The 56812-nt window shown below is 71.9% G+C and carries 48 protein-coding genes and 1 pseudogene (1 of these 49 cut by a window edge); 23 read left to right on the forward strand and 26 right to left on the reverse strand.

The features are described 5' to 3' along the window. Positions 1-105 precede the first annotated feature (105 nt). Positions 106-1707 carry an ABC transporter substrate-binding protein gene (locus tag ACIBMZ_RS02880; RefSeq protein ID WP_396690428.1) on the reverse strand — a complete coding sequence of 534 codons (1602 nt, stop codon included), beginning with the start codon at positions 1705-1707 and terminating at the stop codon, positions 106-108. Positions 1708-2139: 432 nt separating this feature from the next. Here ACIBMZ_RS02880 and ACIBMZ_RS02885 point away from each other — a divergent pair, with 432 nt between their 5' ends. After that, on the forward strand, positions 2140-3000 hold the full coding sequence (locus tag ACIBMZ_RS02885; protein ID WP_396690430.1) for a bifunctional methylenetetrahydrofolate dehydrogenase/methenyltetrahydrofolate cyclohydrolase: 861 nt from the start codon (positions 2140-2142) through the stop codon (positions 2998-3000). A 99-nt stretch (positions 3001-3099) separates the two neighbouring features. Continuing rightward, entirely contained in the window at positions 3100-4050 is a 951-nt protein-coding gene (locus ACIBMZ_RS02890; protein WP_396690431.1) for a malate dehydrogenase, read from the forward strand. A gap of 72 nt (positions 4051-4122) precedes the next feature. Here ACIBMZ_RS02890 and ACIBMZ_RS02895 read toward each other — a convergent pair whose 3' ends face one another. Next, entirely contained in the window at positions 4123-4890 is a 768-nt protein-coding gene (locus tag ACIBMZ_RS02895) for a TetR/AcrR family transcriptional regulator (protein ID WP_396690433.1), read from the reverse strand. 82 nt (positions 4891-4972) lie between these two features. On the opposite strand from ACIBMZ_RS02895, the gene ACIBMZ_RS02900 reads away from it, so the two are divergent. Both ACIBMZ_RS02900 and ACIBMZ_RS02905 read left to right on the forward strand, forming a co-directional pair. Beyond that, on the forward strand, positions 4973-5371 hold the full coding sequence (locus tag ACIBMZ_RS02900; RefSeq protein WP_396690435.1) for a VOC family protein: 399 nt from the start codon (positions 4973-4975) through the stop codon (positions 5369-5371). A gap of 150 nt (positions 5372-5521) precedes the next feature. Continuing rightward, the gene (locus ACIBMZ_RS02905) at positions 5522-6739 is read left to right on the forward strand and encodes an NADP-dependent isocitrate dehydrogenase (protein WP_396690436.1); all 1218 of its coding nucleotides are present in this window, start codon (positions 5522-5524) and stop codon (positions 6737-6739) included. 316 nt (positions 6740-7055) lie between these two features. Here the strand turns inward: ACIBMZ_RS02905 and galT are convergent, their stop codons facing one another. The 4 genes from galT to ACIBMZ_RS02925 all read right to left on the reverse strand — a co-directional run bounded on the left by galT (position 7056) and on the right by ACIBMZ_RS02925 (position 12209). Continuing rightward, a complete protein-coding gene (gene galT / locus ACIBMZ_RS02910; RefSeq protein WP_396690438.1) occupies positions 7056-8132 on the reverse strand; it encodes a galactose-1-phosphate uridylyltransferase in 1077 nt (358 codons plus the stop codon). Continuing rightward, complete coding sequence (locus ACIBMZ_RS02915; RefSeq protein WP_396690440.1) at positions 8129-8917, reverse strand: DeoR/GlpR family DNA-binding transcription regulator; 789 nt, start codon at positions 8915-8917, stop codon at positions 8129-8131. Before ACIBMZ_RS02915 ends, galT begins: the two co-directional genes overlap by 4 nt. Positions 8918-9010: 93 nt before the next feature. After that, positions 9011-10540: an adenylyl-sulfate kinase gene (gene cysC / locus ACIBMZ_RS02920; RefSeq protein ID WP_396690442.1), complete on the reverse strand. Its 1530-nt coding sequence runs from the start codon at positions 10538-10540 to the stop codon at positions 9011-9013. Between the two features lie 109 nt (positions 10541-10649). Continuing rightward, complete coding sequence (locus ACIBMZ_RS02925) at positions 10650-12209, reverse strand: glycosyltransferase family 2 protein (RefSeq protein WP_396690443.1); 1560 nt, start codon at positions 12207-12209, stop codon at positions 10650-10652. A 264-nt stretch (positions 12210-12473) separates the two neighbouring features. On the opposite strand from ACIBMZ_RS02925, the gene ACIBMZ_RS02930 reads away from it, so the two are divergent. From ACIBMZ_RS02930 to ACIBMZ_RS02945, 4 genes are read left to right on the forward strand one after another with little or no spacing between them, the layout of a single operon-like run. Next, positions 12474-13388, forward strand: coding sequence for an ABC transporter ATP-binding protein (locus tag ACIBMZ_RS02930; RefSeq protein WP_396690445.1), 915 nt, complete (start codon positions 12474-12476; stop codon positions 13386-13388). Further along, positions 13381-14262, forward strand: coding sequence for an ABC transporter permease (locus tag ACIBMZ_RS02935; protein WP_396690447.1), 882 nt, complete (start codon positions 13381-13383; stop codon positions 14260-14262). Before ACIBMZ_RS02930 ends, ACIBMZ_RS02935 begins: the two co-directional genes overlap by 8 nt. Then, positions 14259-15212 (forward strand): ABC transporter ATP-binding protein, encoded by a 954-nt coding sequence (locus ACIBMZ_RS02940; RefSeq protein WP_396690448.1) that lies wholly within the window; start codon positions 14259-14261, stop codon positions 15210-15212. The genes ACIBMZ_RS02935 and ACIBMZ_RS02940 overlap by 4 nt, the downstream gene beginning before the upstream one ends. Beyond that, positions 15212-15922 (forward strand): ABC transporter permease, encoded by a 711-nt coding sequence (locus tag ACIBMZ_RS02945; protein ID WP_396690449.1) that lies wholly within the window; start codon positions 15212-15214, stop codon positions 15920-15922. The genes ACIBMZ_RS02940 and ACIBMZ_RS02945 overlap by 1 nt, the downstream gene beginning before the upstream one ends. Positions 15923-16069: 147 nt before the next feature. Here ACIBMZ_RS02945 and valS read toward each other — a convergent pair whose 3' ends face one another. The 5 genes and pseudogenes from valS to ACIBMZ_RS02970 all read right to left on the reverse strand — a co-directional run. Next, positions 16070-18634, reverse strand: a complete 2565-nt coding sequence (gene valS / locus ACIBMZ_RS02950; protein WP_396690450.1) for a valine--tRNA ligase — start codon at positions 18632-18634, stop codon at positions 16070-16072. Between the two features lie 45 nt (positions 18635-18679). After that, positions 18680-20536 (reverse strand): ABC transporter ATP-binding protein, encoded by a 1857-nt coding sequence (locus tag ACIBMZ_RS02955; protein ID WP_396690979.1) that lies wholly within the window; start codon positions 20534-20536, stop codon positions 18680-18682. 86 nt (positions 20537-20622) lie between these two features. After that, on the reverse strand, positions 20623-22512 hold the full coding sequence (locus ACIBMZ_RS02960; RefSeq protein ID WP_396690452.1) for an ABC transporter ATP-binding protein: 1890 nt from the start codon (positions 22510-22512) through the stop codon (positions 20623-20625). A 164-nt stretch (positions 22513-22676) separates the two neighbouring features. Then, complete coding sequence (locus ACIBMZ_RS02965) at positions 22677-23156, reverse strand: methylated-DNA--[protein]-cysteine S-methyltransferase (RefSeq protein WP_396690981.1); 480 nt, start codon at positions 23154-23156, stop codon at positions 22677-22679. Between the two features lie 158 nt (positions 23157-23314). Then, positions 23315-24823, reverse strand: a pseudogene (locus tag ACIBMZ_RS02970) (AlkA N-terminal domain-containing protein); the annotation flags it as partial. A gap of 222 nt (positions 24824-25045) precedes the next feature. On the opposite strand from ACIBMZ_RS02970, the gene ACIBMZ_RS02975 reads away from it, so the two are divergent. The 3 genes from ACIBMZ_RS02975 (at position 25046) to ACIBMZ_RS02985 (ending at position 26932) form a co-directional block, all read left to right on the forward strand. Further along, complete coding sequence (locus tag ACIBMZ_RS02975; protein ID WP_396690453.1) at positions 25046-25531, forward strand: hypothetical protein; 486 nt, start codon at positions 25046-25048, stop codon at positions 25529-25531. Between the two features lie 47 nt (positions 25532-25578). Beyond that, positions 25579-26664: a redox-regulated ATPase YchF gene (gene ychF / locus ACIBMZ_RS02980; protein WP_396690455.1), complete on the forward strand. Its 1086-nt coding sequence runs from the start codon at positions 25579-25581 to the stop codon at positions 26662-26664. A gap of 124 nt (positions 26665-26788) precedes the next feature. Next, a complete protein-coding gene (locus tag ACIBMZ_RS02985) occupies positions 26789-26932 on the forward strand; it encodes a hypothetical protein (protein WP_396690457.1) in 144 nt (47 codons plus the stop codon). 20 nt (positions 26933-26952) lie between these two features. On the opposite strand, the gene ACIBMZ_RS02990 is transcribed toward ACIBMZ_RS02985, so the two are convergent. From ACIBMZ_RS02990 to ACIBMZ_RS03005, 4 genes are all read right to left on the reverse strand, one after another. Continuing rightward, positions 26953-27675, reverse strand: coding sequence for a vancomycin high temperature exclusion protein (locus tag ACIBMZ_RS02990; protein WP_396690459.1), 723 nt, complete (start codon positions 27673-27675; stop codon positions 26953-26955). A 233-nt stretch (positions 27676-27908) separates the two neighbouring features. After that, positions 27909-28646: a class I SAM-dependent DNA methyltransferase gene (locus ACIBMZ_RS02995; RefSeq protein WP_396690460.1), complete on the reverse strand. Its 738-nt coding sequence runs from the start codon at positions 28644-28646 to the stop codon at positions 27909-27911. 237 nt (positions 28647-28883) lie between these two features. Then, entirely contained in the window at positions 28884-29246 is a 363-nt protein-coding gene (locus ACIBMZ_RS03000) for a PH domain-containing protein (RefSeq protein WP_117226445.1), read from the reverse strand. Between the two features lie 45 nt (positions 29247-29291). Beyond that, the gene (locus tag ACIBMZ_RS03005) at positions 29292-29783 is read right to left on the reverse strand and encodes a LysR family transcriptional regulator (RefSeq protein WP_396690462.1); all 492 of its coding nucleotides are present in this window, start codon (positions 29781-29783) and stop codon (positions 29292-29294) included. Positions 29784-29870: 87 nt separating this feature from the next. Between ACIBMZ_RS03005 and ACIBMZ_RS03010 the strand changes: the two genes are divergently transcribed. Further along, positions 29871-30290: a VOC family protein gene (locus ACIBMZ_RS03010; protein WP_396690464.1), complete on the forward strand. Its 420-nt coding sequence runs from the start codon at positions 29871-29873 to the stop codon at positions 30288-30290. Positions 30291-30312: 22 nt separating this feature from the next. Here ACIBMZ_RS03010 and ACIBMZ_RS03015 read toward each other — a convergent pair whose 3' ends face one another. After that, on the reverse strand, positions 30313-30636 hold the full coding sequence (locus tag ACIBMZ_RS03015) for a 4a-hydroxytetrahydrobiopterin dehydratase (protein WP_396690466.1): 324 nt from the start codon (positions 30634-30636) through the stop codon (positions 30313-30315). A gap of 182 nt (positions 30637-30818) precedes the next feature. Here ACIBMZ_RS03015 and ACIBMZ_RS03020 point away from each other — a divergent pair, with 182 nt between their 5' ends. Further along, a complete protein-coding gene (locus tag ACIBMZ_RS03020; protein ID WP_396690468.1) occupies positions 30819-31292 on the forward strand; it encodes a (deoxy)nucleoside triphosphate pyrophosphohydrolase in 474 nt (157 codons plus the stop codon). 226 nt (positions 31293-31518) lie between these two features. Here ACIBMZ_RS03020 and ACIBMZ_RS03025 read toward each other — a convergent pair whose 3' ends face one another. The 6 genes from ACIBMZ_RS03025 to ACIBMZ_RS03050 all read right to left on the reverse strand — a co-directional run bounded on the left by ACIBMZ_RS03025 (position 31519) and on the right by ACIBMZ_RS03050 (position 40819). Continuing rightward, complete coding sequence (locus ACIBMZ_RS03025) at positions 31519-32589, reverse strand: succinate dehydrogenase/fumarate reductase iron-sulfur subunit (RefSeq protein ID WP_396690470.1); 1071 nt, start codon at positions 32587-32589, stop codon at positions 31519-31521. Positions 32590-32592: 3 nt separating this feature from the next. Continuing rightward, positions 32593-34542 (reverse strand): fumarate reductase/succinate dehydrogenase flavoprotein subunit, encoded by a 1950-nt coding sequence (locus ACIBMZ_RS03030; protein ID WP_396690472.1) that lies wholly within the window; start codon positions 34540-34542, stop codon positions 32593-32595. Between the two features lie 11 nt (positions 34543-34553). Then, the gene (locus ACIBMZ_RS03035; protein WP_350692664.1) at positions 34554-35366 is read right to left on the reverse strand and encodes a hypothetical protein; all 813 of its coding nucleotides are present in this window, start codon (positions 35364-35366) and stop codon (positions 34554-34556) included. Positions 35367-35636: 270 nt separating this feature from the next. Then, entirely contained in the window at positions 35637-37031 is a 1395-nt protein-coding gene (locus ACIBMZ_RS03040) for a TldD/PmbA family protein (protein ID WP_396690474.1), read from the reverse strand. Between the two features lie 58 nt (positions 37032-37089). Then, positions 37090-38526, reverse strand: coding sequence for a TldD/PmbA family protein (locus ACIBMZ_RS03045; RefSeq protein WP_396690476.1), 1437 nt, complete (start codon positions 38524-38526; stop codon positions 37090-37092). Positions 38527-38671: 145 nt separating this feature from the next. Continuing rightward, positions 38672-40819, reverse strand: coding sequence for a prolyl oligopeptidase family serine peptidase (locus tag ACIBMZ_RS03050; RefSeq protein ID WP_396690478.1), 2148 nt, complete (start codon positions 40817-40819; stop codon positions 38672-38674). Positions 40820-40905: 86 nt separating this feature from the next. Between ACIBMZ_RS03050 and mshB the strand changes: the two genes are divergently transcribed. The 3 genes from mshB to ACIBMZ_RS03065 all read left to right on the forward strand — a co-directional run bounded on the left by mshB (position 40906) and on the right by ACIBMZ_RS03065 (position 42828). Further along, a complete protein-coding gene (gene mshB, locus ACIBMZ_RS03055; RefSeq protein ID WP_396690480.1) occupies positions 40906-41832 on the forward strand; it encodes an N-acetyl-1-D-myo-inositol-2-amino-2-deoxy-alpha-D-glucopyranoside deacetylase in 927 nt (308 codons plus the stop codon). Between the two features lie 14 nt (positions 41833-41846). Next, complete coding sequence (locus ACIBMZ_RS03060; RefSeq protein ID WP_396690983.1) at positions 41847-42284, forward strand: hypothetical protein; 438 nt, start codon at positions 41847-41849, stop codon at positions 42282-42284. 79 nt (positions 42285-42363) lie between these two features. Next, complete coding sequence (locus tag ACIBMZ_RS03065; protein ID WP_396690984.1) at positions 42364-42828, forward strand: hypothetical protein; 465 nt, start codon at positions 42364-42366, stop codon at positions 42826-42828. Positions 42829-42855: 27 nt separating this feature from the next. On the opposite strand, the gene ACIBMZ_RS03070 is transcribed toward ACIBMZ_RS03065, so the two are convergent. Next, positions 42856-43830, reverse strand: coding sequence for a GNAT family N-acetyltransferase (locus tag ACIBMZ_RS03070; RefSeq protein WP_396690481.1), 975 nt, complete (start codon positions 43828-43830; stop codon positions 42856-42858). Positions 43831-43909: 79 nt separating this feature from the next. On the opposite strand from ACIBMZ_RS03070, the gene fdxA reads away from it, so the two are divergent. The 5 genes from fdxA to ACIBMZ_RS03095 all read left to right on the forward strand — a co-directional run bounded on the left by fdxA (position 43910) and on the right by ACIBMZ_RS03095 (position 47739). Next, a complete protein-coding gene (gene fdxA / locus ACIBMZ_RS03075; protein WP_091422126.1) occupies positions 43910-44236 on the forward strand; it encodes a ferredoxin in 327 nt (108 codons plus the stop codon). Then, a complete protein-coding gene (gene dapC / locus ACIBMZ_RS03080; RefSeq protein ID WP_396690986.1) occupies positions 44233-45342 on the forward strand; it encodes a succinyldiaminopimelate transaminase in 1110 nt (369 codons plus the stop codon). Before fdxA ends, dapC begins: the two co-directional genes overlap by 4 nt. Next, a complete protein-coding gene (locus tag ACIBMZ_RS03085; protein WP_396690483.1) occupies positions 45342-46334 on the forward strand; it encodes a prephenate dehydrogenase in 993 nt (330 codons plus the stop codon). Before dapC ends, ACIBMZ_RS03085 begins: the two co-directional genes overlap by 1 nt. 113 nt (positions 46335-46447) lie before the next feature. Beyond that, the gene (locus ACIBMZ_RS03090; protein ID WP_396690485.1) at positions 46448-47092 is read left to right on the forward strand and encodes an SIMPL domain-containing protein; all 645 of its coding nucleotides are present in this window, start codon (positions 46448-46450) and stop codon (positions 47090-47092) included. Further along, positions 47092-47739 carry a nucleoside/nucleotide kinase family protein gene (locus ACIBMZ_RS03095; RefSeq protein ID WP_396690487.1) on the forward strand — a complete coding sequence of 216 codons (648 nt, stop codon included), beginning with the start codon at positions 47092-47094 and terminating at the stop codon, positions 47737-47739. The genes ACIBMZ_RS03090 and ACIBMZ_RS03095 overlap by 1 nt, the downstream gene beginning before the upstream one ends. Here ACIBMZ_RS03095 and ACIBMZ_RS03100 read toward each other — a convergent pair. Together ACIBMZ_RS03100 and ACIBMZ_RS03105 are read right to left on the reverse strand one after the other, a co-directional pair. Then, positions 47716-50343 (reverse strand): hypothetical protein, encoded by a 2628-nt coding sequence (locus ACIBMZ_RS03100; RefSeq protein ID WP_396690489.1) that lies wholly within the window; start codon positions 50341-50343, stop codon positions 47716-47718. The genes ACIBMZ_RS03095 and ACIBMZ_RS03100 overlap by 24 nt on opposite strands. A 213-nt stretch (positions 50344-50556) precedes the next feature. Continuing rightward, positions 50557-51150, reverse strand: coding sequence for a sugar O-acetyltransferase (locus tag ACIBMZ_RS03105; RefSeq protein WP_396690491.1), 594 nt, complete (start codon positions 51148-51150; stop codon positions 50557-50559). A gap of 98 nt (positions 51151-51248) precedes the next feature. Between ACIBMZ_RS03105 and ACIBMZ_RS03110 the strand changes: the two genes are divergently transcribed. Then, a complete protein-coding gene (locus tag ACIBMZ_RS03110; RefSeq protein ID WP_396690987.1) occupies positions 51249-54617 on the forward strand; it encodes a S8 family serine peptidase in 3369 nt (1122 codons plus the stop codon). 91 nt (positions 54618-54708) lie between these two features. On the opposite strand, the gene dapD is transcribed toward ACIBMZ_RS03110, so the two are convergent. Continuing rightward, positions 54709-55668, reverse strand: coding sequence for a 2,3,4,5-tetrahydropyridine-2,6-dicarboxylate N-succinyltransferase (dapD, locus tag ACIBMZ_RS03115; protein ID WP_396690493.1), 960 nt, complete (start codon positions 55666-55668; stop codon positions 54709-54711). Positions 55669-55805: 137 nt separating this feature from the next. Here dapD and dapE point away from each other — a divergent pair, with 137 nt between their 5' ends. After that, positions 55806-56812 carry the 5' portion of a succinyl-diaminopimelate desuccinylase gene (gene dapE / locus ACIBMZ_RS03120; RefSeq protein ID WP_396690495.1) on the forward strand. It continues 67 nt past the right edge of the window, so 1007 of the gene's 1074 nt are visible here — the first part of the coding sequence; the start codon lies at positions 55806-55808; its stop codon lies beyond the right edge, outside the window.

Genomic DNA, 56812 nt, shown 5'->3' on the forward strand with positions numbered 1-56812 from the left:
CCCGCCGCCCACCTATGAATCGAAAAATCATCGCCTGTCCCCCAAAACCGGGCCCCCGGGGGGGGGGGCCCGCACCCCCCCCCCCCCCCCGCGCCCGTGGTCGTGTTACTTGACGGCCTCGATCTTGATCAGGTCGACCCGGTTGAAGAGGTCCATCTCGACGTTCTTCACCTTGGTCGAGTGGCCGAAGTTGTTCTGACCGAAGCGCAGCGGTACCACCGGCAGGTCCTCGGCCAGCAGGTCCTCGGCCGCCTGGTACTTCTTGATCGCTTCCTCGACGCTGGGGGCGCTGGCGCCCTCGGCGAGCAGCTCGTCGAACTCCGGGTTGCTGTAGCCGTAGTAGTTCGACGAACCGTTCGAGCTGTACAGCGGGCCCAGGTAGTTCTCCATGGACGGGAAGTCCATGATCCAGCCCATCCGGAACAGGCCGACCGGCTGCTTGGCCTTGACCTTGGTCAGCAGGTCGGCGAACTTCGGCTCGGCGTTGCCGACGCAGTCCACGCCCAGGTTGGCCTTGAGCTGGTTGCAGGTGGCGTCGATCCAGTCCTTGTGCCCACCGTCGCCGTTGTACGACAGGGTGATCTTCGACGGGCCGCCCGCCGCCTGGTACAGCGTCTTGGCGCGGGCGGGGTCGAACTCGCCCGGAGCGCCGACGGTGTTCTCCCGGTAGCCGGCGACCACCGGCGACACGAACGAGCGGGCCGGCTGCTGCGAGTCCTTGAAGATCGACCGGGTGATCTCCTCGCGGTCGATCGCCATCGAGATGGCCTTGCGCACGTCCGGGTTGCTGAACTCCTCCTGGAAGGTCGGGAAGGCCAGGAAGTGCAGCGACGACGCGGGACTCTGCTGGAACCGGTCACCCAGGTCGGTGCCGGCGGTGGAGAGGTTCTCGGTCGGCACGGTCTTGATCACGTCGAGGTTGTCCGACAGCACGTCCGCGTAGGCGGCGGTGAGCTGCTGGTAGATCCGGAACTCGACGCCGGCAACCTTCGGCTGCTCGCCCGGGAAGGCGTCGTACCGCTCGACCTCGACCTTGGCGTCGTGCTGCCAGGTGCCCTTCATCTTGAACGGACCCTGGCCGATCGGCGCCTGCTCGTACCCCTCGGCCAGCTCGCCCGGTGCGGAGAACGCGGCCTCCGGCAGCGGGTAGAAGGCGGTGTAGCCGAGCATCGCGGTGAACTCGCTGTACGGCTGGGACAGCGTGACGGTGAAGGTGTCGTCGTCGACCTTCTTGAGCCCGCTGAGCGTGGTGGCCTTCGGGTTCTCGCCCTGGAGGTCGTCGTACCCGGCGATCTTCTCGAAGAAGTAGCTGGAGTTCTGCCCGTTCGGGGCGTACGCGCCGTAGTTCCAGGCGTCGATGTAGTTGTCGGCGGTGACGTCCTCGCCGTTGTGGAAGGTGTAGCCGTCCTTCAGCGTGATCGTCCAGGTGGTGTTGTCCTCGGACGTGATCGACTCGGCCGCGACCTCGTACGGCTTGTGGGCCTCGTCGTAGTCGACCAGCGGGCTGAACAGGGCGGCGAGCACCTGGGAGCCGCTCGTCTCGTTGGTGTTGGTCGGCACCAGGTGCTGCGGCTCGGCGATCTCGATCCGCACGGCCGCGTTGGGGTCGCTCTCACCGGAACCGTCGCCGCCCGAGCCGCAGGCCACCAGGCCCAGCGTCACCGCGAGCGGGAGGGCGGTCCAGGCGGCGAGCCTACGAACGCGCATTGAGCCTCCTCGTCTCATTACGCTGCGCGATCAAGCCCGGCATTGGGGTAACTCTGCGCAACGCTCGGCAACGGTAGGTCGTGGGCCGTGGCTCGGCAACGTATCGGTCTCGAAGGGGTAACAGAACGCGGCCCTCCGGCTTGGCGAGCGTCGGCAACCGTGCTACGCCGAAGCGCCCAAACCGGCGATGGCGTGCTCTTTCTGGTGCGGTTTGCACGTGCCGTGCGGCGGTCGGCACCTTCTCGGGTGGCGAACAGCGTGATCGTCGGATTACGGGCGTTCGTGCCCGGCTGTCCGGAGTCGTAGTGGCTGCCGGCACAAGTAGTCACTCAAAGTGAGGAACGACACCTGACGGAGAGTAGTTTGGTGGTCCGTGTCGCCAGCCCGCCAGGTCGGGGGAGGCGACCATGGCGGGCGTGAGACGATCAGGTCGTGACGGCGACGCTTCTGGACGGCAAGGCGACCGCGGCAGAGATCAAGGACGAGCTGCGGGCGCGGGTCAAGGCCCTGGCGGAACGGGGAACCGTGCCGGGATTGGGCACGGTGCTGGTGGGCAGCGACCCCGGCTCCCAGGCATACGTCAACGGAAAGCACCGCGACTGCGCCGAGGTCGGCATCGCCTCGATCCGGCGTGAGCTGCCGGCCGACGCCACCCAGGAGCAGGTCGACCGGACCCTGGCCGAGCTGAACGCCGACCCGGCCTGCCACGGCTACATCGTCCAACTGCCCCTGCCGGCACATCTGGACACCCAGCGGGTGCTCGAACTGATCGACCCGGAGAAGGACGCCGACGGCCTGCACCCGGTCAACCTGGGCCGGCTGGTGCTCGGCTACGACGCGCCGTTGCCCTGCACCCCCCGCGGCATCGTGGAACTGCTCCGGCGGCACGAGGTGCCGCTGCGCGGCGCCAACGTGGCGGTGGTCGGTCGCGGCAACACCGTCGGTCGCCCTCTCGGGCTGCTGCTGACCCGGCGCAGCGAGAACGCCACCGTGACGCTCTGCCACACCGGCACCCTCGACCTGGCCGCGCACACCCGCGCCGCCGACATCGTGATCGTCGCTGCCGGCGTACCCGGCCTGCTCACGGCCGAGATGATCACCCCGGGCGCGGTCGTGGTCGACGTGGGCATCACCCGGGTCATCGGCTCGGACGGCAAGGGCCGCTACACCGGCGACGTGGACCCGGAGGTCTTCGAGGTGGCCGGCAAGGTGGTGCCGATGCCCGGCGGGGTCGGTCCGATGACCCGGGCGATGCTGCTGACCAACGTGGTCGAGCGGGCAGAACGCGGCTGAGGTGACGGAAGGCCCATAACCGTCCGCCCCTGGCCTGACGGGTGCCAGGATGGCTGATACCGTCCGGAAAACCGACTGGTAGCAGGGAGTGGGACGACCATGGGTAAGAAGGTCACTGTCGTCGGCGCCGGATTCTACGGCTCCACCACCGCGCAGCGCCTGGCCGAGTACGACGTCTTCGACACCGTCGTCATCACCGACATCATCGAGGGCAAGCCCGCGGGCATCGCTCTCGACCTCAACCAGTCCCGGGCGGTCGAGGGCTTCGAGACCAAGGTCGTCGGCGTCACCACCGGCCGCAACGGTGAGGGCTACGAGGGCATCGAGGGCTCCGACGTGGTCGTCATCACCGCCGGCCTGCCGCGCAAGCCGGGCATGAGCCGGATGGACCTGCTGGAGACCAACGCCAAGATCGTGCGTCAGGTCGCCGAGAACGTCGCCAAGTACGCTCCGAGCGCCGTCGTCATCGTGGTCTCCAACCCGTTGGACGAGATGACCGCGCTGGCCCAGATCGCCACCCAGTTCCCGCGTAACCGGGTGCTCGGCCAGGCCGGCATGCTGGACACCGCCCGGTTCAGCAACTTCGTCGCCGAGGCGCTGGAGGTGCCGGTGAAGGCGGTGAAGACGCTGACCCTGGGGTCGCACGGCGACACCATGGTCCCGGTGCCGTCGCAGAGCAGCGTGAACGGCAAGCCGCTGCGTGAGGTGATGCCGGCCGAGCAGATCGAGGACCTGGTCGTCCGCACCCGTAACGGCGGCGCCGAGGTGGTCGCCCTGCTCAAGACCGGTTCGGCGTACTACGCCCCGTCGGCCGCCGCCGCCCGGATGGCCAAGGCCGTCGCCGAGGACTCCGGCGAGGTCATGCCGGTCTGCGCCTGGGTCGACGGCGAGTACGGCATCTCCGGCGTCTACCTGGGCGTGGAGGCGGCGATCGGCGCCGAGGGCGTCAAGCGCGTGGTCGAGACCGACCTGGACGCCGACGAACTGGCCAGTCTCAAGGAGGCCGCCGAGGCCGTCCGCGCCAAGCAGGCCGACGTAGCCAACATGTAACCCCACCCCACCCCAGGTTGATCAAGAAGTTTGCGTCTCCGAATCGCTCTTCGGGTGACGTAAACTTCTTGATCAACTCGGCTGGTCGATGAGGGTGGTCAGGGCGTCCAGGATGCGGGTCAGGCCGAACGTGTAGGCGCGGTCGGGATGGTAGGCGGCCTGCTGGGCGGTGCCGGCGGCGGTGCCGACGCGTACGGCGGTGGGGTACTGCTGCTCGTCGAGGACCTGGGCCAGTAGGGGGGCGTTCGCCGCCCACCACTGCTCGTCGGTCCAGGCGGTCTGCGCTCGGGCGGAGCGCGCCTCGGCCGCCGAGCGGGCCGCGGCCCGGACGAAGTCGAGGACGAAGGTCAACGCGGCGTCCCGGGTCACGTCGTCCAGGCCGGTGTCGTCGAAGGCGCGCAGCTCGTGTTCGTACTTGGCCATCAGGCCCGGCCCCAGCGGCGGGCGACCGGTGGCGACCTCGGCGGCCCAGGGGTGGGCGGTGAAGAGGTCCCGGTTGTCCTGCGCGAGCGCCGCCACCCGCGCCCGCCACGGCTGGTCGGAGCGGTCCGGCCGGGGCATGCCCGCGTAGATCGCGTCCAGCATCAGGTCGAGCAGTTCGGCCTTGCCCGGCACGTACGTGTAGAGGGTCATCGGTGCCACCCCGAGGGCTCGGGCGAGCGCTCGCATGGTCACCGCATCCAGCCCCTCGGCATCGGCCAGCGCGATGGCGGCCATCACGATCTCGTCCAACGAGCGGCCCTGGCGGGGGCCGCGGCGCGGGGGGTCGGCGTCGGGCTGCCGCCAGAGCAGGCGCAGGGTGTGGGCGGGATCGCCGCCTCCGGTGTGATGGTCGGGCACCCTCCGATCTTTGCAGGCCAAATCTCTGTACGCAGTACGATGTACAATGTACGGAGTAAGTTTCCGCAAGGTGGGAGAGCGCATGCAGATCACCGCTTCGGCCATCTCGCTCAACGTCGATGACGTGACGACGTCGGCCGAGTTCGTCAAGCAGCACTTCGGGTTCCGGGAGGAGATGTCGGCCGACGGGTTCGTCTCGCTGGCCCGGGACGGGGTCGGCTTCAACCTGATCTTCCTGCGTACGGGGCTGGCCAGCCTCCAACCCCCGAGCCTGAAGGACCAGCGGGCCGAGGGCGTGCTCGTCGCGTTCGTCGTGGACGACATCGACACCGAGTACGCCCGCCTCCAGGCCGCCGGTGTGCCGATCGTCACCGAGGTGCAGACCGAGCCCTGGGGAGAGCGCTTCTTCCAGGTCGCCGACCCCAACGGGGTGATCCTGCAGGTGGTCCAGTGGCTGCACGGCACCGGGTCGGCCGACTGATCCACCGCGCATGCGCCGGGCCTGGCGGGGTAAGTCCCGCCGGGCCCGTGGCCGTTCCCGGCCGACCGGTGGGCGCGGCGTTCCTCGTCCCAACCGATCCAGTACGCTCGTACTGCTTGAGCATGTGTCCCCCGAGAGGAGCGCCGGCCGATGGCGAAGATCAAGGTAAACAACCCGGTCGTGGAGCTCGACGGCGACGAGATGACCCGGATCATCTGGAAGCAGATCCGCGAGCAGCTGATCCTGCCCTACCTCGACGTCGACCTGCACTACTACGACCTGTCGATCCAGCACCGTGACGCCACCGACGACCAGGTGACCGTCGACGCCGCGAACGCCATCAAGGAACACGGCGTCGGCGTCAAGTGCGCCACCATCACCCCGGACGAGGCCCGCGTCGAGGAGTTCGGGCTGAAGAAGATGTGGCGGTCGCCGAACGGCACCATCCGCAACATCCTCGGCGGCGTCGTCTTCCGCGAGCCGATCATCATGTCGAACGTGCCCCGCCTGGTCCCGGGCTGGACCAAGCCGATCATCATCGGCCGGCACGCCCACGGCGACCAGTACCGCGCCACCGACTTCGTGGTGCCCGGCCCGGGCACGGTCACCATCACCTACACCCCGGCCGACGGTTCGGACCCGGTCGAGATGGAGATCGCCAACTTCCCGGGCGGCGGCATCGCCATGGGCATGTACAACTACGACGACTCGATCCGGGACTTCGCGCGGGCCTCGTTCCGCTACGGCCTGGACCGTGGCTACCCGGTCTACATGTCCACCAAGAACACGATCCTGAAGGCGTACGACGGCCGCTTCAAGGACATCTTCGCCGAGGTGTTCGAGAACGAGTTCAAGGCGGAGTTCGACGCCGCGGGCCTGACCTACGAGCACCGGCTGATCGACGACATGGTCGCCGCCGCGCTCAAGTGGGAGGGCGGCTACGTCTGGGCGTGCAAGAACTACGACGGTGACGTGCAGTCGGACACCGTCGCGCAGGGCTTCGGCTCGCTCGGTCTGATGACCTCCGTGCTGCTCTCGCCCGACGGTCGCACCGTCGAGGCCGAGGCCGCGCACGGCACCGTCACCCGGCACTACCGGCAGTGGCAGAAGGGCGAGAAGACCTCCACCAACCCGATCGCCTCGATCTACGCCTGGACCCGGGGCCTGGCCCACCGGGGCAAGCTGGACGGCACCCCGGCGGTCACCGAGTTCGCCAACACCCTGGAGCAGGTCATCGTCTCCACCGTCGAGAGCGGGCAGATGACCAAGGACCTGGCGCTGCTCATCTCGCGGGACGCCCCGTGGCAGACCACCGACGAGTTCATGAACACCCTCGACGAGAACCTGGCGCGCCGCCGGGCCGCCTGAGTCCCGTCCGCCTCCCACGAGCCCGCCGGCCGACCAGCCGGCGGGCTCGTGGTCTTCTCCGGCGCGGCGCGGGGGACACGCCGTACCCGCGTCACCCGACCCGGCGCGCCTCGTTGACCAGGATGGACGAGATGCCAGTCCCGTCCTGGAAGGTTGACCGTCGCCGCCGCGCGGCACGCGTGCCCAGCAGCCAACCTTCCTCGGCTGTCACGACAGCCAGCCGTCCCTTCCCTGCGGGGGGCCCTGTCCCGGGCCCCCCGCGCCCTGCTTTCCGACGGTGTCCACCGCCCCGGATCCGGCGGATCGGATGCACGGGTCAGACGGCACGGAGCCGGGCGGCGGCCTGCTCCGGGGCGATGTCGTTGCTGAACACGCCCATCGCGGACTCCGTACCGGCCAGGTACTTCAGCTTGTCCGCGGCCCGCTTCACGCTGAACAGTTGCAGATGCAGGTGACCCAGCTCCCGGTCGACGCGTACCGGTGCCTGGTGCCAGGCGGCGATGTAGGGCATCGGCGCGTCGAACAGGCCGTCGAAGCGGCGCAGCAGGTCCAGGTAGAGCGGGCCGAAGGCGTCCCGCTCGGCCTCGCTCAACGCGGGGATGTCGGGCACCGGCCGGTGCGGGGCGAGGTGCACCTCGAACGGCCAGCGGGCGGCGGCCGGGACGTACGCGGTCCAGTGGTCGTTGCCGGCCACCACCCGCTCACCGGCCGCACGCTCGGCGGCGAGCACGTCGGCGTAGAGGTTCCGGCCGCCGGTGCGCTCCGCGTGCCGCCGGGCCGCGCCCAACAGCGACCGGGTACGCGGCGCGACGAACGGGAACGCGTAGATCTGCCCGTGCGGGTGGTGCAGGGTCACGCCGATCTCCACCCCCCGGTTCTCGAAGCAGAACACCTGCTCCACACCGGGCAACCCGCTCAACACGGCGGTCCGGTCGGCCAGCGCGTCGAGCACGGTGCGGACCCGGCGCGGCGGCAGGCCGACGAAGGAGCCGTGGTGGTCGTCGGTGAAGCAGACCACCTCGCAGCGACCCTGCCCGGGCCGGACCGCGGTGAACGGCGTCATCTCGGTGGGCTCGTCGACCACGTTGCCGCTCAGGGCCGGGAACCGGTTCTCGAAGACCGCCACGTCGTAGTCGGGCGCCGGGATCTCGCTCAACCAGTCGTCGGTGGAGGGGCAGAGCGGACACTGGTCGGCCGACGGGAGGAAGATCCGGGTCTGCCGGTGCACCGCCAGCGCGACCCACTCGTCGGTGAGCGGGTCGTAGCGGAGCTGGGAGGCGGGTGGGGGAGGGGGCAGCTCGCGCCGGTCCGGCTGGTCCCGGACGGCGTCGTCCCGCTCGTCGAAGTAGACGAGTTCGCGGCCGTCGGCCAGCCTGATCGCGGTACGCCTCATCGCGCCGCCTCCGAACCGCTCGTCGGCACCACGAGCAGTTCACCGACCCGGTCGGCGAGCAGCCGACGGGCCTCCGGGGCCAGCCGGTCGTCGGTGACCAGCACGTGCGCGTCGGACAGCGGGGCGATGGCGGAGAGACCGACGGTGCCCCACTTGGTGTGGTCGGCGAGCACCACGAGCCGGTCGGCGGCGGCCACCAGGGCCCGGTTGGTCTCCGCCTCCAGCAGGTTGGGCGTGGTGAAGCCGGCCCGATCGGTGACCCCGTGGACGCCGAGGAAGAGCAGGTCCAGGTGCAGGGACCGGACGGCGGTCACCGCCAGCGGCCCGACCAGCGCGTCCGACGGCGTCCGCACGCCGCCGGTGAGCACCACCGTCTGGTCGTCCCGACCCTGGTCGTGCAGGATGTCGGCGACCGGCAGAGAGTTGGTCACCACGGTCAGGGACGGCACGTCGACCAGCCGTCGGGCCAGCTCGGCGGTGGTGGTGCCGGCGGAGAGCGCGATCGCCGCGCCGGGGTGCACCAGTCGTGCCGCCCGAGCGGCGATGGCGGCCTTCTCGGCCTGCTGGCGGACCGACTTGGCCTGGAAGCCGGGCTCGTCCGTGGAGCCGGCGACGGTGGCGCCGCCGTGTACCTTGGCCAGCAGGCCGCGCTCGTGCAGCAGGTCCAGGTCGCGTCGGATGGTCATGTCGGAGACACCGAACTCGGTGGCCAGCTCACCGACGCGTACCCCACCGGTGGCCCGGACCCGGTCCAGGATCGCCGCCTGGCGTTGTTGGGCGAGCATCGGCACCCTCCGCGCCCCACGTCAACGAACATCTTCGAACATGGGCAAACATAGCGCGGGTCGGCAACCTCCCGGAAGGGAACGCTGCGCCAGTCAGAGCGCCGGTCGCGGCGGCTCCACCCAGCCGGTCTCGGTGAGCTGGTGCAGGACCGCGTGGACCGCGTCGTCCACCGCGAGATCCGTGGTGTCGAGCACCAGGTCCGCGTCGGTCGGCTCCTCGTACGGGTCGTCGATGCCGGTCATCCCGGTGAGCAGACCGGCCCGCGCCCGCGCGTACAGGCCCTTGCGGTCACGCTGCTCGCACACCTCCAGCGGCGTGGCCACGTGCACCAGCACGAAACCGGCGCCCGCCGCCACGGCCATCTCCCGGGCGACGGCCCGGGCCTGCGCGTACGGGGCGATCGGGCAGCAGACGGCGATCCCCCGGTGCCGGGCGATCTCGGCGGCCACCCAGCCGATCCGCCGCACGTTGGTGTCCCGGTCAGCCCGGCTGAAGCCCAGCCCGGCGGTCAGCTCCCGGCGCACCACGTCGCCGTCGAGCAGCGTCACCGTACGCTCGCCCTGCTCGCGCAGCGTGTCGGCGAGCCCTCGGGCGACCGTCGACTTGCCCGAGCCGGAGAGCCCGGTGAGGAAGACCACCAGTCCCCGGTGCCGTCGGGGCGGCCGGGCCCGGGCCAACTCCTTCGCCACCGCCGGCGGGGTGTGCCACTCCGGAAGCGGGAAGCCCCGGTCCAGCAGATCGTCGACCTCGGCCTGGGTCAGCGCCAACCGCCGGTTGCGCGGCGGGATGTCCTCACGCCAACGCCACTGGCCGTCCCGGTTGTCGTAGGCGAGTTCCCGGGGCACCAGCACCCGCAGCCCGGCACCGGAGAGCATCTCCCCGGTGGAGAGCAGGTGGGTCACGCCGTACGCGGCGGACACCCGGGCCCGCAACAGGGCGTCGCTGATCTCGTCCGGTCGACGGGAGAACGGCACCGCGACCAGGGTGGCCGGCGGCATCCGGTCCCGGGCGGCGAAGACGCCGCGCACCAGTGCCTCCGGCGGTAGGCCCCCGGTGCCCTCCTCGCCCACCGGAATCATGATCAGCAGGTGGGCGCTGAGTGTCCGGACCGCGTGCGCGATCTGGGCCAACTGCGGGCGGTGCAGCGGCCGGTCGGCGACCACGCCGAGCACCCGGCCGGGCGGCAGCATCGCCCGGATCTCCTCGGGCGGGCGACGCAGCCGCTGGAACGGACCGTGTCCACCGTCGCCGAGCCGGCGGACGGTGCCGCCGACCCCGGCCACGCCGTCCCGGACCTGCCAGGCGTCGGCCACCTCCAGCGCCGCCACCGGCGCGCCCTCGCCGTCGGTGAGCACCAAGGTGCGGTGCTCCGGGGCGTGCAGGTCGAGCCCCTGGGCCAGCGCGGTCGGCACCTGGAGGGTCACCGCGACCGGCCACGGCGCGCCGTCGACGAGCCGACCACGGCGGCTGACGGAGACCAGGTCGGCCCGGGTCATGAAGCCGGTCAGCGGCGCGTACGCACCGGTGAGCAACAGCTCCAGATCCGCGAGCTCGCCGGGACGCGGCGTGTACGTCGGCGCGTCCCGCAGCACCTCGTCGGGCAGCACCCACCCGTTGCTCATCAGACCCCCAACTCCGGCGACCGGCACACAGTTTCGCAGCCGGTCGCCGATCGGTCGAGAGCGCCACTCGTCCCACGGCAGCCGCCCGACCCGGGTGGCCGTCGGAGGGTCAGGTCGTGCCGACCGCGCCGTGCCCGGTCGGACCGGGACTGTGGCCGAACGCCCGCCGCACCCGCCGCCACAGGCCGACCGTCTCCGGGGGCGGTGGGGGAGCCGGCGTCGGGCGCTTGTCCACCACCACCGGGCCGTCGGCACCGACGGAGAGCACCAGCGGTACCTTCGCCTCCTTGGTCCAGCCGGAACTGGTCACCCGGGTCTTGAAGGTCCAGTCACCCGCGTCCGGACCGCCGTCGAGCCGGTCGACGTCGACCGTCGCGGTGCCCCGGTAGACCACGCGCAGGCCACCGGCGGGAACGGAAACGCGCTTCACCTCGAAGCTCACCGGCAGGAGGAAATCCGCGCCGTCCCCGGCCCGCCGGGCGAGGACGTCCAGCCGGCCGTGGTGCAGCTCCTCGGTGCAGTCGAGCAGGTCGGTGGGGATCTCCTCGACCGGTACGACGAGCAGGTCCCGCCCGTCGGCGTGGGTGAACACGATCGGCCCGCCGCCGTTGCGCAGTTGCCCGGTGAGCGTGAGGACGAGCGTCGAGCCGGTCAGCTCGTACCCGGTCAGGCGGACCGTGGCGCGGACGCCCTCCTCCCACTCGGCCAGGCGGTGCAGGTCCTCGATGCGACCCTCGGCGGCGAGCCCGGCGACGGTCCGTTGCAGCGCGGGCAGCGCGGCGGCCACCTCGGGCGCGAACCGTTTCCGGATCGTGCTGCCGACCTCCTCGACGACCCGGTCGGCCCAGTCCCGAGGCGCGTTCCGCAGCCGCTTGCCGCGCAGCCGGGCGATCATCTCGTTGCGCAGCCACCGCCGGTACAGCCGGTCGCGAAGTGGGCCGGGCGGCACGTGCGCGTCGACGATGTCCAGCACCGCGCGGAGGCTGTCGAAGTACTCGGCCGGATCCAGGCGGTTGGCGGTCAGGTTGCCGCCGTCGGTCCGCTTGGCGTGGTGGTAGCAGGTGTAGCCGGACAACACGCTGACCCGGCGGGCGAGCAGGTACGCCCGAGCCACCAGATGGTGGTCCTCCAGGCGTCTGCGGTCCTCCGGGAAGCGCAGGTCGTGCTCCAGCAGGAAGGCCCGGCGGAACATCTTGTGACAGGTCAGGCTGTCGATCAGCGGGGTGTCGGCGAGCGTGGCGTGGGGGTGGTCGACCCGGAACAGCTCCCGGGGCACGGTCCGACCGTGGCCGACCATCTTGCCGATCGCGATGTCCGCGTCGTGCTGCACGGCGTACGCGTACAGCCGTTCCAGGGCCTCGTCGGCGAGCCAGTCGTCGTCGTCGACGAACTGGACGTACTCGCCGCGGGCCCGGGCGATCCCGATGTTGCGCGGACGCGACGGCCAACCGCTGTTCTCGATGTGCAGCACCTGGATGTGTGGGTGCGCGGCGGCCAGCTCGTCCAGCCGGTCCCCGGTGTCGTCGGTCGAACCGTCGTCGATGAAGATCACTTCGAACTCCGCCGCCGGCATGGACTGCCGCAGCAGGGAGTCGACGAGCGCCTGGATGGTCCCACCGGCGTTGTACGCCGGCACCACCACGCTCACCTTCGGCCCGCCAGCCGTCATCGCCCTCCCGTCCGCCGCTTTCGCCGGGTGTCGTGTCGCGTGCTCCAGTGTGTACTAAATGCCGCGATCACCGTGTGTGCGGGGCCGAATTCTTCTCTTCCGGCGCGGCGGACGCAACCGGCCCGGTGGCACCGCTGCCCCGGGCGTCCGGGACCGAGCACTCGGCGGGCGGCACCCTAGGGGGAAGCTACCCGGGGAGGATCAGGGGAAACAGGGGCGCTCACCGGGGTCCGGAACATTGCCGGCCTTCTCTAGGCTGTCGGCGTGACACTGATCGCAACCGAGTCGTTGACGAAGGTCTACGGCGGCGGGGTCACCGCACTGTCCGAGCTGACGGTAGCGGTGGAGCCAGGGATAGTCGGTCTGGTCGGCGCCAACGGCGCCGGCAAGTCGACGCTGATCAAGCTCCTGCTCGGCCTGCTCGCCCCGACCAGTGGCCAGGTACGCGTACTCGGCCTCGACCCCACCACCGACCCCGCGGCGGTACGCGCCCGGGTCGGCTACATGCCGGAGCACGACTGTCTCCCACCCGACCTGTCCGGCGCCGAACTGGTCACCCACCTCGGGCGGATCAGCGGCCTGCCGCGGACGGTCGCACGGGAACGCGCCTCCGAGGCGTTGCGGCACGTCGGGCTGCACGAGGAGCGGCACCGCCCGGTGGGTGGCTACTCCACCGGCATGAAGCAGCGGGTCAAGCTGGCCCAGGCGCTGGTGCACGACCCCGACCTGCTGCTGCTCGACGAGCCCACCAACGGGCTCGACCCGGCAGGTCGGGACGCGATGCTGGCCCTGGTGCACCGGATCGGCACCGAGTTCGGCATCTCCGTCCTGGTCTGCTCGCACCTGCTCGGCGAGGTCGAGCGGATCTGCGACACGCTGGTCGCGATCGACGGCGGACGGCTGCTGCGGGCCGACAACATCGCCGCGATGACCTCGGCCATCGACGTGCTCGCCGTCGAGGTCAGCGAGGGCACCGACGACCTGGCCACCCGGCTGGCCGCGCTCGACCTGCCGGTGAGCCGGGAGGGGCAACTGCTCCTGGTCCCGCTCGCCGACGACGGCACCTACGACCTGATCCTCGGTGCGGTGGCCGAGCTGGACCTGCCGCTGCACCGGTTGGACCAGCGCCGGCACCGGGTCGCCGAACTCTTCTCCCGAAGGGAGAGCAGCCATGCCTGAGCCGACCGGCGTCATCCACGACATCGGCTACCAGCGGTACACCGGCCCTCGCCTCGGTCGCCGCTACGTCTTCGGGTCGCTCTACCTGCACGGCGTACGCACCGCCTTCGGTCTTGGCCGCAGCGCCAAGGCGAAGATCTTCCCCTGGCTGGTGGTCGGCATCGTGCTGATGGTGGCCGTCGCCGTCACCGCGATGCGCGCCCAGTTCGGCGAGGTGGTGATGACCTACGCCCAGTTCGCCGACAACCTGAGCTGGCTGGTCCTGTTCTTCGTCGCGGTGGCCGCACCCGAGCTGGTCTCGCGGGACCTGCGCAGCGGTGTGCTGCCGTTGTACTTCTCCCGGCCGCTGCCCCGCGCCGACTACCCGCTGGCCAAGCTGCTCGCCCTGGTCACCTCGCTCTGGCTGCTGCTCGGCGCGCCGCAGATGTTCATGTTCCTCGGCGCCGCGTTCACGCTGGACGGTCCCGGCGCGGTCTGGGACGAGTTCGTGGACCTGGTCGGCGGGCTGCTCTACGCCGGCCTCTGGGCGGCGGTCTTCGCCTCGATCGGTCTGCTGGTCGCCTCGCTGACCGGCAAGCGGGCCTTCGCCGCCGGTGGCATCGTCGCGGTCTTCCTGATGACCACGCCGATCGTCGGCACCATGTCGATCCTGCCCTCGCAGGCGGCCAACCAGCTCTCCGGTCTCGCCTCGCCCTCCACCCTGGTGCAGGGCGTCGGCGTGTGGACACTGCGCGACCTGCTGATCACCGACCAGGACGCCTTCGTGCCCGACCTCGGCCCGTTCGGCCCGGTGTACGCCGTGGCCGCCGTCGCGCTCGTGGCCGGCTGCGTCGCCCTGCTGCTGGCCCGCTACCGGAAGGTGGCCGCACGATGACCACGACCTCCTCCGCCGCCGCGCCGACGGCCACCGCCACCAGCAGCCTCGACCTGGCCGGGGTCTCCCGCTGGTACGGCAACGTGGTCGCGGTCAACGACGTCAGCATGTCCCTCGGCCCCGGCGTGACCGGCCTGCTCGGGCCGAACGGGGCCGGCAAGACCACGCTGCTGCACATGATGGCCGGCTTCCTCGCCCCGTCGCGGGGCGCGGTCACCCTGGACGGGCGGCCCACCTGGCGCAACCCCGAGGTCTACCGGCTGCTCGGCCTGGTCAGCGAGCGGGAGGCGGTGCACTCGTTCCTCACCGCCTACGAGTTCGTGCTCGCCACCGCCAAGATGCACAAGCTGCCCGACCCGAAGGATGCGGCCCGCCGGGCGATCGCCCTGGTCGAGTTGGAGGGCGCGCAGGACCGCCGGATCGGCACGTACTCCAAGGGCATGCGGCAGCGCGCCCGGGTGGCCGCGGCGCTGGTGCACGAGCCGCAGGTGCTGCTGCTCGACGAGCCGTTCAACGGCATGGACCCGCGCCAGCGGCTGCACATGATGGAGCTGCTGCACTCGCTCGGCGACGCGGGCCGCACCATCCTGTTCAGCTCGCACATCCTGGAGGAGGTCGAGCAGGTCTCCGGCACCGTGCAGGTGATGGTCGCCGGCCGACTCGCCGCCTCCGGCGACTTCCGCACCATCCGTCGTCTGATGACCAACCGGCCGCACGTCTTCGCGATCCGCTCCACCGACGACCGCGCGCTGGCCGTCGCGCTGATGGCCGAACCCTCGGTCAGCGGCGTCGAGCTGGGCCGCAACGGGCTGACCGTACGCGCCGGAGACTACGGCTCGTTCACCCGGACGCTGCCGAAGGTGGCGCTGGCCCGGGGCGTACGCGTCAGCCAGCTCGTGCCCGAGGACGAATCCCTGGAGAGCGTCTTCTCCTACCTGGTGGAGGCCTGATGTCCACTGTCTCCTGGATCACCGCGCGCGGGCTGTTCGGTCGCCGTCGGTTCCTGCTGCTGCTGCCACTGCCCGTCCTGCTGGTGGTGCTGGCCGTACTCTCCCGTGGCCTGGGGGTGGCGCCGACCGACTGGGGACCGCCGGTGCTGGTCGGTCTCGGTCTGGCCGTGGTACTGCCGGTGATCGCGCTGATCGTCGGCACCGGCGTGCTCGGTGCCGAGATCGACGACGGCACCGTGGTGCACGTGCTCACCACGCCGCTGCCGCGCTGGCAGATCGTGCTGCCCAAGCTGGCGGTGGCGGCCGGGGCCACCGCGGTCACCGTGGCGGTGCCGCTGTTCGCCGCGGGCCTGCTGGCCGACTCGGCCCGCCTCGGTCTGGCGCTGGCCGTCGCCGCGGCGATCGGCGCGCTGGCCTACTCGGCGCTGTTCGTGGCGAGCAGCCTGCTCACCCGGCGGCCGGTGCTGCTCGGCCTGGTGTACGTGCTGATCTGGGAAGGGCTGCTCAGCAACGTGGTGACCGGCACGCGGGTGCTCTCCATCCAGCACTACGTGATCGCCATCGCCGACAAGCTGGCGCCGACCGCGCTGCTCAACACCACGGTCTCCGTGCCGGTGGCGGCGGTGATGACGGTGCTGGTCAGCGTCGGTTTCACGGTGCTCGCCATCGACCGCCTGCGCGCCTTTTCGGTGGCCGGCGAAACAAGCTGACGGATGTAAGGAAGGGCACCCTGTTAACGCCTCCGGTATAGGAAGGGCCCCCTATCAACGGTTCCGGCGGGCTCGTACCGGCCGGTTGTCAGCAGGGGGCCCTTCCTATACACCAGGCGTTAACAGGGTGCCCTTCCTTGCAGAGCACTAGAAGGCGCAGGCGATGACGAGTTCGGTGGTGCGGTCCGGCAGCAGGTCGAGTTTGCCGATCCGGCCCGCCGCCCGCAGGTCGTCGGCGACCTCGGTGAGCTGGTCGAGCAGGGCCGCCGGGCCGAGCGCCTCGGCCAACGGCACCTCCGCCCTCATCGACAGTTTCCGCTCCGACTTGGCCCGCCGGACCTGGCTCAACGCGTCCGAGGCCAGCCGCAGCAGCGCCGGATCACCCTCGCCCTGCACGGCCCGGTCCACCTCGTACGTGGTGGGCCACGGCGCGCGGTGCACCGATCCGTACCGCCACCAGGACCACACCTCCTCGGTCGCGTACGGCAGCACCGGCGCGAAGAGTCGGAGCTGCACGGAGAGCGCGGTGGCCAGCGTGGCCCGGGCCGAGTCGGCACCGGTACCCGTGCCGTAGGCACGTTCCTTCACCAGCTCGATGTAGTCGTCGCAGAACCGCCAGAAGAACGACTCGGTGGCCTGCAACGCGGCCGTGTGGTCGTACGCCTCGAACGCGGTGGTCGCCGCCGCCACCACGGACGACAGTTCGGCCAGCACCGCCCGGTCCAGGGCGGTGGTCGCCGGGGCGCGCAGGGCGTCGGCGGCACCGAGCCCGAGCGCGAACCGCGACGCGTTGAGCAGCTTGGTGGCGAGCCGTCGGCCGACCTTGATCTGGGCCGGGTCGAAAGCCAGGTCGGTGCCGGGCCGACCGTTGGCCGACCAGTAGCGCACCGCGTCCGAGCCGTGTTGCTCCAGCAGCGCCATCGGGGTCACCACGTTCCCCTTGGACTTGGACATCTTCTTGCGGTCCGGGTCGAGGATCCAGCCGGACAGCTCGGCGGTGTGCCAGGGCAGCGTGCCGTGTTCCAGGTGCGCCCGCACCACGGTGGCGAACAGCCAGGTCCGGATGATCTCCTGCCCCTGTGGGCGCAGGTCCATCGGGAAGACCTTGGCGAACAGCTCCGGGTCGCGTTCCCAACCGCCGACGAGCTGCGGGGTCAGCGACGAGGTGGCCCAGGTGTCCAGCACGTCCGGGTCGCCGACGAAACCGCCCGGCGCGCCGCGCTGTGACTCGTCGTACCCGGGTGGGGCGTCCTCGGACGGGTCGATCGGCAGCGTGGAGTCGTCCGGCGTGAGAGGGTGGGACCAGTCCGGCTCGCCAACGTCGTCGAGCCGGTACCACACCGGCACCGGCACGCCGAAGAACCGCTGCCGGCTGACCAGCCAGTCGCCGGTCAGGCCGCTCACCCAGTGCTCGTAGCGGTGCCGCATGTGCTCCGGCACCCAGCGCAGCTCCCGCCCCCGGGCCAGCAGCGCCTCGCGCAGGTCGGCGTCGCGGCCACCGTTGCGCAGATACCACTGCCGGGTCGAGACGATCTCCAGCGGCCGGTCGCCGCGTTCGTAGAACTTCACCGGATGCGTGATCGGGCGCACGTCGCCGACCAGGTCACCCGCGTCGGCGAGCAGCTCCACCAGGCGCCGCCGGGCACCGTTGACGGTCTGCCCGGCCAGCTCCGCGTACGGGCCGCCGGGCACCCCGGACGGTGGTTCCGGCAGCAGCCGCCCGTCGCGGCCGATCACCACCCGGGTCTCCAGGTCCAGTTCCCGCCACCAGGTCACGTCGGTGAGGTCACCGAAGGTGCAGACCATCGCGATGCCGGTGCCCTTGGCCGGGTCCGCCAGCGCGTGCGCGCGCACCGGCACCTGCACCCCGAAGACGGGCGTACGCACCATCGTGCCGACCAGGTCCGCGTACCGCTCGTCGTCGGGGTGGCAGACCAGCGCGACACAGGCCGGCAGCAGCTCCGGCCGGGTGGTGTCGATCAGCACCTCGCGGCCGTCCGGCCGGTGGAACCGCAACCGGTGGTACGCCCCGGGGCGCTCCCGGTCCTCCAACTCGGCCTGGGCCACGGCGGTGGCGAAACCGACGTCCCACAGCGTCGGCGCCTCCGCCTGGTACGCCTCCCCCCGGGCCAGGTTGCGCAGGAAGGCCCGCTGCGAGGTGGCCCGAGCCGCCGGACCGATCGTGGTGTACATCAGCGACCAGTCCACCGAGAGACCCAGCCGCCGCCACAACGCCTCGAACACCTGCTCGTCGGAGACGGTCAGCCGCTCGCACAACTCGATGAAGTTGCGCCGCGAGATCGGGGTCGGGTCCTTGCGGGCGGCGTCGTCGACCGGCGCCTGCGGTGCCTGCCAGTCCGGGTCGTACGGCAGGCTCGGGTCGCAGCGCACGCCGTAGACGTTCTGCACCCGCCGCTCGGTGGGCAGGCCGTTGTCGTCCCACCCGATCGGGTAGAAGACGGTCCGGCCCCGCATCCGCTGGAAGCGGGCGACCAGGTCGGTGTGCGTGTACGAGAAGACGTGCCCCATGTGCAGCTCGCCGGATACGGTCGGCGGCGGGGTGTCGATCGCGTATACGTCCGACCGCTCCTTGCTGCGGTCGAACGCGTACGTGCCGTCCTCCTGCCAGCGGCGCGACCAGGTCTCCTCGAGCCCGTCCAGGGTCGGACGCTCGGGGACGCCGGTGCGGGCCGTCCTCGCCGTATCAGTCATCCGTCGATGGTAGGCGGGTGACCAGGTGGGCGGTCACCGGAATATCTACAGCAGCGAGTCGCGCCACTGGCGGTGCAGCGCGGCGTACCGGCCGCCCTCGGCGACCAGCCGGGCCGGCGGACCGTCCTCGACGATCCGGCCACCGTCGAGGACCAGGACCCGGTCGGCGGTCTCCACCGTGGAGAGCCGGTGCGCGATCACCACCGCGGTCCGGTCCCGCAGGATGGTGCCGAGCGCGTGCTGCACCAGCCGTTCGGTCGGTACGTCCAGTGACGAGGTCGCCTCGTCCAGGATCAGCACCGCCGGATCGGCCAGGAAGGCCCGCGCGAACGCGACGAGTTGCCGCTGCCCGGCGGAGAGCCGTCCACCGCGCCGGTGCACCTCGGTGGCGTACCCGTGGGGCAGCGCGGCGATGAAGTCGTGCGCGCCGATGGCCCGCGCGGCGGCCTCCACGGCGGCGTCGTCGGCGTCCGGCCGACCGAACCGGATGTTCTCCGCCACCGTGCCACCGAACAGGTGGGTCTCCTGGGTGACCAGCACCATCGTCCGGCGCAGCGCGGCGTCGGCGACCTGGCGCAGGTCCACACCGTCGAGGCGGACCGTGCCGCCGGTCGGGTCGTGGAACCGGGCGAGCAGCTTGGCGACGGTGGACTTACCGGCCCCGGTCGGCCCGATCAGCGCCACCGTCTGCCCGGCGGGAATGTCGAGATCCAGGCCGGACAGGATCTCCCGACCGGAGTGGTAGCCGAACGACACGTCCCGGAACTCGACCGCGCCCCGGGTCGGCCCGCGCGGCAACGGCACCGGGTGCGCGGGTTCGGCCACCTCGGGTCGCTCGTCGAGCACCCCGGCGAGTTTCTCCAGCGCGGCGGTGGCCGACTGGAGCGAGTTGTAGAACTGGCTCAGCTCCTGCATCGGCTCGAAGAACCGGCGCAGATAGAGCAGGAACGCGGCGAGCACCCCGACACCGGTCTCGCCGCCCAGCACCCGGGCGCCGCCGTAACAGAGCACCATCGCCACCGTGACGTTGCCGATCAGTTTGATCCCCGGCGAGTACGTCGCGATCAGGCGGAAGGCGTGCCGGCTGCTGTGTCGGTAGTCGTCGTTGACCGAGGCGAAGATCTGCTGGTTGCGTTCCTGGCGGCGGTACGCCTGCACCGCCCGGATACCGCGCATCGACTCCACGAAATGCACGATGACCAGCGCCATCGCCTCCCGCGTGCGGCGGTACGCGGCGGCCGAGGCGCGGGCGAACCAGCGGGACAGCCAGAACAGCAGCGGGAAGGCGAGCAGGGTCACCGCCGCCAGCGGCAGGTCCAGCCAGAGCAGGATGCCGGCCACCGACACGATCGTCAGGGCCGCCATCACCAGGCTCTCCACGCCCCCGTCGACCAACTCGGCGATCGAGTCGATGTCACTGGTCAAGCGCGAGATCATCCGGCCGGAGGTGTACCGCTCGTGGAACGCCACCGGCAGGCGCAGGAAGTGCGCGTACACCCGCTGGCGCAGGTCGAGCAGCGCGGCCTGGCCGATCCGGGCGGAGAGGGCGAGGAAGCCGCGCCGGGCCGCGTACTCGGTGCCGCTCGCGGCGGCGAAGGCCACCGCGACCGCGACCAGCGTGCCGGGCCGACCCTCGCGCAGCGGGTCGATGGCCCGGTCGATGCCGAGCATCACCAGGTACGGTCCGGACATCGCGGCGGCGTTCTGGGTCAGCAGCAGCGCCACCGCGGCGCCCAGCCGGGCGCGGTGCGGACGCAGCACGTCGGCCAACAGCGCCCGGCTGCGGACCCGCAACCGGGCCACCGCCTCCGGGCTGGTGTCCTCGGCCAGGCTGCGGTCGGCGTGCGGATCGGGGGCGATGCCGCGCCAGTGGGCCGGGTCGGAGATCGTGGGTGCGGGGATCTCCGGGTCGGAGGTCTTCGACGCGGAGTCCGCGGAACCGGAGAGCGTCGGTGCGGGAGCGGCCGGGTCGGGTCCGACGACGCCGGTCACGAGCGCACCAGCGGTGAGCCGTCGGGGGCCGGGTCGGCGGGCGCTCGGGGCGGCGGCGGTGCAGTCGATACGGCCGGAGTGGTCGGTCCGGTCGGTCCGGTCGAGTCGGTCGGGTCGGCCGAGAGCACCGCCCGGTACGCCGGCACCGTGGCCAGCAGTTCGGTGTGCGGACCGACCGCGGTGATCCGCCCCTGTTCCAGCAGCGCGACCCGGTCGGCGAGGGCGATGGTGGACGGCCGGTGCACCACCAACAGCGCGGTCGTGTCCCGCAGCACCCGCTTCAACGCGGACTCGACGAGCGCCTCGGTGTGCACGTCGAGCGCGGAGAGCGGATCGTCGAGGACGAGTACGGCGGGCCGGACGAGCACCGCCCGGGCCAGCGCCAGACGCTGCCGCTGGCCGCCGGAGAGGGAGAGCCCCTGCTCGCCGAGGCGGGTCCGCAGACCCCACGGCAGCTCGTACGCGAACTCGGCCTGAGCCAGCGTGAGTGCCGCCCGGACCTCGTCCTCCCCGGCGTCGGGACGACCCAGGGTGAGGTTCTCCCACACCGACATGGAGAACAGCGTCGGCTCCTCGAAGGCCATCCCGACCAGCCCACGCAGCGAGTCCAGCCGCAGGTCCCGCACATCGTGCCCGTCCAGGGTGATCCGGCCGCCCGTCACCTCGTGCAGCCGAGGCACCAGCGACAGCAGTGTGCTCTTGCCGCTGCCGGTGGCACCGACCACGGCAAGCGTCTCGCCCGGCTCCACGGTCAGGTCGACGCCGCGCAGCACAGCGGAGGTGCTGCCCGGGTAGCGGAACGTCACCGCCTCGAAGCGCAGCCGCCCGCGCACCGCCGCGCCGGACAGGGCCACCGCACCGGGCGCGTCGACGATGCTCGGCGCGGTGTCCAGCACCTCCTGGATGCGGTCGGCGGCGGTGGCCGCCTCCTGCCCGTTGGCGATGATCCAGCCGAGCGACTGCACCGGCCAGATCAGCATGAGTTGGAGGCTGACGAACGCGACGAGCTGACCGATGGTGAGCCGACCGGTGGCGACCGCCGCCGCACCGGCCACCAGCACCACGCCGAGCGTCAGGTTGGGCACCAGGTCGAGCAACGCGGAGGTACGGGCGAGCAGCCGCCCCTTGCCCACCCCGGTGTCGTGCAACGCCCGGGTGCCGCCCGCGAACCTGGCCGCCAACTGCGGCCCTCGCCCGTACGCCTTCATGGTGCGCAGGCCCTGGGCGGTCTCCTCGACCAGGGTGGCGACATCGCCCTGCTGGTCCTGCATCCGCCGCGACGCGGTGTGGTAGTGCCGGCCGAAGCGTCGCGCGATCAGGAACAGCGGCACCGCGCTGGCCGCCACCAGCAGCCCCAGGACCGGGTGCAGCCGGATCAGCAGCACCACCACGACCAGGTAGGTGACCACGTTGAGGACGAGGAAGAACAGTCCGAAGGAGAGGAACCGGCGCAGCACCGACAGGTCGCTGGTGATCCGGGACAGCAACTGCCCGGACGGCCACCGGTCGTGGAAGCTGGCCGGCAGCCGTTGCAGGTGGGCGTAGACGTCGGCGCGGATGGTCGCCTCCATCGCCACCGAGGACGACGACTGCACCCAGCGTCGGATGAAGATCAGCAGGGCTTCGGCCAGCCCGAGCGCCAACGCGAGCCCGCCGAGTTCGAGCAGCCCCGGCAGATCCCGCTCGGCCACCGGACCGTCGACCACCCGCTGGGCCACCAGCGGTACGGCGATGCCTGCGGCGGTGGCCGCGAGCCCGGCCACCATCAGCCAGGCGAACTCGGTGGCGTGCGGGCGCAGGTATCGCCGCAGCCGCCACAGGTTACGCAGCGGATGTCGCCCGACCTCGCCCCGGTCGGCCGGGCCGCCGTCGCTCCCCGCAGCCACTACCCGACGGTAGCGGCAAACGTGGGGGTGCCGGTGTCGGCTTGTTGTCAGCCATCTCGCCCTGTCGGACGGTTGTCCACAGGAGAGGAATCACGGCTGCGGACATCCTGGTCCGGCTGTCAGGATGGCGCGACTCGGCGTCCGTCGCGGCGCGCCCTCCTTCCTCAACGGGCGGCCTCGTGCGCCAGCAGCCACTCCTTCACGGGCAGCCCCCAGCGGTAGCCGCCCAGCGTGCCGTCGGTGCGCAGCACCCGGTGACACGGGACGAAGAGGGCGGCGGCGTTCCGTGCACAGGCCGCTGCGGCGGCGCGGATCGCAGCGGGACGTCCGGCCAGGCCCGCGTACGCGGTGTAGGTGACCGGCTCGCCCGGCTTCACCTCGCGCAGCACCTGCCAGGCGTGCGCCATGAACGCACCGTCGGTGTGCTGCTCGACCGGCACCGCATCGATCGCGGCCAGGTCACCGTCGAGGTACCCGGTGACGGCGGCGGTGACCGGGCCGAGTTCCCGGCGCTGGCGCAACGCACCCCGCAGACGGGGATGGACCAGCGGCAGCAGGGCATCCGGATCGGCGGTGAAGCCGGCGGCCCGTACCGCTCCGTCCGGACCGGCGAGGACGGTGAGCGGACCGACGGGCGTGTCCATCGTGGCGTGGTCGACGGCCGCGCTGCTCGGGTTCTGCGAGATGGGGTTCACACTGTTCTCCAAGGTCGGGTTCATGCTGCTCTCCACAGTCGGATCACCGCGTACGAGCGCCAGGGGCGCCACGCGGTGGCGTACGCGTCGAGGGTCGTCGGGTCGTCGGGCAGGCCGAGGGCGGCGGCACCTCGGCGTACCGCCAGGTCGGTGGGGAGGAATGCGTCCGGGTCGCCGAGCGCGCGCATCGCCAGGTAGCCCGCCGTCCACGGGCCGATCCCCGACGTCGCCGTCAACCGCCGGGCGGTCTCCTCCCGGTCGCCACCCGGCGCCAGGTCGAGCCCACCCTCGACGACCGCCCGAGCCACCCGCCGGATGGTCTCCCGCCGGCCCACCGGCATCCGGAAACCGGCGTCCGGCACCCGCAGGATCTCCTCCGCCGAGGGGAAACCGCACAGCCAGCCCTGCCGCTCCCGCAGGTGCTCGACGGCCCGATGGCCCTCGCCCGCACCGACTCTGCGGTTCGTCCTCGCCCCGGCCCTGCCACCCGCATCGGCACTGTCACCTGCCGCCGACCAGTCGCCCGCTTCGGCCCGGTCGCCAGTCGGCCGGTCGCCGGCACCGGCCGTACCGTCGGGCGGGGCGCCGGGGATCGCGGCGAGCAACCGGGTGAGCGTGGTGCGGGCCGAGGCGAGCGAGACCTGCTGGGTGGCGACGGCCCGGACGACCGTCTCGAAGCCGTCCACCGCACGCGGAACACGGATGCCGGGCTCGGCGGCCACCGGACCGGCGAGTGCCGGATCGGCACCCAGGGTCTGGTCCACCGCGACCGGGTCGGCGTCGAGGTCGAACAGGTGTCGGCAGCGGGCCACCGCCGGGGCGAGATCCCGCAGGTCGGTCAGCCGCAGCGTGGCCAGGACGTGCCCGTCCGCCGGGGTCAGCGCGGCCTCGCCGGGGCCGTGGGGCAGCCGCAACCCCCGGCGGTACGTCCCGTCGCGCACCTCGTCCACGCCGGGCAGCGTGCGCCGGTCCAGGAAGTCGAGCAGCGCGGCGGCGTGCAGCGGCGGACGGTACGCCAACCGCACGGTGACCGTCCCCGCCCCGCCCGTGTCGGGCCGGCGGGCACTGCGCAACTGGGACGGGGCTACCCCGAAGACGTCTCGGACGGTGTCGTTGAACTGCCGGACGCTGCCGAACCCGGCGGCGAAGGCGATCTCGGCCAGGCCCAGCCCGGTGGTCTCGATCAGCGTCCGGGCGGTCTGGGCCCGCTGCGCCCGGGCCAGCGCCAGCGGGCCTGCACCGAGTTCCGCCCGGAGCATCCGGTGCAGGTGCCGTTCGGTGTACCCGAGCCGGGCCGCCAGCCCCGGTACGCCGTCACGGTCGACCACGCCGTCGGCGATTAACCGCATCGCCCGGCCCACCACGTCGGCGCGGACGTCCCACTGCGGGGAGCCGGGGGAGGCGTCCGGCCGACACCGGCGGCAGGCCCGCAGACCGGCCCGCTGGGCCGCCGCCGAGGACGGGAAGAACCGGACGTTGTGCCGCTTCGGGGTCACCGCCGGACAGGACGGCCGGCAGTAGATCCCGGTCGAGGTCACGCCGGTGTAGAACCAGCCGTCGAACCGCTGGTCGCGGCTGTCGACAGCCCGGTAGCACCGCTCGAAGTCCAGATCCACGTCACCGATGATGCGCCTCCCCACCGACCTCCGGCTGGCGGGATTCGGACCCGGTGGTAAGGAGGGGACCCCTGCTAACGCCTCGTGTATAGGAAGGGTCCCCTCCTTACATAAACCCCCGGCGCGAGCTGCGGGAAGTGGGGGACGGGGAGTGCGGGGCGCGGGGAAAGTGTCGGTTGTGGTCGGTAGCGTGCGGCCACCAACTCAAGAAGGGGCGCGGTGATGGCGAGCGTGGCGGGTCGGGCGTCGGCGTCGAGGCAGGGGCACCCCCCGCTGGACGAGGTCGTCGTCCAACGCTTCTACGAGCGGATGCGCGTGGTCGCCCCGGCGGCGGTCGGCGCCATCGAGCGGGACCGCGCCGACGACCCGGGGCGCACCTTCGGTGACACCGCCTGCGGTCGCCTGGTGCGGTCGTTGGACAGCGACGGCGTACGCGCCCTGGGCATGTGGGTGCACCACTGGTGCATGCGCTTCTACGACGACGACACCCGGACCGCGCTACGGCTGCTCCGGGAGATCGCCACCCGGCCGGCGTTGGGCTGGACGGCCGACGAGGTGCACTGGATGCTCGGCGAGTCGCACGGCGCCGCCCCGACCGCCGACGCCCGGTTCACGCTGCCGCTGGCCGCTGCGGCCGAGTTGGCCCCGGGTTCGCTGCGGGTCGACACGCTGGTGCCTCGACAGGCCGGCCCGACCCGGCGAAGCTGACCCACCGCTGACCGTGCTCGGCGGGTGACGGCGTAAGCTGGCTCGTCGTGAGTCTCACCATCGGCATCGTCGGCCTGCCCAACGTCGGCAAGAGCACCCTGTTCAACGCGCTGACCAAGAACGACGTGCTCGCCGCGAACTACCCGTTCGCGACGATCGAGCCCAACGTCGGCGTGGTCGGGCTGCCGGACGAGCGGCTGGTCAAGCTCGCCGAGATCTTCAGCTCGCAGAAGGTGCTCCCCGCCCCGGTGTCGTTCGTCGACATCGCCGGTCTGGTGCGCGGCGCCTCGAAGGGGCAGGGGCGGGGCAACGCCTTCCTCGCCAACATCCGCGACGCCTCCGCCATCTGCCAGGTGGTGCGGGCCTTCTCCGACCCGAACGTGGTGCACGTCGACGGCAAGGTCTCCCCGGCCGACGACATCGAGACGATCAACACCGAGCTGATCCTCGCCGACCTGCAGACCCTGGAGAAGGCGCTGCCCCGGTTGGAGAAGGAGGCCAAGCTCCGCAAGGACCGGGCCGCCGCGGTGACCGCCGCCAAGCAGGCCGTCGAGGTCCTGGACGGCGGCACCACCCTGTACGCGGGCGCGGCGGCAGCCAAGATCGAACTGGAGCACCTGCGGGAGCTGCACCTGCTCACCACCAAGCCGTTCCTCTACGTCTTCAACGTCGACGAGGCCGAGCTGAACAACGCCGAGTTCCTCGACGAGTTGCGGGCGCTGGTCGCCCCGGCCGAGGCGGTCTTCATGGACGCCAAGATCGAGTCGGAGCTGGTGGACCTGCCCGAGGACGAGGCCCGCGAGCTGCTGGAGTCGATCGGGCAGTCGGAGCCGGGGCTGGACCAGTTGGTCCGGGTCGGTTTCCGCACGCTCGGCCTCCAGACGTACCTCACCGCCGGCCCCAAGGAGGCACGGGCCTGGACCGTCCCGGTCGGCGCGACCGCGCCGGAGGCCGCCGGGGTGATCCACTCCGACTTCCAGCGCGGCTTCATCAAGGCCGAGGTGGTCTCCTACACCGACCTGGTCGAGGCCGGTTCGATGGCGGCGGCCAAGTCGGCGGGCAAGGTCCGCATCGAGGGCAAGGAGTACGTGATGCAGGACGGCGACGTGGTGGAGTTCCGCTTCAACGTCTGACCCGGCTCGGATCGTGGCGGTGTAGCTGGTCCAGCCTCGGCGTGTCGGACAGGTGCACTGCCACGCCGCTTGAGCGTGGATCGCTCGGAAACGGTCAGCCCGTCAGTCTGCTTCGCTCCAGGTGGTGGAGGAACTGGCCGTGCCCGGACCGTTGACGAAGGTCGCGCCGCCGCCGATGGTCGCCCAGATCCCGGCCGTGCAGCGGCAGGCAACCGCCGCCCAGCAGCCGGGCGCCAAACGGCGCGTCTATCCGACGAACTTCACCTGAGGCAACGGTGCGGTGGGGTGTCAGCCGGCGCGCAGCGCGTCGTCGAGGGCGGTTTCGCGCTCGCCGAGGTGCACCGGGTCGCGGCCGGAGAGTACGTCCACCGCTGCCTTCAGGCCGGCGCCGTACTCGCGGGTCGAGCTGATCCGCCAGGTCCGGTCGTTGGACACCCGCACCGTCTCGTCGCCCACCCCGTTGGCGTCGACGCCGAGATGGCGGCAGACCGTGACGGCCCGGGCCAGGTGGAACGACTGGGTGACCACCGTCGCCCGATCCACGCCGAAGATCCGCTTGGCACGGGCGCAGGAGTCGTACGTGTCGAAGCCGGCGTAGTCGAGCACCACCTTCTCGGCGGGAACTCCCCGGTCGACGAGCCAACGTTGCATCGCCTCGGGTTCGTTGTAGTCGTGGCGCATGTTGTCGCCGGAGACGAGGATGGCGCGTACCTTGCCGGTGGCGTACAGCTCGCGGGCGATCTCCAGCCGGGCGCTGAGGAACGTCGACGGGGTGCCGTCCGGCTGGACCCGGGTGCCCAGCACCAGGGCGACGGGGGCCTCGGGCACCTCGTCGGCGGTGTACGTGCGCCCGTCGGCACCGGAGCGGATCCAACCGGTGCTGGCCCAGGCACCGCCGGTCAGCAGCACCACACCGGCCGCACCGGCCAGCGCCGTGCGGCGCAGCCAGCGGCCCCGGCCGTTCTCCCGGATCCGGCGCAGCCGGGCTGACACGGCGGTACGGATCGGCATGTGATCGATTATCCCAGCCCCGAGCCACCCACCCCCACCCCCTCACCCCGCCCACCCCACCGTCCCGCCCACCCCCGCCGCACCAGATCTGCGTCGATCATGGAGTTGTGGACGTGTACACGGCCGCTTTGTGGGTTTTTGGGTCTGCCACAACTCCATGATCGACGTAGTGGGTCGGCGGGGCGGGTGCGGGTGTGGGCGGCGCGGGGGTCGATCCGTGCCCGCACCAGTCGTCAGCCGAGCCGGTAGACGGAGACGTGCGAGGTGCTGTCCGGCCCGAACGCCGAGCGGTCCCAGTCGGCGTACCGTTCGGCGAGGTGGAAGCCGGCCTGCCGCGCCATCTCGTCGATCTGCTCCGGCCACATGTACCGCATGGCGAACGGGTGCAGGTGTACCCCCGTGCCGTCGAAGGTGACGGTCTGCCGGAGGAACGTCTGCGCCTCGCGGTCGTACCGGTGCACCCGGATGGCGACCGAGTCCTCGGCCACCCCCCAGGGCCGGACCTGCTCGTCCCGGTCGATGTCCGCCGGATCGGGCACGTACGTCTCGACGACGAACGTCCCGCCCGGCTCCAGCACCCGCGCGACGTTGCGGAAGCAGTCCGCCTGCCGTTCCTCGCGGGTGAGGTTGAACAGCGTGTTGAAGACCAGGAACACCAGCCGGTACGGCCCGGTGACCCCGGGTACGTCCGCCATGTCGCCGATGGACACGGGGATGTCCACGCCGCCCGGCTTGCCGCGCAGTTGCGCGACCATCTCGGGTGACGCCTCCACCCCCTCGACGACGCAGCCGTGCGTGGCGAGCGGGAGGGCCACCCGACCGGTGCCGATGGCGAGTTCCAACGCCCGACCGTCACCGGCCAGGTCGGCGAGGAACGCCGCCGCCGGCATCGGGTCGGGCAGTCCACCGGGCAGGTCGTAGGTGTCGGCCCAGAACCGGCCGAAGTGCCCCGGGTCGTCGAAGACCGACATCAGCGGCCTCCGGTGGTGCTAGTGGTGCCGTACGGCACCTCGATCGTGGGAAACCACGTACTCACGAAGCCTCGTTTCGACGGAGTCGGTGACTGTGGGTCGCTGCACGTGCGTCGTGGCGTACCTCATGTCGGTCGAGCCCCCTTCGATCGTCAGGCGGTGATTCCTCGACCAGCCAAGCCGGGCCGGTGGTGAGTGGCAACCCGTTTTCCGGCGCGTGGGTGCCGCGCCGGTCGGTCAGCTGATGTAGTGCAGGATCACGTTGTGTACGTGGTGACTCTTCTGGTCACCCCGGAACTCCACCTCGTAGGTGTGCGTGCCGACGTGGATGGCGATGGCGCCGGTGGAGAAGAACGAGCCGCCCCAGGACTTGTTGCTGACCACGCTCACGCTGGTGATCTTCGAGTACGGGATGCTGGTGATCGCGTACTTCTTGCCGATGAACGAACGGTCCTGGATGATCACGCGTCGATCGGTCAGCCCGATGAACCCGGTGCCGGTGCCGACGGCGTCGTAGACGGCGATGATCTGTTCCCCGTCGAGCAGGCCACTCTGGATCTGCTGGAACTGCTCCTTGCGGTCGTACGTCGCGTTCGTCATGTACTCCACGGTAGGTGGCCGACGCCAACCACAAGATCCGCCAGGTCAGCCCGGCGGGGCGTCCCGGTTGGCGTCCTCGGCGGCACGGACGAACTCGCGGACCCGGGCGGTGGTGTTGCTCTCCAGCCAGACCAGCCCGCGCAGGATCGGTGGTGCGTCGGCGATCGGCACGTACGTCACGTCGGGGCGCGGGTAGTAGCGCCGGGTGTCTTCGCCCACCGGCAGCACCCCCTGGCCCATCGCCACCAGGGTCAGCATCTCGGAGAAGGTGGCGCCCGCCGGCCCCTTCGGCACCGGCCGACCGGCCGGGGTGTGCTCCGGCGTACGGTCGCGCTTGAACGCCGCCGACGTGACCGCCGGGTACTGGACGACCGGGTGGCTGGTCCGGGCGAACAGCGGCGCGCCGATCCGGTGCTCCAGCTTCTTGACCACGTGGCTCACCCGGCCGGTGCTGACCCGTAGGCGCTCGGCCGTCCGGCCGAAGTGCAGTTCCTCGACGAGGGTCAGGAAGGTCTCGATCTCGTACCGCTCCAGCACATCCGCATCCCATCGTTGACCAGGGCGCAACGATCGTACGGTGATCGGCTCTTGGTCGGTGGCGTCGGACGGCGCATCGTGAACGGCATGAACACGACTTCCTCCGACCCGACACCGGCGGTGCGGGTCACCGGTTTCGACCACGTGGTACTCAACGTGGCAGACGTCGAGCGATCCCTCGACTTCTACTGCGGTGTGCTCGGCCTGGCCCCGGTCCGGGTGGACCAGTGGCGGGCCGGGCAGGTGCCGTTCCCGTCCGTCCGGATCAGCCCGGAGACCATCATCGACCTGGTCCGGCGGGATCGGGGCAGCGCCAACGTCGATCACTTCTGCCTGGTCGTGGCACCGCTGGACTGGCAGCGGGTGATCGACTCCGGTGTCTTCACGATCCTCGAAGGCCCGGTCGGGCGATTCGGCGCGCGTGGCGAGGCGGTCTCGCTCTACGTCCGTGACCCGGACGGCAACTCGGTCGAGCTGCGGGCGTACCCGCAGGATGCCGAAGCCTGAGCGGAGTGTCGGGGGCCGCTGGTCAGCTCAGGCGGTCCTCGCCCGGCTCCGCCACCGCACGGTAGGCGTCCTCGATCCGGGCGGCCAGCAGGACCTCACCCTCGGTGAGGGGTTCGTTGTTGTGCCCGACCCGGATCTGGGTGTGGTCGGCCTTGCGGCTGATCTCCGGTCGTAGGTGCAGCGCGTCGGCGACCACCTTGACCCGTTCGGTCAGGGCCGCGTGCTGCGTGTCGTCTATGACCAGAGTGCGCCGAATCTGGTCGCCCTCGCGCGTCCACCCGTTGAGTAGGGTGAGGGCGTCGCTGAGGTAGTCGTGCTTCGCTCGACCGCCGAACAGCGCCCGCATTACCGCACCTCCCAGGCTTCGTTGCCGGCTTGTGGCCAAATCGTCGCCGCCCCGTGTCTTGTCGGTGCCTCTAGTCTTACGTCACTCGGATGGTGTGTCCACGCCCACACTTCTTGGGATTCCTGGCCTGACGGTCGACCAAGCTACCCAAACCGCCGATTGATCTGGCACGCTGGACGCCCGTGCGGACCGAACGGGCTAATGGTGGCGGGCAGGCTGCCCGCAGGGACCCGAAGGTGATCGTCGGGGCGGCCATCATCGAGGACGGGCGAGTGCTGGCCTGCGCCCGATCGGCCCCACCCGAGGTCGCGGGTATGTGGGAGTTCCCCGGCGGCAAGGTCGAGCCGGGGGAGAGCGAGACGGCGGCGTTGGCCCGGGAGTGCGCCGAGGAACTCGGCGTACGCGTCGAGATCGGCGACCGGGTCGGCCGCAGTGTCCGGATGGCGCACGGCCGTTCGGTGCTCAAGGTGTACGCGGCCCGCCTGCTGCACGGTGACCGACCGCAGGCGTTGGAGCACTCCGGGATGCGCTGGCTCTCCGCCGCCGAGCTGGACTCCGTCACCTGGCTGCCCGCCGACGCCCCCATCGTCGCCGCCCTCCGCCCCCTCCTGGCCGAAATCCTCCCCCCACCGCCCACCGGACCACACCCGGCGTAGCCCCCGCCCCGCCCCTGCCCCGCCCGCCGCCCGCGCGTCGCTATCTCCGTGTCGATCAAGGGGATTTCGTCGGAGAGAGCGCTCACCGGAGACGCAAACTTCTTGATCGGCGGGGGCGGTGGGGGCGGTGGGGACGGTGGGGGGTGGGGCGGGGGTGGGGCGGGGGTGGGGGATGTGGGGGAGGGGCCGTGGCGGATGCCACGGCCCCTCCCACGCGTTGTGCTGGTCAGTGCTTCTTGTCGTCCTGCTCCGGGTGCGCGAAGTTGAGGTGCTCCGGGGGCAGCGGGAAGGTCACGTCGTCGCCGAAGGGCGAGGGTGCCGCCGCCCGGTCGAAGGTGAGCTCCGTCAGCGGCAGCTTGCCGCTCGCGTCGACCGCCGGGGCGGTCGGCCGGGGCACCTCACGGTGCCAGTTGACGCCCTGCTGGGCCTGCACCTCGGCGTCGGCGTCGTGGGAGCCGCCCGCGTGCGAGTGCACGCCGTGGCCGCCGGCGCTGGAGCGCACGGCGCCCGGACTGTGTTCGCTGGTCACGCTGGTCTGAGGCACCTGACCCCTCCGGAAGATCTTGCTACCGAGCCATACGAGTGGATCGTACCTGCGGTCGACGACCCGTTCCTTCATGGGGATGATCCCGTTGTCGGTGATCTTGATGTGCTCGGGGCAGACCTCGGTGCAGCATTTGGTGATGTTGCAGAATCCGAGACCCTGTTCCGCCTGCGCGTACTCCTTGCGGTCGGTCTTGGTGTCCAGCGGGTGCATGTCCAGTTCGGCGGCCCGGATGAAGTACCGGGGCCCGGAGAAGGCCGGCTTGTTCTCGTCGTGGTCACGGATCACGTGGCAGACGTTCTGGCACAGGAAGCACTCGATGCACTTGCGGAACTCCTGCGAGCGCTCCACGTCGACCTGCTGCATCCGGTAGTCGCCGGGGGCCAGGTCGGCCGGGGGAGCGAAGGCCGGGGTCTCCCGCGCCTTCTCGTAGTTGAACGACACGTCGGTGACCAGGTCCCGGATCACCGGGAAGGTGCGCAGCGGCGTCACCGTGACCGTCTCGTTCTCCTCGAACGTGGACATCCGGGTCATGCAGCCGAGCTTCGGCATCCCGTTGATCTCCATCGAACAGGAACCGCACTTGCCCGCCTTGCAGTTCCACCGGCACGCCAGGTCGGGCGCGTCGGTCGCCTGGAGACGGTGGAGCACGTCGAGGACCACCTCGCCCTCGTTCACCTCGACGGCGTAGTCCTGCAGGTCGCCTCCGTCGGCGTCCCCCCGCCAGATCCGGAAGTTGCGCTTCGTACCCATTCCTCAGCTCTCCTTCCCGGCAGCGTCGGCGGCGGCGACGGTGTCGAACTCGGCCAACTCCTCGTCGGTCAGGTACTTGGCCAGCTCGGTGCGGTCGAAGAGGCCGAGCAGTTCGGTCCGCATCTTCGGCAGCGGCTTGCGCTCCAGCCGGACGGTGTCGCCCTCCAGCGAGCAGACCAGGTTGACCCGTCGCCACTGCGGATCCATGGTCGGGTGGTCCTCGCGGGTGTGGCCGCCGCGCGACTCCCGGCGCTCCAACGCCGCCCTGGCGGTGCACTCCGAGACGACCAGCATGTTGCGCAGGTCCAGCGCGAGGTGCCAGCCGGGGTTGTAGCGCCGACCGCCGGAGGCGCTGACCTTCGCCACCCGCTCGCGCAGCTCGGCCAGCCGGACCAGCGCGTCCTCCAGTTCGGCCTCCCGCCGGATGATGCCGACCAGGTCGCCCATCACCGCCTGGAGGTCCTGCTGGAGGGTGTACGGGTTCTCGCCGGTGTCCCGTTGCAGCGGGGCCAACGCGGTCTCCACCGCGATTTCCACCGCCTCGACGGCCACCCGGGGTCGCCCGCCGAGTTGGTCGACGTAGGTGGCCGCGTGGCCACCCGCGCGCTTGCCGAAGACCAGCAGGTCGGAGAGGGAGTTGCCGCCCAGCCGGTTCGAGCCGTGCATCCCGCCGGAGACCTCACCGGCGGCGAACAGACCCCGCACCGAGCCGTGCGCGGCGCCGCTGTCCGGGTCGACCTCGATGCCGCCCATCACGTAGTGGCAGGTCGGGCCGACCTCCATCGGTTCCTTGGTGATGTCGACGTCGGCCAGGCCCTTGAACTGGTGGTGCATCGACGGCAGGCGGCGACGGATCTCCTCGGCCGGCAGCCGGGAGGCGATGTCCAGGTAGACGCCGCCGGCCGGGGTGCCCCGACCCTCCTTGACCTCGGTGTTGATCGCCCGGGCCACCTCGTCGCGGGGCAGCAGCTCCGGCGGGCGTCGGTTGTTGTCCGGGTCGTCGTACCAGCGGTCCGCCTCCTCCTCGGTCTCCGCGTACTGCTTGCGGAAGACGTCGGGGACGTAGTTGAACATGAACCGCTTGCCCTCGGAGTTCTTGAGCACGCCACCGTCACCGCGGACCGACTCGGTGACCAGGATGCCCTTGACCGAGACCGGCCAGACCATGCCGGTGGGGTGGAACTGGAGGAACTCCATGTTGATCAGGGTCGCCCCGGCCCGCAGCGCCAACGCGTGACCGTCCCCGGTGTACTCCCACGAGTTCGAGGTGACCTTGTAGGAACGGCCGACGCCACCGGTGGCGAGCACCACGGCGGGTGCCTCGAAGAGGACGAACTCGCCGGACTCCCGGTAGTAGCCGAACGCGCCGGCCACCCGGTCACCGTCGAGCAGCAGCTCGGTGATGGTGGTCTCGGCGAAGACCTTGATCCGCGCGTCGTACGAGCCGTGGTCGCGCTTGTCCTCCTGCTGCAACGAGACGATCTTCTGCTGGAGGGTGCGGATCAGCTCCAGGCCGGTCCGGTCGCCGACGTGCGCCAACCGGGGGTACTCGTGGCCGCCGAAGTTGCGCTGCGAGATCTTGCCGTCCTTCGTGCGGTCGAACAGCGCCCCGTACGTCTCCAGCTCCCAGATCCGCTGCGGTGACTCCTTCGCGTGCAGCTCCGCCATCCGGAAGTTGTTCAGGAACTTGCCGCCGCGCATGGTGTCACGGAAGTGCACCTGCCAGTTGTCCCGGCTGTTCACGTTCCCCATGGCTGCCGCCGCGCCGCCCTCGGCCATCACCGTGTGCGCCTTGCCGAACAGCGACTTGGAGATGATGGCGGTCTTCTTGCCGGCCAGCCGCGCCTCGATCGCCGCGCGCAGGCCGGCGCCGCCGGCCCCGATCACGACGACGTCGTAGTGGTGTCGTTCGATGCGGGTGGTGGTGCTCGGTCCGTGCTGAGGATTGGTCATGTCGGGGGCCCTTAGTTGATGAACCGCAGGTCGGAGATCCACCCGGCGGCGATCGACATGACGTAGAAGTCGGTCAGCGCCAACGTGCCGAGGGTGATCCAGGCGAGCTGCATGTGCCGGACGTTCAGCCAGGAGACGAAGCCCCAGGCCCGGTAGCGGACCGGATGCTTGGAGAAGTGCTTGAGCCGCCCGCCGATGATGTGCCGGCAGGAGTGGCAGGAGATGGTGTACGCCCACAGCATCACCACGTTGCCGACCAGGATCAGGTTGCCCAGGCCGAAGCCGAAGCCCTCCGGGCTGCGGAAGGCGGCGATCGCGTCCCACGTGTTGATCAGTGAGATGATCGCGGCGAAGTAGAAGAAGTAGCGGTGCGAGTTCTGCACGATCAGCGGGAACCGGGTCTCGCCGCCGTAGCTGGCGTGACCATCGGGCACCGCGCAGGCCGGCGGAGAGAGCCAGAACGACCGGTAGTACGCCTTGCGGTAGTAGTAGCAGGTCAGCCGGAACAGCAGCAGGAACGGCAGGGTGAACGCGGCGTCCGGGATGATCCACCAGCCGGGCAGGTACTGCCCGAAGTGCGACGCCTCCGGAATGCACCGGTCGGTCACGCAGGGGGAGTAGAACGGGGTCAGGTAGTGGTACTCCTCGACCCAGTACCACCGGTGCATGAAGACCCGGACCGTCGCATACGTGATCCACGCACCGAGCCCGATGACGGTGATCAGTGGCGCGAGCCACCAACGGTCCGTACGCAACGTCTTCGCCGCGATGGCGGCACGTGCCCGCGCCCCTCGCGGTTTCGGTTTCGTTGCCGATGATGTCATTCGCGTCGTCTCCCTGACGGGGCCCTGTCACGGGCGGCGGAACACTTCCGGTCGGCAGGCGGACCGGTCATCCCGCGCCCACGTGCCACGTCATGCGCACACCAACGACCGCACCGGGTTTCTCGGCGCAGCTAAGTGACACACGTTACGCCGATCTAGGCGGGCCGTCCGCGCAAGGCAGTGTCCCGTGTGTCCCGAACTTTGGAAAGCCTCTCGCCATGATCAATATGTGAGCGTCCGAAAAAGATCGACAAACGGGCGATGAGCTGGTCAGCCGGACGCCCCGCCGGTGAAGTTCCACTCGGCCAGCCGCAGCGACGGCGCCTCCCACCAGACGCCGTCGTACCGACCCGGCTGGCGTACCGCCCGGCGGCCCACCTCCAGCACCCCACCCGGCGCCAACGCCCGTGGGTACGACTCGGTGAACCGCAGGTCGCGCACCGCGCTGGTGACCTCGCCGTCCTCGATCAGCCAGAGCCCGTTGCGGGTCAGCCCGGTCACCACGAGACTCTTCGGGTCCAGGACCCGGGTATACCAGAGGTCGCTGACCAGCAGGCCACGCTCCGTCCGGGAGACCAGGGCCGCGGTGTCGGCGTCCACCACCGCCCCGGTCGGCGACACCGTCGCCCCGACCGACTCCACCGCCCCGGCGCGCCCGGACGGCACCAGCCGCAGGTTGCCCGGCATCGGGCCGAAGGTGGCGCTGCCGGGCGCGGCGTGACCGGTCGAGACGGTGCCCAGCTCGGCGGCGCTACGTCGGTCGTGCGCCACGGCCGTGGTGGTGCCCGCGTCCACCAGGGTCACCATCCCGGTCGGCGTACCCTCCAGGTCGAACGGCAGGCCGGTCGCCCCGAGCGGGTCGTCGACGAGCGTCACCGCCGGGTCGAGCTGGGCCGTTCCGGGCTCGGCGAACGACTGCCGCTCGGCGTACCGCTTGCCGTTGAAGCCGTACCAGGCGAGGTTCTGCAACAGGTCCGTCACCGCGGCCGGCTCCAGCACCACCGGGTAGCGCCCCGGCGCCAACTCGACCGGGTCGACCGCCGCCCGGGCCTTCGCGGCGGCATGCCGCCCGAGCACGGCGCCGTCGAGGTCGGCCAGCCGGTCGACGCAGTGCCGGGCCACCCCGTCCGCGCCACCGGCCCGTGCGATCCCGTCCATCGCCGCCTCCGCCGTGCGGCCCTGGGCGGTGTGCCCGGCCGAGTTGGCGAACGCCACCGACCGGGACGTGGTGCGGCAGTAGCCGGCCGTCTCCAACCCGTCGGCCGCGTCGACGAAGGCCCGCACCAGGTCGGCCCGCTCGTCCGGACCGGCGTCGGCGGTGGCGGCGTCCCACCGCGCCGGTGCCGGCATCTCGGTCGGCGGGGTCAGGCCGGGCCAACCCCGGTCGGGCGGGGTGAAGCGGGTCGCCGCCACCACCCGCTCCACCAGCGCCCGCAGGCCGTCGGCGCTGACCGTGCTGCCCACCCCGGTGGCGGTACGCCCACCCAGGTGCAGCCGAAGCCGGACCTCCACGGCGGACTCGGCGACGTTCTGGTGGATGGCCGAGTTGGCGAACCGGGTCAACGCCGCCTCGCCCCGGGCCACCGTCACCTCGGCCTGGGCGTCCGCGCCGCCCAGCCGGGCGACCAGCTCCACCACCCGCCCCGCCAACTCCAACTCGGTCATGCCGCCACTCCGCTCCGCTGCGTGTCGTCATGTGAGCTGAGCTTGATGATTCGCTCGCTCATGCGCGGACCCCCACCCGGACGCCGCGGAACCGGGCCGGTGCGGCCGGATGACCGGTGTGGCCGATCTGACCCGGCTGGCCCTTGCCACAGTTCGGGGTGCCCCACGAGACGATCTCCGAGGAGAGCATGTCCATCGAACGCCAGAACTGCGGCCCGATGCCGGTGTACGTGGGATTGCGGACCATCCGGCCACGTCGGCCGTTGCGGATCTCCCAACCGATCTCGCAGCCGAACTGGAAGTTCAGCCGCTTGTCGTCGATGGACCAGGAGCGGTTGATGTCCATCAGCACCCCCTCGTCGGTGGCGGCGACGATCTCGTCCAAGGTGTGCGGGCCGGGCTCCAGGCCCACGTTGGTCATCCGCACCATCGGCAGCCGGGCCCAGCCGTCGGCGCGTACGCTGCCGCCGTAGTCCAGGCCCGCGACGGCGGCCGAGTCGCGTCCGGCCAGCACGCCCACCCACCGTCCGTCGCGGACCGCGTCGCGCCGGACCGCCGGTGACCCCTCGTCGTCGTATCCGAAGCTGCCCAGCGCGCCGGGGATGGTCGGGTCGATGGTGATGTTCATCAGGTCGGAGCCGTACCGCAGCGAGCCGAGCTGGTCGAGGTCCAGCCAGGACGTGCCGGCGAAGGCCGCCTCCCAGCCGAGGATGCGGTCCAGTTCGATGGCGTGGCCGACCGACTCGTGGATCTGGAGCGCCAACTGCTCGCCGCCGAGGATCAGGTCGGTCTCGCCGGCCGGGCAGAGCGGCGCGGTCAGCAGTGCCCGGGACTCCTCCGCGATGCGGGCCGCGTGCGCGGTCAGCTCCAGTGAGTCGACCAGCTCCCAGCCGGTGGTGCCGTACTGCCCGCGGTAGCTGGGCCAGGACCGGCGCTGCGTCTCGCCGTCGCCGATGGAGGTGGCCGAGATGCCCGCCCCGCACTCGCGGATGTGCTGGTCGATACGGTGGCCCTCGCTGGAGACGAACCACTTCGAGGTGTCCCAGACCTGGTAGAGGCCCTCGGTCAGATCGGCGCCGTGTTCGGCCATCGTGCGGGTCGCGGCCACCAGCAGGTCGCCCTTGGCGGCCAGCGAGACGCCGAGCGGATCCACCTCGCAGGGTGAGGCCCAACTCGCCGTGGTCGGCGTCGACGACACCAGGTCCACCGGAGGGCCGGGCACCCGGGCGCTCGCTGCGGCGATCCGCGCCGCCCGCCGGCCGGCGTCGCGGGCGCTCGCGTCGGAGACGTCGGGTACGGCGTGGAAGCCCCAGCTCGACCCGACCAGCGCGCGTACGCCCAGGCCGAAGCTCTCGTCCTGGGTCAGTGCCTCCACCTCGCCGTTGCGGGCCGCCATCGACTCGTAGCGCCGCTGCATCACGCGGACGTCCGCGTACCGGGCGCCCGCGTCCAGCGCGGCCTGCACGGCGACCTCGGCCGCGTCGAACTCGGTCATCCCCGCACCCCGTCGTGCTCGCTCATGGCCCGACCCTAGGCCAGCCGACCGACGTGCGCGCGACGGACGGCTCGTGCCGTGCCGGGCCCTGAGGTGTAAGGAAGGGTCCCCTGCTATGCACGAGGCGTTAGTAAGGTGCCCTTCCTTACTCCAGCAGGTGCGTGCGGAGGAAGTCGAGTTCCAGGCGTAGGAGACGTTCGGCGAGCCCACCGGCGGCCAGGTGCGTCGCGCCGGTCAGCGGCAGCACCGAGTGCGGTCGGCCGGCGGCCAGCAGCGCGGCCGAGAACCGCAGCGTGTGCGCGGCCACCACGTTGTCGTCCACCATGCCGTGCACCAGCAGCAGCGGCCGGGCCTGCGCCGGGTCGGTGGGCGGCTCGGCGGCCATCTCCACCAGCGAGTGGTGCGCGTACACGTCCGGACCGTCGTCGGGCAGGCCGAGATAGCGCTCGGTGTACGCGGTGTCGTAGAGGGCCCAGTCGGTCACCGGCGCCCCGGCTATCCCGCACCGGAACAGCTCCGGGTGCCGCAGCACCGCCAATCCGGCCAGCCAGCCGCCGAACGACCAGCCGCGCACCCCGACCCGGGACAGGTCCAGGTCCGGGTGTTTGTCGGCGAGCGCGGTCAGCGCCTCCACCTGGTCGAGCAGGATCACGTCGGCGACCCGCCGGTGGATGGCCTTCTCGAACGACGGCGCGATGCCGGGCGTACCCCGGTTGTCGACGACCACCACCGCGAAGCCGGCGTCCGCCCACCACTGCCGTTCCAGCCAGGCCGCGCGGGCGGCGACCACCTCCTGGTGCCCCGGCCCGCCGTACACGTCCAGCAGCACCGGCAGCCGTCGGCCGGTGACATGGTTGTCCGGATAGAGCACGGCCGAGGGCAGGCGTCGGTCGGTGACGCGTTCCAGCAGCGGCAGCGGAGAGTACCGGGGGGTGGCCGCCAACGACCGGAGCACGCCCACCTCGCGGTCGCCCTGCCGGACCGTCCACCGCACGCCCGCGTGGTCGAGCGAGGCGACGCCGATGACCAGCACGTCCCCGCCGACCGCGCCGTGGTGCCAGCCCGCGTCGCTGGTCAGCCGCCGGGCGTCGACCCCGCCGCCGATGCTGGTGCGGACCCGGAACAGGTGCTGCTCGCTGGGCTCGCCGTCGCTCGCCTCGACCAGCAGGTCCGCCGGGCCGGTGCCGGTGGCGAGCCGACCCACCACCCGGCGGACGTACAGCGAGGGCGGGGTGAGCAGGGTGCCGTCGGCGAAGAGACACCGCGCGTCGTACCCGTCGTGGGCGAGTTCGCCGCCGACCAGCACCCGCCCGTCCGGCAGGTGTGCGGGGGTACCGGCGATCGGCTCCACCCAGCGCGGGTCGGCCAGTTCGGCGTGCACCTGGGTCTCGCCGGTGCGCGGGTCGACGGCGAGCACCAGCCCGTGCTGCTGCGCGCGGCGCAGCACGGTGATCAGCGGGGCGCCCTCGGCCCAGTGCACCGCGGTCAGGTACGGGTAGGTCTCCCGGTCCCAGTGCACGTCCACCCAGCCGCCGTCGAGGTCGAGCAGGTGCAGGCTGACCTCCGCGTTGGGGCCGCCGGCCACCGGGTACGCGACGCTGACCGGGGGGCTGGCCGGCTGCGCCGGGTCGTGCAGGTGCCAACGGGGCAGCCGGGACTCGTCGACCCGGGCGGCCAGCACCGAGCGGCCGTCCGGTGCCCACCAGTAGCCCCGGTGCCGGTCGAACTCCTCCGCCGCGATGTGCTCGGCCAGTCCCCACAGCACCCCGGAGTCCTCGCCGGCCAGGATCGTGTCGGTGCCGTCGACGTCGACGACCCGCAGTTCGCCCCGGCGCACACCCTCGGCGGCGTCGGTGACGTACGCGAGTCGCGCGCCGCTCGGGTCCGGTCGGGGGTCGAGGACCGGGCCGGCGGTCGGGACCTCGATCACGTCGCCGTGTACCAGGTCGGCTCGGAACAGGCGGCCGGCCAACGCGAAGACCGCCACCCGGCCGGCGGCGTCCAGGGCGTACGACCCGATGCCGGCGGCGGAGAGCCGCAGCCGTTCCCGAAGGGCCCGTTCGCCGGGGCTCAGCGCGGCCGGGTCGGCGTCCTCGCCGAGCAGCGTGGCCGGGTCGGCGACCAGCCGTTCCTCGCCGCTCGCCACGTCGAGTTGCCAGAGCGCGTCGGCCGGGTCCTCCGGCCCCGCGGAACGCAGGAAGACCACCCGGGCCCCGTCGTCGGCCACGGAGACGGCGCGTGGCGCCCCGTGGCTGAACCGGCGGGTGCGGGCGGCCAGCTCGGGAAAGTCCACAGGCCAGATCGTATGCGGCGGCCGAGCGTGATGTGCCGGACCCGAGCGGACGCGTCAGGACTGATCGGGGAGAACCGCCGGTTAGAGTGACCCTCGTGACGACGCTGCCCGACCGCCGCCTGTTGCTGGTCCACGCGCACCCTGACGACGAGTCCATCGGCACCGGTTCGACCATGGCGCACTACGCCGCCACCGGTGCCCACGTCACCCTGGTCACCTGCACACTCGGCGAGGAGGGTGAGATCCACGTGCCGGAGCTGGCCGGGCTCGCCGCCGCCGAGGCCGACCAGCTCGGCGGGTACCGGATCGCCGAGCTGGCCGCCGCCTGCGCCGAACTCGGCGTGGCCGACCACCGTTTCCTCGGTGGCGCCGGGCGCTACCGCGACTCGGGGATGATGGGCCTGGCCACCAACGACCACCCACGTGCCTTCTGGCAGGCCGACCTGGACGAGGCCGCGGGCCAACTGCTGGAGGTGATCCGGGAGGTACGCCCGCAGGTGGTGATCACCTACGACGAGAACGGCTTCTACGGTCACCCCGACCACATCCAGGCGCACCGGGTGGCGATGCGGGCCGTCGAGCTGGCCGCCGCCGAGGGGATCGCCCCGGCGAAGGTCTACTGGACGGCGATGCCGCAGAGCGTCCTGGAGGCCGGGATGACGCACTTCGAGGAGTCGTCGGATAATCCGTTCGCCGGCATCGAGAACGCGACCGACCTGCCCTTCTGCACGCCGGACAAGGACATCGCGGCGCGGATCGACGCGACCGAGCAGCATGCCGCGAAGGAGGCGGCGATGCGGGCGCACGCCACCCAGATCCCGGCCACCTCCTGGCTCTACTCGATCGCCGGCAACTTCGGCGCCGAGTTCATGGGCGTGGAGTACTTCACCCTCGCGGTGGGGGCCAAGGGGCCGGGCACCGGCCCGTACGGCTGGGAGTCGGACCTCTTCGCCGGGCTGGAGACCGCCGACGGCCCGGATCGGACACCGGTCGGTACGGCCGGTCTCCGGTGACCGTGCCCGCCGCGATGTCGGTCGCCCCGCCCGGACACCAGCCGCCACCGCCCGCGCGGGCCTGGCGGCGGCCCGTGGACATCGGCCTGCGGACGCTCGGGGGGCTGGTGGCCCTGGTCGCCGGGGCGGTGACGGCGGTGCTGGAGCTGCTGCTGGCCCCGCTGCGGGTCGGAGGCCACCTGGTCGGGGTGGCGGTGCTGGTGGCCGTGCTCGCGAACATCGTGCTGAGCTGGTTCGCCATGGAGACGGTGGGATCCCGGTGGGCGGTGCTGTTGCCGGCACTACCGTGGGTCGTGATCATGGTGGCCGCCGCCGACCGGACCACCGAGGGCGACGTGCTGCTGGTCGGTAACTGGGTGGGGCTCATCCTGGTGGTGGCCGGGTCGATGACCTTCGCGGTGATGGCGTTCCGGTCGATCCTCGCGCCGAACCCGCCGTCCAGGCGGTACTGACGCCACGCCGCCCCGGGTGATAGACATTCCTGCCAAGGAGGCCCGCCACCGGGGCGGGCGGTACGGCGGGAGGCGTGCGATGGGGCAGCGGTGGCGCGCGATCGGAGTACTCGCGATCGCGTTGTTCGCAGTCAACGTGGTCGCCCGGCTGGTGATCCGGTTCGGCTTCGACGGTGACGAGGCCGCCGCCGACCGGGTGACCCTCGGGATGTTCGCGGTGATCGGGTTGATCCTGGCCGGGGTCGCCTATTCCTGGGGCCGGTCGAGTCCGGTGGCCCAGTGGGGCGCCGAGGTGGCCGGTGCGATCGGCATCGCGCTCGTGCTGACCATGTTCGTCGGGCCGCTGCTGGTGGGCCGCAGCCCGTTCGCCGACGGCAGCGCCACCTTCTTCTGGCAGGTCGTGCTCTACCTCGTCGCGACCACCGTCGGCACCATCCTGGGCTACCTGCTGCTCACCACGCTGGGCCGCGACCACCGGTCGCAGACCCTTCAGGAGTACGCCGAGAGCGGCACGAGCAGGCCGCGTCGCAGCGTGCGCCGCTGACCGGGTCCGTCCGGCCGGGGCGCGCCGTCAGCTCGGCGCGACCCGGCTCCGGTAGGTGTGGTGCGTGCTGAAGCCCAGCGTGCGATAGAGCGCCACGGCGGGCGCATTGCGCTGCTCGACCTGGAGGAACACGTCGACGGCGCCGGCCGTGCCGGCCCACTGCGCGAGCGCGCCGATGACGGCGCGGGCCACCCCTCTGCGGCGGGCCTCGGGCAGCACCTCGATCAGCGACAGCCCCAACCAGCGGCCTCCGCCGGTGACCGTGCCCCGGCCGACGCCGAGCAGCGTGTCCCCGTCGTACGCGTGTGCGAAGCGGACCTGGTCGACGGCGGTGAGCACGTGCCGGGCGGCGTCCGGCAGCCCGCCCTTGCGGCCGGCGGCCACCGCGAGCCAGTCGTCCGACGGCGCGGTGGTCAGCTCGACGGTGGGTGCGGCTGCCGCGACCGTGTGGTCCCGCCGGCCGCCGGGTGCCGTCAGGTCGGCCAGCGGCACGGTCTGCACCAGCACCAGTGGGCGGCTCTCCCAGCCACGCAGGTCGAGTTCGGCGTCGACCGGGGTGGCCAACGGCAGCGGCGTGTTGACGATCGCCGGTCGGCCCCGTTCGGCGTACCAGCGGTGCACCGCGTCCAACGCGGCGGGCAGCGGCCGGTCCGGGTCGCCGACCGGCAGCGCGGAGTTGGCTCGGCCGGTCCAGCCGTCGGCGGAGCGCAGCAGCCAGTCGCCGAGCCGATCCCGGACGGGCGCCGGCCACGCCTCGTCGGCGGCGAGTTCCAGCTCGATCATGGCCTCGGCGGTGGGCCGGCGGCTCGGCGGGACCCGTTTGGCCCGGTGCACCTCGGCGATCGGTACGCGCAGCCGACCCTGCCGGGTGGTCATCTCCAGGTGCGTCTCGGTCAGCTCGACCAGCTCGCCGAGGGCGTCGGAGAACACCGGCCGACCGGCGCGTGAGCCCACGATCCGCCGGACCACGATCCGGTGTCCCACATCCTGCTCTCGGAGCACGATCGACCTCCTCCCCGGCGAGATACTAGGCTCTTACCGTCGCGGGTGATCGCGACGAGTCTTGCGGAGGAGAAGACCGGTGACCTACATCATCGCCGAGCCGTGCGTGGATGTGCTCGACAAGGCATGCATCGAGGAATGCCCGGTCGACTGCATTTACGAGGGCAACCGGATGCTCTACATCCACCCCGACGAGTGCGTCGACTGTGGTGCCTGTGAGCCGGTGTGCCCGGTCGAGGCGATCTTCTACGAGGACGACGTCCCCGAGCAGTGGAAGGACTACACCGGCGCCAACTACGAGTTCTTCGAGGAACTGGGCTCGCCCGGGGGTGCCTCCAAGATCGGCAAGGTGGAGAAGGACGCGACCTTCGTCGCCGCGCAGCCGCCGCGCGGCGAGGGGCACTGAACGCCCCCGCGCCGGTCTCGTCGCGGCTGCCCGAGTTCACCTGGGACACGCTGGACGCCGCGGCGACCCTGGCCGCGGCGCATCCGGACGGCCTGATCAACCTCTCGATGGGCACACCGGTCGATCCGGTGCCGGAGGTGATCCGGCGTGCCCTGGCCGACGCGTCGAACGCACCGGGGTACCCGCTCACCGCCGGCACCCCGGACCTGCGTGCGGCGATCACGGCCTGGGTGGCCCGGTCCTGCGGGGCCGGCGTCGACGGGCTCGGGGTGCTGCCGACGATCGGTTCGAAGGAACTGGTCGCCTGGTTGCCGACCCTGCTGGGCCTGGGGCCCGGTGACGTGGTGGTGGTGCCGTCGGTGGCCTATCCCACCTACGAGGACGGGGCCCGGCTGGCCGGGGCCACCACGGTCCGCGCCGACTCGCTGACCGCGGTCGGTCCGACCTCCCGGGTACGCCTGGTCTGGGTCAACTCGCCGGGCAACCCGACCGGCCGGGTGCTGCCCGCCGCCCACCTGCGCAAGGTGGTGGAGTGGGCGCGGGAACGCGGCGCGGTGGTCGCCAGCGACGAGTGCTACCTGCCGCTGGGCTGGGACGCCGAGCCGGTCTCGGTGCTCTCGCCGGAGGTCTGCGGCGGCTCGTACGACTCGGTGCTGGCCGTGCACTCGCTCTCCAAGCGGTCCAACCTCGCCGGGTACCGGGCGGGGTTCGTGGCCGGCGATCCCGCCCTGGTGGCCGAGCTGCTCAAGATCCGCAAGCACGCGGGGATGATCGTGCCCAAGCCGGTGCAGGCGGCGATGGTGGCCGCGCTGCACGACGAGGAGCACGCCACCGCGCAGCGGGAGCGGTACCGGGCGCGTCGGGAGGCCCTACGGGCCGCGTTCACCGGGGCCGGGTTCACCGTCACGCACTCCGAGGCGGGCCTCTATCTCTGGCTGACCCGGGGCGAGGACTGCTGGGACACGGTCGACTGGCTGGCTCGGCGCGGCATCCTGGTCGCCGCCGGGGTCTTCTACGGGCCCAGCGCCGGGCAGTACGTCCGGGTGGCGCTGACCGAGTCCGACGAGCGGGTCGCCGCCGTCGCGTCCCGCCTCGCCGGACCCTGATGCGCGCGGCGGTGGTCGGCACCGGCCTGATCGGCGGTTCGGTGCTGCTCCGGCTGCACGCCGCCGGGGTGGACGTGACGGGCTGGGACCCGGACGACGCGACCCGCCGCGGGGCCCGGCTGGCCGGCGTGCCCACCTCCGACCGGCTGGTCGACGCGGTGGCCGACCGGGACGTGGTGTTCCTCGGCGGGCCGCTGCCGACGCTGCCGGCGACCCTGGTCGAGGTGGCCGCGGCGACCGACCCGGACTGCCTGCTCACCGACGTCGGCAGCACCAAGGCCGAGCTGGCCGCCTTCGCCGCGACCCGGGCGCTGACCCACCGCTTCGTGCCCGGTCATCCGATGGCCGGCACCGACCGGGCCGGCCTCGGCGCGGCTCGGTCGGAGCTGTTCGCGGGCGCGGCCTGGGTGCTCTGTCCCGCGCCGGACGGGCTGGTCGCCTTCCGTCGGCTGGCCGCCCTGGTCACCGACGTGATCGGGGCCCGGGTGGTGCCGATGGCGGCGGACCGGCACGACGCCGTGGTCGCGCTCTCCTCGCACGTGCCGCACCTGCTCGCCGGTGCCCTGGCCGGGGCCGCCCAGCGCTCGCCGCTGCGCGACGCCGTGCTCACCCTGGCCGCCGGCAGCTTCCGCGACGGCACCCGGGTCGCCGGCACTCCGGCTCCGCGCACCGCGAACATGCTGCGCGGCAACCGCGATCAGGTGCTGGCCGCCCTGGCCGAGGTGACCGCCTACCTGGACGAGTTGGCCGACGCGCTGCGGGTCGGCGACGGCGACACGCTCACCGCCCGCTACACCGAGGCGGGTGCCGCCCGGGGCGCGCTCGCCGGTCGGCCGTGCCAGCCGACGGTCCGCTCGTTCCCGGTCGACGGCGACGCGGCCGACGAGGTCGCCTGGCTGACCGGGTTGGGTGCGGCGGGCGGTCACCTCAGCGGGTGCCGGGTCACCGGCGAGGTGGTCTCGTACGCCGCCCAGCTCCCGCTGGCCGACTGAAACCGTCCGGCTTCCCACGGCCGGCTGAGCCGGGTCCGGCTGCCTACGGCCGGCTGAGCCGTCGCGCGGCGCATCGCTGGGCGCGGTACCGGAGCCGCCGCTAGGGTGAGGGCATGGTGGACGGACCGGTGGTGACCGTACGCGGCGAGGCGTACCGGGAAGTCGCTCCGGAGGAGGCCCGGTTCACGGTGACCGCGCTCGCGCGCGACCGGGACCGCGAGCCCACGCTGACCCGGCTGGCCGAGCGTGCCGCCGCGGTCCGGGTGCTGCTCGACTCGTACGGCCCGACGATCGACCGCCGGGAGACCGGTGACCTACGGGTGCGGCCGGAGACGCGGCGTTCCGGCGAGCGGGTGGTGGCCTGGCACGGTTCGGTGGTGACCACGGTGACGGTCAGCGACTTCACCGCGCTCGGCGAACTGATGCTGCGCCTGGCCGACCAGGACCAGGTGGCGGTCGCCGGGCCCTGGTGGTCGCTGCGCCCGGACAGCCCGGCCTTCCGGGAGGCGCGGCATGCCGCGATCGCCGATGCCCTGCTGCGCGCCCGCGAATACGCCGATGCGCTCCAGGCCCAGGTCACCGACCTGATCGAGCTTGCCGACGAGGGCGGCGGACAGCCGATGATGGCCCGGATGGCGTTCGACGCCGGTGGGGTCGAGTCGACCACCGCGCCGGAGCTGGAGTTGGACCCGCAACCACAGTCGGTGCACGCGGCGGTGCGGGCCCGGTTCGCGATCAGCCGGCCGGTCCTGTCCTGATGACCGAGGCCCGGGTGCTGCCCGTCGACGAGCTGGTGCGGCGGGCCCGCACCCTGGCCGACGCGGGCCCCCGGCAACTGCTCGGCATCACCGGCGCACCCGGTGCGGGCAAGTCCACGCTCGCCGCCGAGGTGGTCGCAGCGGTCGGCCCGGCCGCACGGCTGGTGCCGATGGACGGTTTCCACCTGGCCCAGGCCGAGCTGCACCGGCTGGGCCGTGCCGCCCGCAAGGGGTCGATCGACACCTTCGACGCCAACGGGTACGTCTCGCTGATGCGCCGCCTGCGGCGCAAGGAACCGACCTCGGTCTGGGCGCCGGAGTTCCGCCGGGAGCTGGAGGAACCGATCGCGGGGGCGATCGAGGTGCCGCCGGAGGTCCGGTTGGTGGTGACCGAGGGCAACTACCTGCTCGTGCCGGACTGGCCCTGGGACGAGATGCGGGCGTTGCTGCACGAGGCGTGGTTCCTGGACCTCGACGGTGACCTGCGTCGGCGTCGGCTCGTCGCGCGACACGTCGCGTACGGGCGGTCGGCGGAGGAGGCACGGGCCTGGGCGCTGGGCAGCGACGAGGTCAACGCGGCGCTGGTGGCCGACACCGCGGGCCGGGCCGACCTGGTGGTCCGGCTAGCCGACCCCCCGTCGGGGTGACGGTACGGCCCGACGCAGCATCCACGCCACCCGGGAGCGTTCCCGCTGGAACTCGGCCGCCTCCGGATAGCCGCTGTGGCTGCGGATCGGCGGGTCGGCCACCTCGCCGTCGCTGGGGTGCAACGCCTCCGGGTCGGTGACCGCGATGTTGCGTTCTCCGGCGGTGACCGGCCAACCGAGCGGATCGGTGTCCCGCCAGAAGTTCGTCCACCGGGTCCCGGCCGAGGCGCGGGTGAGTGCCCGGGTCAGCACCGGCAGCCGTTCCGGCCCGAAGTAGGCCGGGAAGATCCGGCCGTAGAGCCGGGTGAGCTGGCATCCGTAGGAGAAGAACCAGATCCGGTGCCGCCAGCGCTGCGGTAGCTGGAGAATGACGGCGGTGCAGATGACCGTGCCCTGGCTGTGTCCGGAGAGGATGATGCCGTCCACCCGACGGGGATCGTGTTCGGTCAGGGCGAGCAGTCCGGCAGCCCGGGTGAGCAGTTCCGGCACGGCCCGTTCGGCGTAGCTCGGTGGTGCGAGCGGATGCGCGGCACGCGGCCAGAACGTGCCGACGTCCCAGACCACGCCGACCGACCGTCGGACCGTGTCGTTGCGGTAGACCAGCAGACCGATGGCGGCGATCGCCAGTGGCAGCCAGCCGAGCAGCCGGTCACCGACGTCGGCGACCACCCCGACCAGGGTGCCGGTGGTGCCCGAGGTGAGGTCGTGCGGGCGGGCGGGGGACAGGACCGCCATGCAACCGAGCGCGGCCAGCGTCCCCGCGGTGCCCGCGAACCAGCCGACCAGGCGCAGCGCGTGTTCGCCGACCAGCCGGTGCAGGGCCTGGTGGGTGCTCACGTCCCGGGCGCGGCGCAGGTCGTGCGCGGAGAGACCGCCACGGGCCCGCAGTTCGGCGTACTCCTGCCGCCGCAGTCGACGGAACAGCACGAGGGCGCGGATCGCGACCAGGGTGAACAGCAGCAGGGTCATGCCGAAGACCAGACCGGACCAGGTCACCGGGGTGGGCGGCACCACCAGGGGGCGTCCGCTGACGGTGGCGCCGCGGTTGAGCAGGTCGCTGACCCAGTAGAGCAGGCCGGTGCTGTACGCCAGGCAGAGCAGCCACCCGAATCCGGCGATGACGGCCGGGCCCCGACCACGCCAGGCCAGGTCGGTGTAGGGCCCGAGGGGCTGGGTCACGCTGCTGGGCCGGGTCCGCGGCAGCAGCAGGCCGCCCGCCGCGAGTAGCAGCAGTGCCGGTACGACCTGCCACACCTGTAGCGGTGCCGGTGGCAGGAACGGCAGCCAGCCGTGGCACCAGGCGGCGCCGACGGCGATCAGCACCGCGGCGGCGGCCGGTGTGGCGCCACCGCGTCGCCCGGAGCGGGCGGTCGCGCCGATGGCGATGAGCAGCAGCAGTTGGCCGGTGCCCAGCCAGGCGAGGACCCGGTCGAAGCCGGGCAGGGACCGGTCCTCCTGGCAGCCCGGCAGTGACGACACGTCGCCGCAGCCGGTGGGTGGGCGCAGGGTGGCCAACTGCGCGGTACCGCCCGCGCTGTCCGGCAGCATCAGCACCAGGACGGTGCCGACCAGTCCGAGACCGGTGAGGACGATGACGGTGACGCTCCACGGGCCGAGCGGCGTCGCACCGTCGCGGCGGGTCAGGAACGGCCGGCCGATGGCCACCACCGTGATCACGACGACCGCGACGAGCAGCGCCACGGTGGGCCAGGCGATGGCCGCCCGGGCACCGTGCGGCGGGTGGAGTGCGAGGGTGGTGCCGAGCGGGACGGCGGCGGCGGCCACCGTGCCGGTGCACAGGTGCAGCACCGCGGCCCGGCGGAGTTGTCCCTCACCCCACCAGAAGGTCGGATCCTCCAGTGGGTTGGCGAGCGGGCCCCGGGGTGGCTCGGGCGGCGACGGCGGCTCCTGTTCCGGCTGGCCCTCGGGCACGTCGGCGTCGGCCGGGCCGGGCGGCTGGCGGACCGGCGGGTCGGTCGGGTCGGCCGGCATCACCGCCTCGTACTGGTAGGTCCGCCAGGCGACCAGGCCGAGCACCACGATCAGGGCGAGTGGCACCAGCAGTCCGACCGCGAGCGCCCGGCTGCCCCGCTGCCACCAGGGGTCGGCGAGGAACTGCCAGGGCCCCGGGATGCGGTTGAGGCAACTCTCGTCGACGCACTGCCAGCCGATCAGGTCGACGCCGACACCGGTCAGCGCCAGCACGGGCGTGGCGGTCAGCGTCAGGCAGAACAGCCGGATCAGCCAGGCGGTGATCCCGGACCGGCTGGCGAATCGCTCGGTCGTCGGGTCGGCCGGGATGCCGGGCCGGGCGTGCAGTGCCACGTTGGCCAGGGTGAACGGCAGCAGCAGCGTCCACAGCGCCCGCTCCACGTCGCGTGCGGTCCGCGCGCCCGAGGTCAACTGCCCCCAGCTGTACGCCTCGACCACGATCGGGTCGCCGGTGGAGGTGCTGGCGGAGCGGTAGAAGCCGGTGATCGGTCCACCGGCGACCAGTCGCGGCGGGGCGGGCTCGGTGCCCGGTTCGGTCGGTTCGCCCAGGGTCTCGGCCGGCGGCGTGTTCGACACACCGTGTACGCGCAGTTCGAGGATCCGACCGCCCATGGCACACCTCCCAGTGACGACTCTGTAACCCAGAGTGCCCGAACTGTGGAGGGGGTGCCATCCACCGCGAGGGTGTTTTCGCAGGTGGAAGTGATTTCGTTGGGATCGGTCCGGTTTGGACGGTGACCGAGCGTGCGTGCCGTGGTCCGTCGTCCGCCCTGCCGGACTCCGCGAACCGGTGACGGAGGGTGCCGGAGTCGGATGTCCGTCTGCTCAGTCCGACGGGGACGCGGGATGGTCGGACGCGGGGTCGTCGAGTCGGCGTACCGGGCGGGCCGGGTTGCCGACCGCGACGACGTTGGCCGGCAGGTCCTTGGTCACCACCGCGCCCGCGCCGACCACCGTGTTCTCCCCGATGGTGACACCGGCCAGGACGATCGCCCCGCCGCCCAGCCAGACGTTGTCGGCGATGGTGATCGGCCTGGCCGCCTCCCACTTCGCCCGGCGCTGCTCGGGGTCCACCGGGTGGGTCGGGGTGAGCAGTTGCACGTTCGGGCCGACCTGCACGTCCGCGCCGATCGTGATCGGCGCGACGTCGAGGAAGACCGCGTTGAAGTTCACGAAACTGCGCGGGCCGATCCGGATGTGGTAGCCGTAGTCGCAGTAGAACGGCGGGCGGATCCAGGTGTCGTCGCCGAGCTCGCCGAGCAGCTCCCGCAGGGCGGCGAGGCGCGCGTCGGAGTCGTCGGCGGGGCTGGTGTTGACGCGTTCCATCAGTCGGGCGGCGCGCTGGAGATCGGCGAGGATCTCGGGTCCCTCGGCGAGATACGGCTCCCCGGCCAGCATGCGTTCCTTCATGGATCTCACCGGACCGATCATGCCGTCATCCACGGCGCGACGGTATCGACTTCGTCGATTTGTTGACTCCTTTGTGCATACTCGGTATGCAATCCTGACAGGTGTCGATGTGGCCTACATCGATACAACGCCCCAGAAGGAGGGTTCAGTTGCCTCGCAGAAGCAGACTGACCGCCATCGGGTTGGTGCTGGGCCTGGCGCTCGGCGTACCGGGCACGGCCACCGCCGCTCCCGCCCCAGCCACCGCACCGGGGTCCACCCCGCCGTCCGCCGTCCGCCCGGCGTCGGCCGGACCCGCGACCGTCACCCTGATCACCGGTGACCGTGTCACCGTGAGCCCGACCGGTGCGCCGAGCATCCGCCCGGCCGAGGGCCGCTCCGGGATCCGCTTCCTCACCCAGCGCCAACGGGACCACCTCTGGGTGGTGCCGCAGGACGCCCTGCCGCTGATCCGGGCGGGCCGCGTCGACCGACGGCTGTTCGACGTGACCGGACTGGTCGCCGCCGGCTACGACGACCAGCACCGCGACGACCTGCCGCTGCTGATGACCTACCCGGCGGGCGCGGCGCGGCGTGCCGGGGCGCCGGACGGGGTGACCGTCACCCGTGACCTGGCCGCCATCGACGGCGTCGCAGCCACCCTGGACAAGCAGGAGTCGGGCCGACTCTGGGCCATCCTGGCCGGCGGCGGTGCCCGGATCGACGCGGCGGGGGGTGTCGAGCGGCTCTGGCTCGACGGCCGGCGGCACCTGACCCTGGAACACAGCGTGCCCCAGATCGGCGCTCCCGCCGCCCACCAGGCCGGCTTCACCGGCCGGGGCGTACGGGTGGCGGTGCTGGACACCGGCGTCGACGCCGCGCACCCCGACCTGGTGGGGCGGGTCGGTGCTGCGGAGAACTTCACTGAGGAGGAGAACCCGGGCGACCTCGTCGGGCACGGGACCCACGTCGCCGCGACCATCGCCGGCAGCGGCGCTGCGTCGGACGGCCGCAACCGAGGAGTCGCCCCGGACGCGACGCTGCTCGCCGGCAAGGTCTGCGAGGAGTACGGCTGCCCCGACTCCGCCATCCTGGCCGGGATGCAGTGGGCCGCCGTCGACCAGCGGGCCGACGTGATCAACCTGAGCCTGGGCGGCACGGACACCCCGGAGGTCGACCCGCTGGAACTGGCGGTCGACACGCTCACCGAGCAGACCGGAGCGCTCTTCGTGATCTCGGCCGGCAACAGCGGTCGGGCCGGATCGGTCGGTTCACCGGCCAGCGCGGACGCCGCACTCGCCGTCGGAGCCGTGGACCGGGACGACGAACTCGCCTTCTTCTCCAGCCAGGGTCCGCGAGTCGGCGACGACGCGCTGAAGCCGGAGATCACCGCGCCGGGGGTGGACATCGTCGCGGCCCGGGGGCAGGGCACGCTGCTCGGCGATCCGGTCGGCGAGCAGTACGTGTCGCTCTCCGGCACCTCGATGTCCGCGCCGCACGTCGCCGGTGCGGCGGCACTGCTCGTCCAGCAGCGCGGGGACGCCACGGCCGGAGCGCTCAAGGCCATCCTGATGTCCTCCGCCGCGCCGCATCCGGAGCTGACCGCCTACCAGCAGGGCGCCGGCCGGGTCGACGTGGCGAGGGCGATCACCCAGCAGGTGACCAGCGAACCGGCGAGCGTGTCGTTCGGTCGTACGCTCTGGCCGCACGACGACGACGATCCCATCACCCGCGAGGTGAGCTGGCACAACACCGGCAGCACCGCGCTCACCCTGGATCTCGCCCTCGACGTCACCGGCCCGGCCGGGACGTCGGCCCCGGCCGGCATGTTCACGCTGAGCACGAGCAGCGTCGTGGTGCCCGCGGGCGGCACCGCGTCCGCCACCGTCACCACCGACACCAGCGTGGACGGCCCGGACGGTCACTACACCGGCCGGATCGTGGCCCGGGCCGGCGACACGGTGGCCCTCACTCCGCTGGCGGTCCACAAGGAGGTGGAGAGCTACACGGTGACGGTGCGGCACCTCGGTGCCGACGGCACGGCGGCGGAGGACCACAGCACCTCGCTGCTCGGCCTGGCGGACTTCGCCGACTACTCCGCGTACGACCCGTCCGGCACTGCCGAGGTCCGCGTGCCCAAGGGCCGGTACGGGTTGAACAGCTACCTGTTCGACCTGGAGACCGAGGCGGCGGCGTTCATCGTCCAGCCGGAACTGACCGTCACGGCGGACACCACGGTCACCGTCGACGCCCGCCGGGCCAAGCCGGTGCGGATGACCGTGCCGCAACGGTCGGCGACGCCGGCTCTGGTGGACATCAGCGCGAACTTCCTCCTGGACGACGGCGGCGCCAGCTACGGTCTGCTCGCGTTCGACTTCACCGGCATCAGCACCGGACAGCTCGGCCGACCCGTCTCGCCGAAGAGGTTCCTCGGCACGGTGGGCAGCCAGTGGGCCGACGTGGAGGCGGAGAGCAGCTCCTACCTCTACGCCCTGGCGGAGAGCAGCCCCGGCCGGATGCCGACCGGGTTGATCCGGCACTACCGCAGCGGTGACCTGGCCACCGTCACGCAGAAGTTCCGCAGCGGGTACCCGGACACCGTCGCCGAACGGGTCGTCTATCCGGTCCACGAGCCGAACGTGGGTGGCTGGGCGATCATCCTGCCCACCGAGGCCCCCGGCCGACGGGTCGAGTACTACAGCACCAAGGGCGTCCGTTGGAACGGTGACCTGACCTTCGGCATACCGTCCGACGACGGGTGGCCGGTCGGGGTGGCCTTCCTCTTCTCGGACCCGACGGCCTACCGGGCGGGTAAGAAGTACCAGGACACCTGGAACAGCGCTCCCTACGGGCCGTCGTTCGCGGTGCCGCAGTGGCCGGGGGAGGGGCTGACCCGGCGGGGTGACGTGATCAGCCTGGCGGTGCCGCTGCACGGGGACGCCGCGGGGCACCACGGGGCTTCGGTGGCGGACACCTCGCGTACCGCGCTCTACCGCAACGGCAAGCTGGTCGGCGAGAGCCCGGAGAACGGCTGGGGCGACTTCGAGGTGCCGGCCGGGACGGCGACGTACCGGATGGAGACCTCGGTGCAGCGCAGCTTCACCGACCTGAGCACGGAGGTCACCGCCGCCTGGACCTTCCGGTCCCGACACGTTCGGGGCGACGATCCGGTGGCGTTGCCCGCGTCGGCGATCAGGTTCACGCCCCGGCTCGACGCGACGAACACCGCTCCCGCCGGTCGGTCCTTCGTGATCCCGGTCCAGGTGCAGCGGCAGCCCGGCGCGCCGTCGGCGCGGACCCCCTCGTTGACCGTCGAGGTCTCCTACGACGGGGGCCGGACCTGGCAGCGGGCCCGGGTGACGAAGGCCGGCAGTGGCTGGCAGGCCACCGTGAAGCACCCGAAGGGTGCCGGCCACGTGTCGCTGCGGGCCGCCGCCCGGGACAGCGACGGCAACACGGTGACCCAGCGGATCATCCAGGCCTACCGCCTGAGGTGATCCGCCGGCGCCGGCATCGTCGGCCCGGATGTAAGGAGGGGTCCCCTGCTATACGCGAGGCGTTAGCAGGGGACCCTTCCTTTCACCAAGCTCAGTCGTTCGCGTGCAGGGCGGCGTTCAGGGTGACGCCCTGACCGGTACGCGGCCGGGCCTCCAGCCCGCCGGTGATCGAGTTGCGCCAGAACAGCAACCCGTCGACCCCGGACAGCTCGCGGGCCTTGACCACCCGGCCGTCCGGCAGGGCGAGCTTCGAGGCGGCGGTGATGTAGCACCCCGCCTCGACCACGCAGTCGTCGCCCAGCGAGATGCCGACCCCGGCGTTCGCCCCGATCAGGCTGCGCTCACCGATGCGTACCTTGTCGGTGCCGCCGCCGGAGAGCGTGCCCATGATGGAGGCGCCGCCGCCGATGTCGGAGCCGTCGCCGACCACCACGCCCTGCACGATCCGGCCCTCGACCATCGAGGTGCCGAGCGTGCCGGCGTTGAAGTTGACGAAGCCCTCGTGCATCACGGTGGTGCCGGAGGCGAGGTGGGCGCCGAGGCGTACCCGGTCGGCGTCGGCGATCCGGACGCCCGAGGGCACCACATAGTCGGTCATCCGGGGGAACTTGTCCACTCCGTACACGGACAGGTGGCGGCCGGCGGCCCGCTCGATGACGCGCAGCTCGTCGACCCGCTCCGGCGGACACGGCCCGGCGGAGGTCCAGGCCACGTTGGCCAGCTTGCCGAAGACGCCGTCGAGGTTGAGCTCGTTGGGCCGCACCAGGCGGTGGGAGAGCAGGTGCAGTCGCAGGTACGCGTCACTGGCGTCCTTGATCGGGTCGTCCAGTGAGCCGATCACGGTGATCACCTGGACGGTGCGCAGACCCGGCAGGGCCCGGTCGCCGATCGCGCCCGGCGGAAGGTCCAGCACGTCGGCCTGGTCCTCGCCGGGGACCAGCGGCAGCTCGCCGAGGCCCAGCTTGCCGGTCGGATACCAGGTGTCGAGCACCTGGTCGTCGGCGGTCACGGTGGCCAGGCCGATGCCCCACGCGGATTCTGTGGACGTCACTTACTCACCTCTCGCTCGCATGCTGCGCTGGCTGCTGCTCGCGACTGCGGGGTGGGCGAGCTCACTCCTCGCGCCTCGTCGAAGGGCTCGCGGGCTCGCGTCTCGCGGTCGCCGGTTGTGACGGTACCGTGCGGACCATGGAGAACCCGCTTACCCCCGAGGTCCTCGCCGATCCGGTGGCGTTGACCCGCGCCCTGGTCGACATCGAGTCGGTCTCGCTCAACGAGAAGGCCATCGCCGACTGCGTCGAGGAGGTGCTGCGGAAGCTGCCCCACCTGGCCACCTACCGGCACGGCAACACGGTGATGGCGCGTACCGACCTGGGGCGGGCGTCCCGGGTGGTGCTGGCCGGTCACCTGGACACCGTCCCGTTGAACAACAACTTCCCGTCCACGCTGCGCGGCGACCTGATGTACGGCTGCGGCACCTCGGACATGAAGTCCGGGGTGGCCTACGCGCTGCACCTCGCGGCCACCCTGCCCGAGCCGCGTTACGACGTGACGTACTTCTTCTACGAGGCCGAGGAGATCGAGTCCCGGTACAACGGCCTGCGGCTGGTGGCCGAGGCGTACCCGGAGTGGTTGACGGCCGACTTCGCCCTGCTGCTCGAACCGACGTACGGCATCGTCGAGGCGGGCTGCCAGGGGACCATGCGGGCGAGGGTGGTCACCACCGGCGTACGGGCCCACTCGGCGCGCGCCTGGCACGGCGTCAACGCGATCCACGGTGCCGGTGAGGTGCTGCGGCGGCTGGCGGAGTACCAGGCGCGACGGGTGACCATCGACGGGTGCGACTACCGCGAGGGCATGAACGCGGTGCGGATCAGCGGTGGGGTGGCCGGCAACGTGGTGCCGGACCGGTGCGAGATCGAGGTCAACTACCGGTTCGCGCCGGACCGTACGCCGGCCGAGGCGGAGGCGCACCTGCGCGAGGTGCTCGCCGGCTACGAGGTGACGGTGACCGACTGCGCGGCCGGCGCGCTGCCCGGCCTGGAGGCCCCGCCCGCCCAGGAGTTCCTGGCGGCGGTGGGTGCCGCGCCCATCGGCAAGCTGGGGTGGACCGACGTGGCCCGCTTCGCGGCGATGGGGATCCCGGCGCTCAACTTCGGTCCGGGTGATCCCAACCTCGCCCACCACCCGGACGA

This window comes from Micromonospora sp. NPDC049900 (genome assembly GCF_044461025.1).
In the GTDB taxonomy this organism is placed as follows: domain Bacteria; phylum Actinomycetota; class Actinomycetes; order Mycobacteriales; family Micromonosporaceae; genus Micromonospora.

What these genes read in the sequence shown, in the direction of transcription:
- ACIBMZ_RS02880 (WP_396690428.1), bottom strand. Translation starts at nt 1,707, where the DNA reads ATGCGCGTTCGTAGGCTCGCCGCCTGGACCGCCCTCCCGCTCGCGGTG.
- ACIBMZ_RS02890 (WP_396690431.1), top strand. Translation starts at nt 3,100, where the DNA reads ATGGGTAAGAAGGTCACTGTCGTCGGCGCCGGATTCTACGGCTCCACC.
- ACIBMZ_RS02900 (WP_396690435.1), top strand. Translation starts at nt 4,973, where the DNA reads ATGCAGATCACCGCTTCGGCCATCTCGCTCAACGTCGATGACGTGACG.
- ACIBMZ_RS02905 (WP_396690436.1), top strand. Translation starts at nt 5,522, where the DNA reads ATGGCGAAGATCAAGGTAAACAACCCGGTCGTGGAGCTCGACGGCGAC.
- galT (WP_396690438.1), bottom strand. Translation starts at nt 8,132, where the DNA reads ATGAGGCGTACCGCGATCAGGCTGGCCGACGGCCGCGAACTCGTCTAC.
- ACIBMZ_RS02915 (WP_396690440.1), bottom strand. Translation starts at nt 8,917, where the DNA reads ATGCTCGCCCAACAACGCCAGGCGGCGATCCTGGACCGGGTCCGGGCC.
- cysC (WP_396690442.1), bottom strand. Translation starts at nt 10,540, where the DNA reads ATGAGCAACGGGTGGGTGCTGCCCGACGAGGTGCTGCGGGACGCGCCG.
- ACIBMZ_RS02925 (WP_396690443.1), bottom strand. Translation starts at nt 12,209, where the DNA reads ATGACGGCTGGCGGGCCGAAGGTGAGCGTGGTGGTGCCGGCGTACAAC.
- ACIBMZ_RS02935 (WP_396690447.1), top strand. Translation starts at nt 13,381, where the DNA reads ATGCCTGAGCCGACCGGCGTCATCCACGACATCGGCTACCAGCGGTAC.
- ACIBMZ_RS02940 (WP_396690448.1), top strand. Translation starts at nt 14,259, where the DNA reads ATGACCACGACCTCCTCCGCCGCCGCGCCGACGGCCACCGCCACCAGC.
- ACIBMZ_RS02945 (WP_396690449.1), top strand. Translation starts at nt 15,212, where the DNA reads ATGTCCACTGTCTCCTGGATCACCGCGCGCGGGCTGTTCGGTCGCCGT.
- valS (WP_396690450.1), bottom strand. Translation starts at nt 18,634, where the DNA reads ATGACTGATACGGCGAGGACGGCCCGCACCGGCGTCCCCGAGCGTCCG.
- ACIBMZ_RS02965 (WP_396690981.1), bottom strand. Translation starts at nt 23,156, where the DNA reads ATGGACACGCCCGTCGGTCCGCTCACCGTCCTCGCCGGTCCGGACGGA.
- ACIBMZ_RS02975 (WP_396690453.1), top strand. Translation starts at nt 25,046, where the DNA reads ATGGCGAGCGTGGCGGGTCGGGCGTCGGCGTCGAGGCAGGGGCACCCC.
- ACIBMZ_RS02990 (WP_396690459.1), bottom strand. Translation starts at nt 27,675, where the DNA reads ATGCCGATCCGTACCGCCGTGTCAGCCCGGCTGCGCCGGATCCGGGAG.
- ACIBMZ_RS02995 (WP_396690460.1), bottom strand. Translation starts at nt 28,646, where the DNA reads ATGTCGGTCTTCGACGACCCGGGGCACTTCGGCCGGTTCTGGGCCGAC.
- ACIBMZ_RS03000 (WP_117226445.1), bottom strand. Translation starts at nt 29,246, where the DNA reads ATGACGAACGCGACGTACGACCGCAAGGAGCAGTTCCAGCAGATCCAG.
- ACIBMZ_RS03010 (WP_396690464.1), top strand. Translation starts at nt 29,871, where the DNA reads ATGAACACGACTTCCTCCGACCCGACACCGGCGGTGCGGGTCACCGGT.
- ACIBMZ_RS03015 (WP_396690466.1), bottom strand. Translation starts at nt 30,636, where the DNA reads ATGCGGGCGCTGTTCGGCGGTCGAGCGAAGCACGACTACCTCAGCGAC.
- ACIBMZ_RS03025 (WP_396690470.1), bottom strand. Translation starts at nt 32,589, where the DNA reads ATGGGTACGAAGCGCAACTTCCGGATCTGGCGGGGGGACGCCGACGGA.
- ACIBMZ_RS03030 (WP_396690472.1), bottom strand. Translation starts at nt 34,542, where the DNA reads ATGACCAATCCTCAGCACGGACCGAGCACCACCACCCGCATCGAACGA.
- ACIBMZ_RS03035 (WP_350692664.1), bottom strand. Translation starts at nt 35,366, where the DNA reads ATGACATCATCGGCAACGAAACCGAAACCGCGAGGGGCGCGGGCACGT.
- ACIBMZ_RS03040 (WP_396690474.1), bottom strand. Translation starts at nt 37,031, where the DNA reads ATGACCGAGTTGGAGTTGGCGGGGCGGGTGGTGGAGCTGGTCGCCCGG.
- ACIBMZ_RS03045 (WP_396690476.1), bottom strand. Translation starts at nt 38,526, where the DNA reads ATGACCGAGTTCGACGCGGCCGAGGTCGCCGTGCAGGCCGCGCTGGAC.
- ACIBMZ_RS03060 (WP_396690983.1), top strand. Translation starts at nt 41,847, where the DNA reads ATGTCGGTCGCCCCGCCCGGACACCAGCCGCCACCGCCCGCGCGGGCC.
- ACIBMZ_RS03065 (WP_396690984.1), top strand. Translation starts at nt 42,364, where the DNA reads ATGGGGCAGCGGTGGCGCGCGATCGGAGTACTCGCGATCGCGTTGTTC.
- ACIBMZ_RS03085 (WP_396690483.1), top strand. Translation starts at nt 45,342, where the DNA reads ATGCGCGCGGCGGTGGTCGGCACCGGCCTGATCGGCGGTTCGGTGCTG.
- ACIBMZ_RS03090 (WP_396690485.1), top strand. Translation starts at nt 46,448, where the DNA reads ATGGTGGACGGACCGGTGGTGACCGTACGCGGCGAGGCGTACCGGGAA.
- ACIBMZ_RS03095 (WP_396690487.1), top strand. Translation starts at nt 47,092, where the DNA reads ATGACCGAGGCCCGGGTGCTGCCCGTCGACGAGCTGGTGCGGCGGGCC.
- ACIBMZ_RS03100 (WP_396690489.1), bottom strand. Translation starts at nt 50,343, where the DNA reads ATGGGCGGTCGGATCCTCGAACTGCGCGTACACGGTGTGTCGAACACG.
- ACIBMZ_RS03110 (WP_396690987.1), top strand. Translation starts at nt 51,249, where the DNA reads ATGTGGCCTACATCGATACAACGCCCCAGAAGGAGGGTTCAGTTGCCT.